Raw genomic sequence first — 57,671 nt, 5'->3', positions numbered from 1 at the left:
CGCCTGCGCCCGTCACGAGAACAAGCCGACCTGGCGCAAGCTCGACAACATGCCGGAGCAGATCGCCAAAATCATGGTTGAAGGTAATCCTGTGGCCTGGTTCCAGGGTCGCATGGAGTTCGGCCCGCGCGCATTGGGTGGTCGTTCGATCATCGGGTGCCCGAGCATTCCCGGTGTGGCTGACCGTATCAACCATCAGATCAAGTTCCGCGAGCGCTGGAGGCCTTTCTGCCCGTCGATGCTCGACACGGTTGCGCCGCAGATGATCAAGATCGACCACCCGGCTCCGTTCATGACCTTCACTTTCGAAGTCGCCGAAGAGTGGAAAACCCGCGTGCCGGAAGTTGTCCATGAGGACGGTACTTCCCGTGCCCAGGTGCTCAAGCGCGAATACAATCCGCGCTACTACGACATGATGAAGGCGCTGGAAAACCTGACCGGCAACGGCGTATCGCTGAACACTTCGCTCAACCGTCGTGGCGAGCCGATGATCTGCTCGCCCACCGACGCCCTGAACATGTTTTTTGGCTCTGACCTGCAATATCTGATCATGGAAGATATTCTTGTCGTCAAAGAAGGCGTGCAAGGAAACAGTCTTGACTGAAACACTGATCAGCGTCGTCATTCCCGCGTACAACTACGCCCATTCGCTGCCTCGGGCCGTGGAATCGGTGTTGGTGCAGTTGCATGATGCGGCGGCGGATCTGCTGGTTATCGATGACGGGTCCACTGACTCGACGCCTGAGGTGATGCAAGCGTTGCTGATCGAGCATGCCGGGCGTTTTCGTGCCATACGCCAACGCAATGGTGGGCTGTCTTCAGTTCGCAATCGCGGGATCGAGGAAACCACCGGGCAATTTCTGATTTTTCTCGATGCAGATGACGAGATGGCTCCCGGTGCTCTGGCGGCGCTATCGCAACACATCGCCATTCATCCTGACACGCGGATGATCATCGGCGCTCATTGGTCGATCTTCTCCGGTGGCAAGCGCAGCCTGCAGGCTGTCAAACCGCTGCCAGCCACGGTGCGACAACGAGTCAGGGGCTATCTGCTGGACAAGACGGTGTCGATCTCAAATGGCGCCTGTGCAATGCATCGTGAGGTATTCGCGCCGGGCAACTATCCGGAGCACCTGCGCAACGTCGAAGATCTCCCGGTTTTTGCCCAGGTGTTGGCGCACTTTCCCTGCACGGTGGTCGAGCAGCCACTGGCGCTCATTTACAAGCACGCCGACAGCATGCGCCACGATTTGCGCCAGAGCCTGGCGGCGGGTTCCGAGCAGGTGGTCGGTGAAGTTTTTTCCAGGCAACGGATGCCAGAAGAGTTCCAGGATTTGCGCCAGGCTTATCTGGCGCAGCGTTGTCTGTCGTTGTTCCGCGATTGCTACTCCCATGGCGAGTATGCCTTGGCGAAAACATTCTATATGCAAGCGTTGCGTGCCGATTGGCGCATCCTCGGACGCTGGTCATATATGCGCAAAGCCTTGCGTCTGCTGTTCAAATAAAGCGATCGTGTTTTTTTGCGTACCTGTGGCGCGTGATGTTGAGGGGGCTGGGTGAAAGGTACGGACAGTAAATTGGCGGTCAAGGCTGTTCGGTTGTTCAGTGAACGGCCGGTAAGTGTGGCGTTCTGGGCAAGTATTTTACTGTCGCTGATTGCTGTGGCGGGTACCGCAACGGTCGGGCGCGACGCAGCGTTGTACATCGATATCGCACACCAGGTTGTCTTGCATGGGGCAGATGTGGCCTGGGCGCATTTCGACTGGCCGTGGTTCTCCATTCTTCTGGCCCTGACTCATCGCTTCCTGCTGTTGCCGCTGGAGTTGAGCGCCTATCTCTGGTGCGGTCTGTTTTTCGCCGGCACCAGTGCTCTGATGGTCGATTGTATTCGCCGACGCTCTCCCGAGATTGCCGGCTGGGCGTGCCTCATTGTGCTGGCGATGCCCGCGGTCAATGCTTTTCGTAATGACATCATCCGCGAATGCGGTTTCTGGTTTTTCTGCACGCTGGCGTTATGGCAGGCGCTGCGGTGGCAAGCGCTGGGCGGTTGGATCAGGGCTGGACTGATTCACCTGGCGATCGTGGCTGCGGCGCTGTTCCGGCTTGAGGCATTGCTGTTGTTGCCTGCGCTCGGGCTGTGGCAAATGCCGGGTGTGTGGCGCTCTGGCCAGCGCACTCGTTTGCTGCAGTTTGCTCTGTTGCCGGTGGTGGGGCTGTTGGTTGCATCGGCGTTTGGAGTGTTCATGTCGGCGCGCTTCATGCTCTATCTGGACATGATTGCACCGCACAGCGTCTACGCCTCGTTTCAGATGCTGTCCGAACAATTTGGCAACTCGCTGATCAACAAGTATTCCCAGGATGAAGCCGGGCGCATCGTGTTCTTCGGCCTGCTGGCGACGATGACGATTACATTCGTCAAGCTGATGGGGCCATTCGCGGCGCCTTTTGTCCTGCGTCGCAACTGGGGGGTGCTGGGTGTTTACTGGCGTGACTATCGTCCGTTTGCCTGGGCGGCATTGCTGTATCTGGTAGTGCTGATGCTGTTTTTCATCAAGCAGCAATTCATGAATGCCCGTTATCTGAGCTTTCTCAATCTGCTGTTCGTACCGCTACTGGCGATGGGGCTGGCGGCGTTTGCCCGGCAGTTTCCGCGCTGGACCAAAGTGCTGGTCGTGGCGGCGTTGCTGGTGATGCTGTCGAATGTGATTTCGACTGGCGCAGGCAAGACCCATTACGTGGCCGCCGGGCGCTGGATGTCCGCGCACGTTGAGCCTGACGCCAGCGCCTGGTTCGAAGACGGTCGCATCAGCTATTACGCGGGGCGGGGTTACGTGCTGCCGACGCTGACCCGTGAACAGGCGATGTCGCCCGAACACGCCGGTGAGTATCGTTATTTCCTCATCGAAGGGAAGGGCGATGAGCCGTGGTTGGGCGAATGGCTGGCGACACACAAAATGCGCATCATCGAGCGCTTCGCCAATCGCAAGGGTGCGACGATTCTGGTGATCGGCAAGTAAGGCTCAATCCAGCAGCAGGCGCAGGCGTTCGATCAGCGCAGCCTGTCGCTTGCTCGGCAACGCCTGGCGGTAACCCTCAAGAAAAGTTTTCCCGGCATCACCGCCGAGCAGCCATTGCCGGTCTTGTTTGTAGCGGAGCAAGTGGGCGAAGTTGCGCAATCGCTTGCTGTCGCTCAGGGCGCGCTTCTGGCAACGCAGGTCGGCGATGTCGATCAAACCGAGCTGATTCTCCGGTGTCTGCACCACGTTGCCAAAATGCAAGGACCGGAAATAAACGCCTTTTTCATGCAGTTGCGCAATGAACGCGCCCAGCTGACTGCGCAACGTCTCGGTTTCTTCGGGCGTGCCCTGCAATTGCCGTACGGTTTCGCCTGCCAGCGGCGCGTAATAGACGCCGTCGCGCTGAATGCTCGGAATGCGATAAACCGCGAGGACGTTCGGACAGAGGATGCCACGCTGCTGCAACGCCTTGGTGTTGTTGGCGAAGCGCTGGGCATAGGGAAAGAACAGCGCCGAGCTCAGCAGGCGTTTGCGGCGAAACAGCTTGAGCATGCGACCGTCGGCCAACCTGAGCACCTTGTCGCCAGAACCGTCGGCTTCGAGTACCTGAGCACCTTTGCGCAGTGCCTCGTAAGTGCTGTGATCAATCGATTGCATGCCTGACTCCCCATCATGAGCCGGCTATCTTAACCGACTTGCCCAATGGCTGGCGCCCGGTGATGTTGATCGGCGCAAAAGGGCCTGTGATATCATCGCCGCCTCACTGATTTACGCGGATTCCCATGAGCAGTCCTGAACCGAAAGCCCAGTCAACGCTGGCGATCTACTTCCGCCTTTTGGCTTACGTGCGTCCTTACGCCGGCCTGTTCATCCTGAGTATCGTTGGCTTTCTGATCTTCGCATCGACCCAACCGATGCTCGCCTACATCCTCAAATATTTCGTCGACGGCCTGGCCAATCCGGAAGCCAGCCTGTTTCCCGGCAACCCTTATCTGGGCAAGTTGCAGTTGCTCGAAAGCGTGCCTCTATTGATCGTGCTGATTGCCGTGTGGCAAGGCGTCGGTTCCTATCTGGGCAACTACTTTCTGGCACGAGTCTCTCTGGGCCTGGTGCATGACCTGCGCGTGGTTCTGTTCAACAAGCTGCTGGATCTGCCCAACAGCTATTTCGACAAGAACAACTCCGGCCACCTGATTTCCCGCATCACCTTCAACGTGACCATGGTCACCGGCGCCGCCACCGACGCGATCAAAGTAGTGATCCGTGAAGGCATGACGGTGATTTTCCTGTTCTGCACTCTGCTGTGGATGAACTGGAAGCTCACGTTGGTCATGGTCGCTATCCTGCCGGTCATCGGTCTGATGGTGAACAGCACCAGCAAGAAATTTCGCAAGCAGAGCAAAAAGATTCAGGTCTCGATGGGTAACGTTACCCACGTCGCATCCGAGACGATTCACGGCTACCGCGTGGTTCGCAGCTTCGGTGGGGAAACCTATGAAAAGATGCGCTTCCGTGACGCCAGCCAGAGCAATACCGACAAACAGCTGACCATGACCAAGACTGGCGCGGTGTATACGCCGATGCTGCAATTAGTGACGTACAGCGCCATGGCAGTGGTGATGTTTTTGGTCCTGTACCTTCGTGGTGATGCGTCGCCGGGTGATCTGGTGGCCTACATCACCATGGCCGGACTGCTGCCCAAACCGATTCGCCAGCTTTCCGAAGTCAGCTCGACGATCCAGAAGGGCGTGGCTGGCGCCGAGAGTATTTTCGAACAGCTGGACGAGCCGGCGGAAGTCGATCACGGCACGGTCGAGCGCGGCCGTCTGCAAGGTCGCCTCGAGGTGCGCAACCTCAGCTTCCGTTATCCGAACAGCGAGAAAAAAGTCCTCGATGACATCAGTTTCGTCGTCGAGCCCGGGCAAATGGTGGCGCTGGTCGGTCGCTCCGGCAGCGGCAAGTCCACCCTGGCCGGCCTGATTCCACGCTTCTACCAGCATGAGCAGGAGCACGGGCAGATTCTGCTCGATGATGTGCAGGTGCAGGACCTGACCCTGCGCAGCCTGCGTCGGCAGATTGCCCTGGTGACCCAGCAGGTCACGCTGTTCAATGACACGGTGACCAATAACATCGCTTACGGCGATCTGGCGGGCGCACCGTTCGATGAGGTCAAGCGCGCGGCCACCGAAGCCTACGCCGATGAGTTCATCATCAAGATGCCGCAGGGCTACGAGACGCTGGTCGGCGAAAATGGCGTGCTGCTGTCCGGCGGTCAGCGTCAGCGCATCGCCATTGCACGGGCATTGCTCAAGGATGCGCCGCTGCTGATTCTCGATGAGGCCACATCGGCCCTCGATACCGAATCGGAACGGCATATCCAGGCGGCTCTGGATCATGTTGTGCAGAACCGCACGACGCTGGTGATCGCTCACCGTCTGAGCACCATCGAGAAGGCCGACCTGATTCTGGTCATGGACGAAGGCAAGATAGTGGAGCGCGGCACTCATACCCAGCTCCTGGCGCAGAATGGCTATTACGCCCGCTTGCACGCCAAGGAATTCGAAGAAGGCGACGAGCCGCAACCGACCCATGTGACCGACCTATGCTGACGGCTTTTCGCGCCTGGCGAGAGCGCGGCTGGAGTGAGATCGATCACGCAACCTACGCTCAGGCCTGGCAGCGCTTCGGTGGCAGTTTTGCAACTCATCCCGAAGTGGTGGAGCGGTTGTCGACGTTTGTCGGCATCAAGCTGCACTACCTGGGCTGGATCGTCGACGACGAAGTCGTCGCGGCTGTTGCTTGCTGGGGAAGGCACGCCGCGCTGTCCAAAGAAGTGCTCAAGCGCGAAGGCAAGCGTGGGCTGCTCGACATGGGCAACGCCGAACTGATTCTGCCGATTGCCGCGGATGTCGTGGTTCCGGTGCGACAGCGCATGGCTTATGTTTCGCAACTCAACGCCGAGCAGATCAGCACCCTTCGCGCACAGCCGGAAGGGCTGGCACTGGCGCGGTTGCCTGAGGATTACTCGAAGAAGTTTCGCTACAACCAGCGTCGCGAACAGCGTCTGCTGGAAGAGGCGGGCGGTTCGCTGGTGCCGATGTCTGACTTGACACCAAACGAGCAGGCCGTGGCTTATGGCGATCTGTTCCAGCGCCGCTGGGGCTTTGAGGTGCCGGGCAAGGCCGGACTGGTCGAAGTGTTCACACTGCTGCGCGAGTTCATGACCGGGTCGGTGGTGATGCTCGAGTCGGCACCGGTCGCCATCCAGATTCTCTACCGTGTCGAGGCGCCGCAATGGGTATCGCTGGAATACGTCAACGGCGGCGTTGACCCGCAAAGCCGCGAGTTCAGCCCCGGCAGCGTGTTGAGTTTCGTCAACACCCAGCAGGCCTGGGCGGATGCTCAGGCACTGGGCAAGACGCTGCGCTATTCGTTTGGCCGTGCCGACCGCGAATACAAGGATCGCTGGTGCCACACGGTGCCCGTCTACAAGGTCTGAATCCATGACTGCTCGCAAGCAACAGCTTCTCAAGGCGCATCGACGCAGCAAACGCTTGTTCCTTATGGTGTTTGTGATTGCGCTGGTGGCGGCCGGCTTTTTGCTCGGCTGGTGGCTGGTGCCGGTGCTGCTGGTGTTGGCCTGGGTGGCGCACGAGGCGTGGTTTGCCGACCACCTGTTCTATCGCACAAGCGACGACTATCAGTACGACTTTCCCAGCGAAACGCCGCGTCAAGCCGTGGCACTGGATGCCGGAATCGTGCGTTTGAGCGAGCCGCTGGCGCCGGGAGAAACGCTGCTGCTGGAGCTCAAGGTAACGGCCAACTGGTTGGGCCGCTGGCGGGATCCTTATGTCGAACTAGGTGACGATCGCCAGGATTTCGAGCGTGGCGTCGGTGGGCGGCGCTTTCTCAATCTGTCCGGGCAAGCCGCAGCGCTTGGCGAAAACGCGCTGACAGTCCGTGGTCGGCATTGCACGCTGAGTTCCAGCGGCACGCTGTGGGTCATGAGCAATTCCGATTACGCGCAGCAGCGGGTCATGGTCATTGCGCCTCACGCCGATGATGCCGAACTGGCTGCGTTCGGCCTTTACAGTCGCTGCGAAGAAGCAAGCATCGTCACCCTGACCCAGGGCGAAATCGAGGCCGAAGACTTCCAGCGCCTGGGTCTGGACAAGGCTCAGGCAGCTCGGTTGAAGGGCAGGCTACGCAGTTGGGACAGCCTGAGCATCCCGTTATGGGGTGGCGTGCCGGCCAGTCGATGCGTGCAGTTGGGTTACTACTGCCTGCAATTGCCGGCGATGGCCGAAGAGCCGAACACATCATTCGGCTCGCGGGAATCAGGCGAGGACGATGTGCGCAGTGTTCGGCAGCACAATCCGTTCAAACTGCCGGGCGATGTCGATGGCGCGCCGACCTGGGTCAATCTCGTCGGCGATATTCAAGCATTGCTTGAGCACTTTCGCCCGGAAGTCGTCGTCACTCCGCATCCCGAGCTGGACCCGCACAGCGATCACGTCGCTTCCACCCGTGCCGTGCTGGAAGCCATCGCCGCCAGTGCGTGGAAGCCGTCGACCTTGCTGATGTACGCCAACCACCTGCATGACAATGATCGCTGGCCGATGGGCCCGGCCGGTGGCGGTATCGCCCTGCCGCCGGCGATCGAGCCGTTACCGTCGGATCGTTTGTGGAGCCCGGTGCTGTCGGCGGATGTGCAATTGGACAAGGCCATGGCGCTGGCCATGGAGCATGACTTGCAGGGCCCGCTCGGGTTCAAGCGGCAGTTGCGCCGGGTGATCCAGCAGGTGCTGGCCGGGCGTCGCTGGCCGGTCACAGGAAGTAATGAGTTTTTCCGCAAGGCTGTCCGGCGTCACGAACTGTTCTGGGTGCGTGACCTTTCAGATTGAGGCGGACGGCGCTTTCCCCTGTGTTAATATCGCGCCCCTGTTCATTTTGTATGTGGGTTGCTCCATGAAGTTGTCCATGCCGCGTTTCGATCAAGCCCCTGTCTTGGTAGTCGGCGATGTCATGCTCGACCGTTACTGGCATGGCGGAACCTCACGGATTTCCCCTGAGGCGCCGGTGCCGGTGGTCAAGGTCGAGCAAATCGAAGACCGTCCGGGCGGTGCCGCGAACGTTGCCTTGAACATTGCCGCTCTAGGTGCGCCGGCGTCGCTGGTTGGTGTGACCGGTGATGACGAAGCCGCCGACAGCCTGAGCAACAGTCTCAAGGGCGCCGGCGTACGTGCTCTGTTCCAGCGCATTGCGCACCAGCCAACCATCGTCAAGCTGCGGGTCATGAGCCGGCACCAGCAGTTGCTGCGTATCGACTTCGAAGAACCGTTCGCCACCGATGCGCTGGCGCTCGGCTCGCAGGTCGATGACCTGCTCGAAGGCATCAAGGTGCTGGTGCTTTCCGACTACGGCAAAGGCGCGCTGAAAAACCATCAGGCGCTGATTCAGGCCGCGCGGGCGAAAAACATCCCGGTGCTGGCCGATCCGAAGGGCAAGGACTTTTCCATCTACCGTGGCGCGAGCCTGATCACCCCGAACCTGAGCGAATTCGAAGCCATCGTTGGCGGTTGTGTCGACGAGCACGAGCTCGTCAGCAAGGGCGCGACGCTGATGCACGAGCTTGAACTCGGTGCGCTGCTGGTCACTCGTGGCGAACACGGCATGACCCTGCTGCGCCCGGATCAACCCGCGTTGCATTTACCGGCGCGTGCCCGAGAAGTGTTCGACGTGACCGGCGCTGGCGACACGGTGATCTCGACCCTGGCGGCTGCGATTGCTGCCGGTGAGGATCTGCCCCACGCCGTGGCCCTGGCCAACCTGGCGGCGGGTATTGTGGTCGGCAAGCTTGGCACCGCGGCCATCAGTGCCCCGGAACTGCGACGCGCCATTCAGCGCGAGGAAGGCTCCGAGCGCGGTGTGCTGGGTCTTGAACAACTGGTGCTGGCCGTAGCCGATGCCCGCGCGCATAACGAAAGAATCGTCTTCACCAATGGCTGTTTCGACATTCTTCATGCCGGCCATGTGACCTATCTTGAGCAGGCACGGGCCCAAGGCGATCGACTGATTGTCGCAGTCAACGACGATGCTTCGGTCAGTCGCCTGAAAGGCCCCGGTCGCCCGATCAACAGCGTCGATCGGCGCATGGCGGTGCTGGCCGGTCTGGGCGCGGTAGATTGGGTCATAAGCTTCCCTGAAGGCACGCCGGAAAACCTGCTGCGCGAGGTCAGGCCTGATGTGTTGGTCAAGGGCGGCGATTACGGCATCGACCAGGTGGTCGGCGCCGATATCGTGACGGCTTACGGCGGCACCGTAAAAGTCTTGGGGCTGGTGGAAAACAGCTCGACGACGGCGATTGTCGAAAAAATCCGCAGTCGCTGAGATCAGATGAATTTTTCCCGTTGTGTACCGCGTGTGAACGGATTTTGCCTTGGGGATCTCACCGTTTCCGTTGATGTTGGCAGGTTTGAATCCGCTGCGCTTGCCTGCTTACGTTGCGTGGTCATTTAATCTATGAAAGTCATGCTTCTGGTGATGGACGAGCAGCGAGTCATTCTCGACCGGCTCTACGACATCGTTCAGCAGAACTGCGATGAGTGTTTCATCTATCGTCTGAGCAAGCAGCAGCAGATGAACCTCGGAGCCTTCCTGGCTTCGGTCGAGTACCAGACCTTTGATCGCGTGGTGATTTTCTCCCGGGTCAAACGTCTGGCGCCGCAACTGCGGGTGCTCAAGTGCATTCCCGGGCTGGTGTTTCTCGAGCACGATGCTTATCAGAACTACATGCCGGCCAGTAAGTACCGTGGTGTTTACTCGCGCCTGTATAGCCGATTGCCCAGCTGTCGGGCACTGGTTTCCGGCGCAGTCGTCGCGCGCAAGATGCTCGCTGAAGGTATCGATACCGTGTTCGTCTCCAAAGGCTACGACGAGCAGATGCTGCACAATACCGGCGTCGAGCGAGACATCCCGATCGGCTTTTTGGGCAGCCTGAAAAGCACCGAATACGCCGAGCGCAAGGCCATGCTCGAATCGCTTTCGCGCCGTACCGGTATGCTCGTGACGCGTACCAAATCGGGTACGGAATATCTTGAAACCCTCAACCGCATCAAGATCTTTGTCAGCGCCGATATCGGCATGAACGAATTCATGATCAAGAACTTCGAGGCCATGGCCTGCGGCTGTGTGCTGCTGGCCTGGAGCCAAGGCGAAGAAGACCGCTTGCTCGGTTTCGAAGACATGCACAACACGGTGTTCTACCGCAGCGAAGACGAGGCGGTGGCGAAGATCAAGCTGCTGCAGGACGACCCGGAACTGGCGCAGCGAATAGCCAGCAACGGCCAGGCGTTCGCCGAAAGTCGCTATTCGTTTGCGCGGGTCGGCCAGGCACTCGCCGAAGCCATCCAGCGTGAGATGCGCCCATGGCAGCCGCCGTCGGCGTTCACCCGGTTCTGGGTCAAACTGCGCTACGGCATGAAGGTGCCAGCCTGAATGACGGACGAATACATGGCGCTGGATGCGCTGCCCGGTGGCGACCAGTCGGTTTTGCAGGCCTTGCCCGATGCACTGCGTGAATGCCTGAGTCGCGCCGCCCGAGTGGTGCTGATCGCCAATAATCCCGCGATTACCGCAGCCGACTTCGCGGCGCTGAATATCGGCGCGGATGACGTCGTCGTCAGTTTCAATCACTGCATCAAGGCGACGCTGCTCAACGAGCAAAGCGTCAATCTCTTCGTGCATGGCTACAACGCGCCCGATGCCTATTTCTTCGGCTTGCCCGGCAATGCGGACGTACAGCGCCTGTTCGACCGCGCGGGCGATCACTGCTTCACCATGCTGGTGGGGTGCGCGGCGCCGATGTGTCCACTGCCGCGCGTGGCGATGTATTGGGATCGCATCCCGTTGCCACCGCTGTGGAACTACCCGGTCGACCGCCCGGGGGGCAAACGCTATGTCGGTCCTTCCACGGGCTTCAACACGCTGGTGCTGTTCGATTGGCTGCGCGGGCATGTCGGTTATACCTATCAGTTGATGACCTTGGGGTTCTCCAACGAGGCGGGAAAGTTGTGGGGTGGCCATGCCTGGGATTACGAGCGGGACTGGTTGCAAAAGTCCGATGTGATTGTCGTGCCGCTGCAACCCCGGCGCTGGTGGCAGAAACTGTTCAAGCGCAAATAAGCGGCGCCGCAGTCAGTTGTCTGCCGGGCCGAATCATTTCTTCATAGGTGCAATCGAGTGGTGAAAATTGCCGTGGCATTTTTCGGGATTCCGAGGAATTCCCAGATTTGCTTCCCCTCCATCGAGCAGAACGTATTGGCACAGTTGCCTGCGGGCAGCGACATCCAGTGCTTTTATCACTTGTATAAAGTCGATGAAGTGCAGAATTCGCGTTCCGGTGAGAAGGGTGACCTGGCGGCTGACAACTACCTGCCCTTCGAGACCATGAGCGGCGCGCTTACCTCGACCGAAGGTGTGCTGGAGCGCTGGGATTTCGAGCAGGTCAAGGCACAGGGTGATACTTGGGCCGATGACTATGCATCGCTGCGCAACCTGATTTATCAGCTCAACTCATTACACACCGTCACCACCGAGATTGAATCCTTCGATCCGGATTTCGTCGTGTTCGTGCGGCCGGACAATTTCTTCCACACGGCGCTGCCAGGCTACGTGTTCAACCACGCCGAGGCGCGGCGGCACAACGTTTATATTCCCGACTGGCAGTGGTGGGGCGGTCTGAATGACCGTTTTGCCGTATGCGGGCGCGATACCTATGTCGCCTACGGCAAACGCATCGAACGCATCTTCGATTTCTGCAAGGCGACCGGCCGTAAGCTGCACTCCGAGCGCTTGCTCAAATACGCCCTGCTTGAGGCAGGCGCCAAGGTCTGCACTTTGCCGATCCAGGCCTCCCGCGTGCGAATCACCGGCGCATTTGCCGAAGAATCGTTCTCACCCAAGCGTGGCATGGGCAAGCGCGAAAACCGTTACTTTCACTTCTTCGCGACGTTGCGCACCTGGTGGGATCGCCGCCGTTAGCGGCTAACGGCTCGCGCGTTTCCTGCCCAGCCCGACCAGGCGCAGTGCCTTGATGCTCAGTTGCTTGAGGCCAGCGCGTGGTGCCCTGGCCGGTTGCAGGCCCTGTTGCACCAGCCAGTCCTTCCAGCGAATGCGCTCGTCGTGCACGACCCAACCCTGTTGCGTAGCGAAACTCTCGGCCAGATGAATGCCGCGGGTGCTGGCCGGTATCAGTTTGTCGCGTTTGAGGGTGAACAGCTCGGCGGTCGGCGCGCCATCCTTGAGCGGCATCAGATACAGATCAGGACGCTTGCGGTCCAGCCGCGCCACCAGTTGATCACCCTCCAGACGCTCGTCGACATGAAACAGGCTCAGGGATTTGGCTTCCTTGGGCACTTCCAGGCGCAGGTCGTAAATCAATTGCAGCGACGCGGTCGGTAGATGCACATAGGCCCGCGGTCGCTCCAGCAATTGCAGGTTGGCGCAGCGCACTGGACGCGCCGAACCGGACAGAGGCGTCAGGCGAAATGGCAACGCCTCGCGGTAATGCAGCGCGGCGGAGTAGGGCGCGGGCAGCCAGGTGTCATTGAAACGCCCACCGAGCCAGCCTTCCGGGGTTTCCAGCAAGCACTCTTCGGCAATTTCCTGAATCGCCGTGTGCAGCGGAATATTCAATTCGTGCGCCGGTACGTAGCCGGAAATCAGCTTCAGCACTACATCGCCGCGATCCTGCCGGCGCTGGCGCACCAGCACCCAATAATCGCGGTTCTGCCAATGCAAGGTCAGGCGTACGGAAACACCAAGGTTGGCCAGTTCCAGGGCAAAGCGTTCGCTGTCGGCGACGCTGACCGGTTTGCGCCGTTGCAGGGTCTGGGCGAAATTCAGCGGCATGCCGACGCTCTGATAGCTCAGGCCCTCGGGCGTGGCTTCGACGAACAGCGGCAGCGTCTTGAAGTTGCTCGGGTTCTTGCGGATGAGCGTGCGCGGCATATCGGCTCCTGCTTAAGGCCGCGGGGCGGCGTCAGTGACCACGCAGGACCTGGGCAACGGTCGCGGCGTTGTGGGCGAGGTGCAGCGGATTGATCGTGCCGACAATAGCACTGGCGACGCCGGGCTGGGTGAACAGCAACTCGAAGCTGGCGCGCACCGGATCGACTCCCGGGCTCAGACAGACATGACCGCTGGCCAGGGCTTTTTTCACCAGAATGGCTTTGCCGTGGGCAGCAGCATAGTCAATGACTGCTTTTTCGTTTTGTTCGTTCAGATTGTAGGTGACCATCGCGCAGTCGCCTTGCTCCAGTGCTTTCAAGCCGCCTTTGACGGTTTTGCCGGAAAACCCGAAGCCGCGAATCTTGCCCTCGGCCTTCAGCGCCGCGAGGGTGGCGTACACCTCTTCGTCCTCAAGGATGGCCATGTCGTTGCCGTCGGAGTGCACCAGAACCAGATCGATAAAATCCGTTTCCAGACGTTGCAGGCTGCGCTCGACCGACATCCGCGTGTGCGCTGCGCTGAAATCGTGGCGCGACACGCCGTCGGTGAACTCTTCGCCGACCTTGCTGACGATCACCCAGTCCTGACGCTGACCACGCAGCAGCGGGCCAAGGCGTTCTTCGCTGCGGCCGTAAGCGGGCGCGGTGTCGATCAGATTGATGCCCAGGTCGCGCGCTTGCCGCAGCAGCATGCGTGCTTCGTCATCGCCGGGAATCTGAAAGCCGTTTGGATATTTCACCCCTTGATCGCGGCCGAGTTTGACCGTGCCCAGGCCCAGCGGCGAAACCGACAGGCCGGTGCTGCCCAGCGGGCGATGCAGTTCGTGCAGAGTGGCGATGGTCATGGCAGCAGCTGCTCCCACGCGGGCACGCCGAGCGGCGGTTTCGGCAACGGCGGTAGCGGTTCAGTCGCTTGCGGCTGGATGCCGTCGCGTTGCAATGAAGCGATAACGCGGTCGGCGAAGTCCGGCGCCAGTGCCAGTTTGGTCGGCCAACCGACGAGCAAGCGACCTTCCTCGGCGAGGAAAGCGTTGTCCGGACGGGTCAGGCCGGTTTGCAGCGGTTCGGCGCGGTCGACACGCAGGGTCGCCCATTGCGTGGTGCTGAGGTCGATCCACGGCAGCAACTGAGCGATTTCCTTTTGCGCGGTGGCGATCTGTTCGGCCGGTTCGCGGGCCACGCCTTCGCTTTCGGCAATGTCGCCGCCCATGTACCAGACCCACTGGCCGTCAGCCGCCGGGTGCGTGGTCACAGTGATGCGCGGCTTGGTGCCGCCGCCCAGGCAGTGCGCGTACAGCGGTTTCAGGCCGGGACCTTTGGCAAGGATCATGTGCAGCGGCCGACGCTGCATGGCCGGACGGCTCAGGCCCAAGGCTTCGAGCAGTTCAGCAGTGCCGGCGCCGGCGCTGAGGACGATACGCTGGGCGCGGATCTCGCGGCCATCGACTTTCAGGCCGACCAGCACGCCGGCTTCCAGCAGCGGTTCGATCACCTGACCGGCGAGCAGACCGTCACCGGCCAGCTCGGCCAAGCGCTGAATCAGGCTCGGGACATCCACCACCAGTTCGGCGAGGCGATAGACCTTGCCCTTGAAGCGCTTGTCTTGCAGGGCCGGCGGCAGTTCGTCGCCCTTGACCTGATCGACCCGGCCTCGCACAGCCTTGCTGGCGAAGAAACTGGTGAGGTTGCCGGCCAGCGTGCCCGGCGACCACAGGTAATGCGCTTCGGACAACAGACGCACGCCGGACAGATCCAGCTCACCAGTCCCGGCCAGCGCCTCGCGCCAGCGTCGCGGCATGTCGGCTATCGCTTCCGAAGCGCCAGTCAGCGCGCCGTGCAGCGCGTACTTGGCGCCGCCATGGATGATGCCCTGGGACTTCACACTCTGCCCGCCGCCGAGGCTGGCGCTTTCCACCAGCACGGTCGAAAAACCCTGACGGCGCAGGCGCGCATTCAGCCAGAGGCCGGCGACACCAGCGCCGACAATCAGAACGTCGGTGGAAATAACGGATGGCATGCAGCGACCTCGGAGCTTGAAGAAGCCGCAAGTTTCAAGCTTCAAGCTGCAAGCTGCAACCCGGACCAGCAAATCAGCAATCCTTGCGGCTTGCCGCTTGAAGCTTGCTGCTGCTTTTTAATGCCCGGCGGTTTTCGAAAACAGCTGGATCACGACGACGCCGAGCACAATCAGCGCCATCCCCAGCATCGCTGGTACGTCGAGCTTCTGCCCGTAGATGAACAACGCCGCGACACTGACCATGACAATGCCCATGCCCGCCCAGACCGCGTAGGCAACGCCCACCGGTACGGTGCGCACCACCAGCGTCAGCATCCAGAATGCGATCCCGTAGCCGACGATGATCAGAATCAGCGGCAGCGGCGTGCTGAAGCCTTTGACCGCTTTCATCGAAACGGTGGCGATCACTTCGGCGCAGATGGCGATGGCCAGATAGACGTAGGCGTTCATGGTTTCGATCCTCAAAAAAATCATTGCTTGCTGTAGCGACATTTTAGGCATTGCTCAGATGGGGTAAAGTCATTACCTATCTGTTTTGAAGATGGGCTGGAAACAGGCATGCAATGGAATCTTGAACAATTGCGCGTATTCGTCGACGTCGCCGAACAGCGTTCGTTTTCCGCCGTGGCGCGGCGGCAGCGCAAAGCGCAGTCAGCGATCAGCAGCGCTATCGCAATGCTCGAAGAGGATTTGGGCGTGAGTCTGTTCGAGCGCAGCAGCGGTCGGCAGCCGAGTCTCACCGAGGCGGGTGAGGCGTTGCTGGAAGAGGCGCGGGAAGTGCTGCGCCAGTGCGAGCGCCTCAATGGCCGCGCCATGGCCATGCTGCGCGGCCAGGAGGCGCAGCTACGTGTGGCCCAGGACGAGGCGATGCCGTATCAGGCACTGGTGGAAAGTTTCGGCGAACTGGCCGAGCAGTTTCCCAGCCTGGAAGTGCAACTGACCAGCGCCGCCCAAGGTGAAGTTGCACGCAAACTGGTGGAGCGCCGTGCCGATCTCGGCCTGCTGTTCTATCACGATGAAATCCCCGAGGCCCTTGAGCGCCGCGTACTGGGTCGGGTCGAGATGGTCACGGTCTGCGGCGTCAAGCATCCACTGGCGAAGCAGGCTTACGTGACCTGCCAGCAACTGGCGCAACACCGGCAACTGCTGATGTCGACGCAGACCAGCATCTATCCCGGCAACGAGCCGGCCAGCCCACAAGTCTGGCGCGCCGACAGCTTCTACGTGATGTCCGAATGGCTGGTGCGCAATCTCGGCTGGGCCTGGCTGCCGCGTCACGTTGTGCAGTACTCGGCGTATCAGGGCCAGATGATTGAGCTTGACAGCGAATGGACCCCGCCGGCGCTGGTGGTGGAACTGGTCTGGCGTCGCGACGAACCGCTCGGCCCCGCCGCACGTTGGCTGGCGGAACGTTTTGCCGTGCACTTGCGGGCGATCGGCGACAAAAGCCGATAAACTCCGCCGCCATGAATAGAACTCTCTACACCGCGTTGTTTTACCTGGGGCTGCCATTGGTGGCGATTCGGCTGTGGCTGCGCGCGCGCAAGGCACCGGCGTATGCCAAGCGCATTGGCGAGCGCTTCACTCTTGGCATGCCGACGCTGCAGCCCGGCGGCATCTGGGTGCACGCAGTGTCGGTGGGCGAAAGCATTGCTGCCGCGCCGATGATTCGCGCTCTGCTGGAACGCTATCCGACGCTGCCGATCACCGTGACCTGCATGACCCCGACCGGTTCGGAGCGGATTCAGGCGCTGTTCGCCAACGAGCCGCGCATTCAACACTGCTATCTGCCGTATGACTTGCCTTGTGCGGCGGCACGCTTTCTTGATCGCGTGCAGCCCAGGCTTGCGGTGATCATGGAAACCGAGCTGTGGCCCAACCATATTCATCAATGTGCCAAGCGCGGAATTCCGGTGGCGTTGGCCAATGGACGCTTGTCCGAGCGTTCCGCCAAAGGCTATGGCCGCTTCAGCAAACTCACGGCGCCAATGCTCGCCGAGATGAGTTTGTTGGCCGTGCAGACCGAAGCCGAAGCCCAGCGCTTCCGCGATCTCGGCGCCCGTCCGGAGACGGTGGAAGTCACCGGCTCGATCAAGTTCGACCTGACCATCGACCCGCAACTGCTGCAACGCGCAGCCGAATTGCGTAGCCAATGGCAGGCGCTGGAGCGTCCAGTGTGGATCGCCGCCAGCACCCACGAAGGCGAAGACGAAGTGGTGTTGAATGCCCATCGGCGCCTGTTGGCCAGTCACCCGGATGCATTGTTGATTCTGGTACCACGCCATCCGGAGCGCTTCAATTCGGTGTTCGAGCTGTGCCAGCGCGAAGGCTTCGCCACGGTACGGCGTTCGACCAGGGCCAATGTCGATGCGCAGACGAGCGTGCTGCTCGGCGACACCATGGGCGAATTGCTGTTTCTCTATGCCTTGGCCGACAGCGCATTTGTCGGCGGCAGTCTGGTGCCGAACGGCGGGCACAACCTGCTCGAACCCGCCGCGCTGGCGAAACCGGTGCTCAGCGGCCCACACCTGTTCAACTTCCTCGATATCGCCGCGCAACTGCGTGAAGCCGGGGCATTGGCGGAAGTGGATGATGCCGAAGGGCTGGCGGTTGAAGTGCAGCGCTTGTTCGAATTGCCGCGTGATGCGCAACGCATGGCCGAGGCCGGGCTGGCAGTGATGCGCCGTAATCAGGGGGCGTTGCAGCGGCTGCTGGATGGCTTGGGCAGATTGATTCGCTGAAATGCACTCGATCCCTGTGGCGAGGGAGCTTGCTCCCGCTGGGCAGCGGAGCGGCCCCAAGTCTGACATGTCGAGTCGTCAGGTTTACGACTGCTGCGCAGCCGAGCGGGAGCAAGCTCCCTCGCCACAGGTTTTGGTTTGCAATTCGACTGTTAAGGCCGTGCCTTCAGCTGCGCTTCGGCAGCCTTGGCCAGATCCGGCGGCAGGAAGTCCTTGTCCGGGTTGTAGTCGGCTTTCAGATAGCGCCGCAGGTCTTCCAGATCACCCGGGTTCAGCGTGCCCGCCGCCTGCTTCAGGCGCAGGTTGTCGATGATGTAGTCGTAGCGGGTGTTGTTGTAGTTGCGCACCGAGGTGTACAGCTGGCGCTGCGCGTCGAGCACATCGACGATATTGCGCGTGCCGACCTGATAACCGATTTCCGTGGCTTCCACCGCACTCTGGTTAGAGATGATCGACTGGCGGCGCGCCTGCACCTGCTCGACGTCGGTGTTCACCGCACGATGTAGATTGCGGGTGTTTTCTACCACCTGCCGGCGCAGCGATTCGCGCTGCTGTTCGCTCTGATCCAGTTGCGCATAGGACTGCCGCACTTGCGAACTGGTCAGCCCGCCGCTGTAGATCGGGATGTTCAGTTGCAGGCCCAGGGTGCTCTGCTCGACGTTGCCGCCGTAGGGCGCGCCGAACGAGTTCGGGTTGCCGAAGCCGAGGGCGTCGTTGTCGCCTTTCTCGTATTTCGCCACGGCGTCGAGGGTCGGCAAGTGGCCGGCCTTGCGCTGCTTGAGCGTCTGCTCGGCGGAGCTGACCGCGTAGTTGCTGGCGAGCAGATTGAGGTTTTGCCGCGCCGCCGTGTCGACCCAGGATTTCGCATCGTTGGGCGCCGGCGGCAGGATCGGCAGCGTGTGGACGATGCCCTGAATCGAGTTGTACTGACGGTTGGTCAGGGTGATCAGCGCCTCGAAGGCATCATCGACCTGACGCTGGGCGACGATGCGGTTGGCCCGTGCGGTGTCGTAGCTGGCCTGCGATTGCAGCACGTCGGTCTTGTCCGAGAGGCCGACATCGAAGCGCTCGTTGGACTGGTCGAGCTGGCGTTTGAACGCGGCTTCTTCAGCCTTGGTCGAGGCCAGATTGTCCTGGCTGCGCAACACGTTGAAGTATCGTTCGGCGGTCTGCAGGATCAGGTCCTGCTCGGTCGCCGATAGTTGCAGCGCAGCCTGTTCGTTGACGTCCTTGGCCGCCTGATACTGGAACCAGCGATCGGCGCGGAACAGTGGTTGCGCCAGCGTCGCCTGATAGGAGTGCGCGCTGCGGTTGGCGATGGCCGAAGGCTGGTCGATCGAGGTGCGCACGTCGGCGACTTCGGCGCCACCGGACAGGTTCGGCAGCAGGCCAGCGCGGGCCTGGGGTACCACTTCTTTCTGCGCGCCATACTGGGCACGGGCCGCCGCCAGATCGGCGTTGTTGTCGACCGCTTCCTGATAGACGCTGACCAGATCGGTTTTGGTCGACAAGGGCGCTTCCGCTGCCCAGGCCATTGTGTTGGACGCACAGGACACGGCAACAGCCAGTGAAAGTTTGCGCAGCATGAGGCGATCCCTAGCATGAATATTATGGAAGTAATCCGGGCGCCAAAGGTAAGGCGCAGCCCGCGCAGCGTCAAGGCTGAGCAGGGCAAAGCGAGTGTAGTTGCGCATTGCTCCGGCAACAATCGGGCAAGCCTGTGTATTTACGCCATTCATCATGGCGTTCGTTGCGGTGTTGGCGTTCCTCGGTGGTTGTGTCTAGACTGGCCGGGTTCTTGTCGGGGTGCCTTGCTATGAGGCTGAGATCGAATAATTTCGGATCCCGTTGAACCTGATCAGGTTAGCGCCTGCGTAGGGAACAAGATTTCTCGTCACCCGGCGAGTCCTCTTGTGCTTCGTCCGGGATATTGTTCGACAATCGAACGCCATGGCGAATGCACAGCACCGGTCCTGGTGCGTCCGTGCCTTTCAGGTTCTGCTCCGACAATCCACTGCTGGATGCTGTCTGGAGAGCCCGTGATGACAACAAAAGAAAATAACGCGATCAACCTGAGTGACTCGGCCAAGGTCGACGAGCAATCGGTCAAGCCGTTCACCCGTTCGCAAAAGATCTACGTTCAGGGCTCGCGCCCGGACATCCGCGTGCCGATGCGCGAAATCAGCCTCGATGTGACCCCGACCGATTTCGGCGGCGAGATCAACGCACCGGTCACGGTCTACGACACCTCCGGCCCGTACACCGATCCGAACGTGGTGATCGACGTGCGCAAAGGCCTCGGCGATGTGCGTTCAGCGTGGATCGATGACCGTGGCGACACCGAACGCCTGCCGGGCCTGAGCTCGAACTTCGGCCAGCAACGCCTGGCCGATGCCGAGCTGACCAAACTGCGCTTCGCCCACGTCAACAACCCGCGCCGCGCCAAGGCCGGGGCCAACGTCAGCCAGATGCATTACGCGCGCAAAGGCATCATCACCGCCGAGATGGAATACGTCGCCATCCGCGAAAACATGAAGCTGCAAGAGGCCCGCACGGCCGGCCTGCTCAAGCAGCAACACACCGGCCACAGCTTCGGCGCAAGCATCCCGAAAGAAATCACCCCTGAATTCGTCCGCGAAGAAATCGCCCGCGGCCGCGCGATCATTCCGGCCAACATCAACCACGTCGAACTGGAACCGATGATCATCGGCCGTAACTTCCTGGTGAAGATCAACGGCAACATCGGCAACAGCGCGCTGGGCTCTTCGATCGAAGAAGAAGTGGCCAAACTGACCTGGGGCATTCGCTGGGGTTCGGACACCGTGATGGACTTGTCCACCGGTAAGCACATTCACGAAACCCGCGAATGGATCATCCGCAACTCGCCGGTGCCGATCGGCACCGTGCCGATCTATCAGGCGCTGGAGAAGGTCAACGGCGTAGCTGAAGACCTGACCTGGGAGCTGTTTCGCGACACGCTGATCGAGCAGGCCGAGCAGGGCGTCGACTACTTCACCATCCACGCCGGCGTACTCCTGCGTTACGTGCCGCTGACCGCCAAACGCGTCACCGGTATCGTTTCCCGTGGCGGTTCGATCATGGCCAAGTGGTGCCTGGCGCACCACAAAGAAAACTTCCTCTACACCCACTTCGACGAAATCTGCGAAATCATGAAGGCCTACGACGTCAGCTTCTCGCTGGGCGATGGCCTGCGTCCGGGCTCGATTGCCGATGCCAACGACGAAGCGCAATTCGGCGAACTGGAAACCCTCGGCGAGCTGACCAAGATTGCCTGGAAGCACGATGTGCAATGCATGATCGAAGGCCCGGGCCATGTGCCGATGCAGTTGATTAAAGAGAACATGGACAAGCAGCTCGAGTGCTGCGACGAGGCGCCGTTCTACACCCTGGGCCCGCTGACAACCGACATTGCCCCGGGCTACGACCACATCACCTCGGGTATCGGCGCGGCGATGATCGGCTGGTTCGGTTGCGCGATGCTCTGCTACGTGACGCCGAAGGAGCACCTGGGTCTGCCGAACAAGGATGACGTGAAAACCGGGATCATCACATACAAGATCGCCGCGCACGCAGCGGACTTGGCCAAGGGGCATCCCGGCGCGCAGATTCGCGACAATGCGCTGAGCAAGGCGCGCTTCGAATTCCGTTGGGAAGACCAGTTCAACCTCGGCCTGGACCCGGACACCGCGCGTTCCTATCACGATGAGACCCTGCCGAAGGACTCGGCCAAGGTCGCGCATTTCTGCTCGATGTGCGGGCCGAAATTCTGCTCGATGAAGATCACTCAGGAAGTCCGTGAATACGCGGCCAACCAGCGGATTGAAGCAGTCGACGTGGACGTTGCCAAAGGCCTCGCGGAACAGGCCGAGCGGTTCAAGCAGGAAGGCAGTCAGCTGTACAAGAAAGTCTAGTCACAAGCTGCAAGCTGCAAGCTGCAAGCTGCAAGCTGCAAGCTGCAAGATTAGGAGCAGTCCGCGTACCGCTTTTAACTTGCGGCTTGCAGCTTTTTCCTGCTCCTCTTTGAGATCACACCCTTGAGCATTCAACCCGGCGCTTATTCTCCCGACCTCGCCGTACCCGCTGAAAAGCGTGTCTTCGGCGGGCGCGATCTGTTTTCCCTGTGGTTCTCCCTCGGCATCGGCCTGATGGTTTTGCAGACCGGCGCATTGCTCGCGCCGGGCCTGGGTCTGTCCGGTTCGTTGCTGGCGATTTTCCTTGGCACGCTGGTGGGTGTGCTGCTGCTCGCCGCTGTCGGCGTGATCGGCAGCGATACCGGCCTGTCTTCGATGGCGGCGCTGAAGCTCAGCCTCGGCAGCAAGGGCGCGAGCCTGCCGGCGCTGCTCAATCTGCTGCAACTGATCGGCTGGGGCTCGTTCGAAATCATCGTCATGCGCGATGCCGCCAGCCTGCTTGGCACCCGTGCGTTCAGCGAAGGCTCGCTCTGGGCCAACCCGATTCTGTGGACGCTGTTTTTCGGTGCGCTGGCGACCTTGCTCGCGGTGAGCGGGCCGTTGACGTTCGTGCGGCAGATTCTGCGCAAATGGGGCATTTGGCTGCTGCTCGCGGCGTGTCTGTGGCTGACCTGGAACCTGTTCGCCAAAGCCGATCTCGCGGCACTGTGGGCGCGCGCCGGTGACGGTTCGATGCCGTTTGCCGTGGGCTTCGACATTGCTATCGCCATGCCGCTGTCGTGGTTGCCGCTGATTGCCGATTACTCGCGTTTCGGCAAGCGCGCGAAGAACGTTTTCGGTGGCACGGCGGTGGGTTTCTTCATCGGCAATTTCTGGCTGATGAGCCTTGGCGTGGCCTATACCTTGGCGTTTGCGCCGAGTGGGGAAGTCAACGCGTTGTTGTTGGCATTGGCCGGTGCTGGTCTAGGGATTCCGTTGCTGTTGATTCTGCTGGATGAGTCGGAAAACGCTTTCGCCGATATTCATTCGGCAGCGGTATCGAGCGGGATTCTGTTGCGCCTGAAAGTCGAGCACCTGGCCTTGGCTATCGGCGTGATCTGTACGCTGATCGCACTGCTGGCGCCATTGGCGCAGTACCAGAATTTCCTGCTGTTGATCGGCTCGGTGTTTGCGCCGCTGTTCGGCGTGGTTCTGGTGGATCACTTCATCCTGCGCAAGCGCAGTGCTCAGGTCGCTTCAGCCGCATTGCGCTGGCCGGCGTTGCTGGCGTGGCTGGGTGGGGTGAGCACTTACCACTTGCTGGCGAATCTGTATCCGGATGTCGGCGCCACCCTGCCGGCGCTGGTGCTGGCAGGGCTGCTGCAATTAATCCTGGGCCGGGCCTTCAGTTACGGCCGGGAAACAGCTCAGGCTTGAGAATGCCGTTCAGGCGCGGATAAGGAATCTTCAGTTCGACGTGGCCCAGCGCGTAAGGCGCGATGGTGGTCACGTCGTACTTGAGGATCACGCCGCCGTAGGTCAGTGCTACGTGCGGGGTTTTCACGAACGGCCAGTTCGCCACGAATTCGGCCTCCTGATCGAGCTTGGTGCTGATCAGCCAACTGTTGTGCGCCACTTGTGCGGCTTTCCAGAACGCGTCCTCCTGACCCGGCAGCAACATGTCGGACAGGTTCAGCACCTTGTGCTGCTGGCGCGAATAATTGATGAAACCGCGACCGGGGTTGCCATGGGCGCCGCCGGTGTCGAGGTAGCTCGACAGCTCGATGATCACCAGTCCGTCATGCTGCTCGCGTACTTTCGCTTGCAGGTAGCTGCTGTTGCGCGGGCCGGCGCTGGCCAGGAACTGCTCGCGGTAGGCGGCCAGGGTTGGCGCCACTGGTGCGTTCTTCTCGGTGCGGGTCATTTGCAGCAGACGCTTTTCAATGATGCCGTCCAGTGCCGGCTCGTCCGGGAAGCGCAGGGTGTCGATGTTCACCAGCGGGCAATCGGGGTTGGAACAGCCGGGTTTGAGTTGTTCCGAGGCGTCGCGGGTGGTTTCCAGCGGCGTGCGATAGTTGGGCTGGAACAGGCTGGCACAGGCGCCCAGAGTCAGGGCAATAGCGGCCACAGAGGCAATTTTGAAAAGCGACATGGGCGTCCTTTCGAAAGCAGGGGAAGGCGAAAAGTTACCGCTTCGACTCTCAACGAAGCAGTCAGTTCGCCACTAAGCTAATTAGAGTGGGTTTCACTGTCACCGTCCATCCCGCTGACGGTAAAGGGGCTGCATCAAACGGTGCGGGCGCGTTAGGATGGCGCGAAGTCGAGGTTGCCGATAACCGCACGCAGCCTCGTGATGGATGTGCAGTAAAGAGGATGCTTATGACTGACTTTGCCAACGCCATTCCGACCGCCGTCGATATCGTGCGGCGCGAAAAATGCTACGAGGGCTTCTACAAGCTCGATCGTGTGCACCTGCGCCATGAGTTGTTCGCCGGTGGCATGAGCCGCGAGATCAACCGGGAAATCTTCGTGCGTCACGATGCCGTGTGCGTCCTGCCGTACGATCCGCCGCGCGATGAAGTGGTGCTGATCGAGCAGTTTCGCGTCGGCGCCATGGGCAAGGCCGACAACCCTTGGCTGGTCGAACTGGTCGCCGGTCTGATCGACAAGGATGAGCAACCGGAAGAAGTTGCTCACCGCGAGGCGCAGGAGGAAGCTGGACTGGACATCAAGGCGTTGTGGCCGATGACCAAGTATTTCCCTTCGCCGGGTGGCAGCAACGAATTCGTGCATTTGTATCTGGGGCGTTGCAGCACCGACGGTGTCGGCGGTCTGCACGGGCTGGAAGAAGAGGCCGAAGACATTCGCGTAACGGTCTGGGCATTCGAAGATGCCTTGCAGGCCGTGCGCGACGGACGGATTGCCAACGCGGCGAGCATCATCGCCTTGCAGTGGCTGGCGCTGAACCGCGCCGAAGTGAGGGGGCTATGGTCGTAAACAAGCTGCGCGATCGTTATCGGGTTGACCTCGTAGGGCTGCAAGCCGCCTGCGAGGCCAACTACGCGCGCCTGATGCGACTGCTGCCGGACATGCGCAACGAACCCGAGGCGCGGCGCATCGCTGTGACCCAGGGCGAGCAGATGCTCGGCGTGCTCGCCCTCGAAGTGCTGCAGACCTGCCCGTACACCACGACTTTGCAGGTGCGCCAGGAGCACAGCCTGCCATGGCTGCCGGTGCCGCAGCTGGAAGTGCAGGTCTATCACGACGCGCGCATGGCCGAAGTGATCAGCGCCGAACATGCACGACGCTTTCGCGGCATCTATCCTTATCCGAACGCCGCCATGCACCAGCCCGATGAAAAGGCTCAGCTCAATGTGTTTCTCGGCGAATGGCTGAGTCATTGCCTGGCGCTGGGGCACGAGTACGAAGTCGTTCGCTAGTTGTGAACTGCGTCCGCTTCGGCGGTTTCCCCTTTGTGTCATCCCCCAGCATAATTGCCGCACCCATCCATTGCGCGCCATAGCCCCGGGAGAACGCCTTGCCCAGCGTATCGACATTGACCAGCGCCGACCCGGCGCTGCTGGTGCAGTTGTCCGACAGCCACCTGTTCGCCGAAGCGGACGGCAAGCTGCTGGGCATGAACACCCGTGAAAGTCTGCAGAAGGTCATCGAGCTGGTGTTGGGGCAACAGCCGCAGATCGACCTGCTGCTGGCCACCGGCGATATTTCCCAGGACGGCACGCTGGAGTCCTATCAGGCATTTCGCCAGATGACCGTGCAGATCGATGCGCCGGCGCGCTGGATTCCCGGTAATCACGACGAGCCGCTGGTGATGGCCGAGGCGGCGGTGCAGAGCACGTTCTTGGAACCGGTGGTCGATATTGGCAATTGGCGGGTGACCATGCTGGATTCGGCGGTGCCGGGTTCGGTACCGGGCTATCTGCAGGACGACCAGTTGCAGTTGCTGGCCCGCGCGCTGAGCGAAGCGCCGGAGCGTCATCATCTGGTGTGCCTGCATCATCATCCGGTGTCAATCGGCTGCGCGTGGATGGAGCCGATCGGCTTGCGCAATCCTGAAGCTTTTTTTGAAGTGCTGGATCGCTTTCCACAGGTTCGCGCGGTGCTGTGGGGGCATGTGCATCAGGAAATCGACCGCGAGCGCAATGGTGTGCGCTTGATGGCGTCGCCGTCGACGTGCATTCAGTTCGAGCCGGGCAGTGCGGATTTCAAGGTCGGCGAGCAAGCGCCGGGGTATCGGTGGTTGCGGCTGTTGCCGGATGGGCAACTGGAAACTGGCGTCGAAAGAGTCACTGACTTCGAATTCACCGTCGATTACGGTTCCAATGGCTACTGAACTGACAATCAAAAGCCCCTCACCCCAGCCCTCTCCCTGAGGGAGAGGGGGCCGACCGAGGTGTCTTGCGCTATGCATCGACCTGAAACAGCGGTGGCGATTATGGATTCACAGCAAAGCGTTCATGTCGGCGTAGCTCTTCTATATCCCCCATCGGTTCCCTCTCTCTCCGGCAGAGGGGGCCGACCGCGGTGTCTTTCTTTATGCGTCGGGCTGAAACAGCGGTGTCGATTATGGATTCACGGCAAAACGTTCAGGTCGGTGTTGCTCTCCAAGATCCCCCATTCGGTCCCCTCTCCCTCCGGGAGAGGGCTAGGGTGAGGGCTGCTCTTGCTGTCACACCAATTTATCGAGCCCACCCCCAATCCCGGCTCTTCTCCCTGTAAACTCCGCTATCTTTCGCCGACAGCCAGGGAGCTCAAATGTCCGGTTCGATCCTCTATATCCACGGTTTCAACAGCGCGCCGGCCTCGAAGAAGGCCTGTCAGCTGGTCGCGGTCATGGAGCGGCTGGGCTTGAGCGAGCAATTGCGCGTGCCGGCGCTGCATCACCATCCGCGCGAAGCCATCGGTCAGCTCGAGCAGGCAATCGCCGAGCTGGGCCGGCCGTTGCTGGTGGGAAGTTCGCTCGGCGGCTACTATGCGACTCACCTGGCCGAGCGCCATGGCCTGAAAGCCCTGCTGGTCAATCCGGCGGTCAGCCCGCACCGGATGTTCGATGGTTATCTGGGCACACAGAAAAACCTCTACACCGATGAAACCTGGGACCTGACCCACGACCACGTCACGGCGCTGGCCGAACTGGAAGTGCCACCACCGCAGGATCCGCAGCGTTATCAGGTCTGGTTGCAAACCGGTGACGAAACGCTGGATTATCGCCTCGCCCAACAGTATTACCGCGCCTGTGCCCTGCGCATCCAGGCTGGCGGCGACCACAGTTTTCAGGGCTTTGCCGGGCAATTGCCGGCGTTGCTGAGTTTTGCCGGCATGGCTGCCGATATGTATCAGGCAATCGATTTCACCACGCTGTGAAGTCTTGCCCCTCTTTCATGAATGACTGACGACGAGACCTTATGGCCACTCCCAGCGCTAGTTCTTATAACGCCGACGCCATCGAAGTCCTCTCGGGCCTCGACCCGGTGCGCAAACGCCCCGGCATGTACACCGACACCAGTCGGCCGAACCACCTCGCCCAGGAAGTCATCGACAACAGCGTCGACGAAGCCCTGGCCGGCCACGCCAAATCGGTGCAGGTCATCCTGCACGCCGACCATTCGCTGGAAGTCAGCGACGACGGCCGTGGCATGCCGGTCGACATTCACCCGGAAGAGGGTGTGTCCGGCGTTGAGCTGATCCTCACCAAACTGCATGCGGGCGGCAAGTTTTCCAACAAGAACTACCAGTTCTCCGGCGGCTTGCACGGGGTGGGTATTTCCGTGGTCAACGCGCTGTCCACCGAAGTGCGCGTGCGCGTCAAGCGTGACGGCAACGAATACCAGATGACCTTCAAGGACGGCTTCAAGGCCTCCGAGCTGGAAATCGTCGGCACCGTTGGCAAGCGCAATACCGGCACCAGCGTGTACTTCGCGCCGGACCCGAAATACTTCGACTCGCCGAAATTCTCCATCAGCCGCCTCAAGCACGTGCTCAAGGCCAAGGCTGTGTTGTGCCCGGGCTTGCTGGTCAGCTTCGAAGACAAAGGCACTGGCGAGAAGGTCGAGTGGCATTACGAAGACGGCCTGCGCTCCTATCTGGTGGATGCGGTCAGCGAGTTCGAACGTCTGCCGAACGAGCCGTTCTGCGGCGCCTTTGCCGGCAATAAGGAAGCGGTCGACTGGGCGCTGCTGTGGCTGCCGGAAGGTGGCGACGCGGTGCAGGAAAGCTACGTCAACCTGATCCCGACGGCCCAGGGCGGTACTCATGTCAACGGTCTGCGTCAGGGTCTGCTCGACGCGATGCGCGAGTTCTGCGAATTCCGCAGCCTGCTGCCGCGCGGCGTGAAACTGGCGCCGGAAGACGTCTGGGAGCGCATTGCTTTCGTCCTGTCGATGAAAATGCAGGAACCGCAATTCTCCGGCCAGACCAAAGAGCGTCTGTCATCCCGTGAAGCGGCGGCGTTCGTTTCCGGTGTGGTCAAGGATGCGTTCAGCCTGTGGCTCAACGCCAACCCGGAAACCGGTCTGGCCCTGGCTGAACTGGCGATCAACAATGCCGGTCGCCGCCTCAAGGCGAGCAAGAAAGTCGAGCGCAAACGCGTCACCCAAGGCCCGGCACTTCCCGGCAAATTGGCTGACTGCGCCGGGCAGGATCCGATGCGTTCCGAGCTGTTCCTGGTCGAGGGTGACTCCGCCGGCGGTTCGGCCAAGCAGGCGCGGGACAAGGAATTCCAGGCGATCCTGCCGTTGCGCGGCAAGATCCTCAACACCTGGGAAGTCGACGGCAGCGAAGTGCTTGCCAGTCAGGAAGTGCACAACATCGCCGTGGCCATCGGCGTCGATCCGGGCGCGGCGGACATGAGCCAGCTGCGCTACGGCAAGATCTGCATCCTCGCCGACGCCGACTCTGACGGTCTGCACATCGCCACGTTGCTGTGCGCGCTGTTCGTCCAGCACTTCCGGCCGTTGGTGGATGCCGGTCACGTCTATGTCGCCATGCCGCCGCTGTACCGCATCGACCTCGGCAAAGAGATCTACTACGCCCTCGACGAAGCCGAGCGCGACGGTATTCTTGATCGCCTGGTAGCCGAGAAGAAACGCGGCAAGCCGCAGGTCACCCGCTTCAAGGGTCTGGGTGAAATGAACCCGCCGCAACTGCGTGAAACCACCATGGACCCGAACACCCGGCGTCTGGTGCAACTGACGCTGGGTGAAGACTTCGCCGAAACCTCGGAAATGATGGACATGTTGCTGGCGAAGAAACGCGCCGGCGACCGCAAATCCTGGCTGGAATCCAAAGGCAACCTCGCCGAGGTGCTGGCCTGATGCAGTTTGGCTGGGCCTTGGCGGGTGCGTTGCTGCTGAGTTCCCTGAGCGTGTCGGCCGAGCCGTTGCAGGAACTGCGCGTGCTCTCCGAGCACCCGGTCGTGGGCATGCGTGGCGGCAACCTGTCGGGTCTGGCCATGTGCGGCAATGAACTGTGGACGGTGTCCGATCGCGATGACGAGCAGATCTACCGGCTCGATACCCGCGATCCGGTCTGGCAAGCGCAAACCGTGCACATCGACGTGCCGCCTGTGCCCGAAAGCGGCTTGCCCTGGGGCTTGAGCTCGCGCACCTGGGCGGCATCGTTCATTCGCGGTGGCGATCTGGATTTCGAGGGCATCAGTTGCGACAGTTCCGGTAATCGCTACATCGTCAGTGAAGCCCATGCGGCGGTATTGCAGGTGCCCGTCAGCGGCCCGGCGAACTGGCTGAAGATCTCGCCGCTACTGGTTCGCGAGGCGCGGGCGAGCGGCATGCTGCTGAAGTTCAATTCGATCTTCGAGGGCTTGGCGATCAACCCGGCCGGTGATCAGATCTGGCTGGCCGCCGAACGGCAAAAGCGCGGCCTGCTGCTGATCAAGCGCCAGCAGACGGTGTGGGATTGCGACGGGCGCTGCGTGCTGCTCAGTGAGGGTGGCAAGGAGATGCAGCCGCCACAGTTTCCCAAGGCGAAAGCGGTTCATCGCGACTTTTCCGACATTTCATTGTTCAACGGCAAGCTGTTTACTCTTGAACGCAACGCTTATGAGGTCTGTCGTCGCGATGCACAGACGGCCAAGGTCGAGAAATGCTGGTCGTATGCCGATGAACTGTTGCAGGAAAATCGCCGCTACTCGCAGAACTACGGACTGGAAGAAGCACTGATCATTGATGCCGAGGGTGCATGGATCGGCGTCGACAACAATTTTGGCCCGCGTGCCGACGGTGAGGTCCGCCCTGTGGTCTGGCGCTTTGCCGCGCCGGACGGTGGCTGGAGCGCCAGGCCATGAGCCAGCAACCGCCGGGCAGGCGTGCCGGTCGGGTGCTGATGACTCTCGCCTGGTGCGCGGCGCTGTTTCTCGCGACGAAGTTTTTCGGCCAGTGGGAGCAGCGCCAGCAGAATCCGAACATTGTCGTCACCTCGGAGCAGGGCGAAGGTTTCATCGAGGTGAAACTGGCGAGCAATGCCCAAGGGCATTTTGTCGCCAGCGGCCAGATCAACGGTGAGCCGGTGGAGTTCATGCTCGACACCGGCGCCACCGATGTGGCGATCCCGGCGGATCTGGCCAAGCGTTTGAAGCTGCAAGAAGGTTTCGGCGTGACCCTGAGCACGGCCAATGGCCTGAGCCAGGGTTATCGAACGAAGATTGCCCGCCTGCAATTGGGCGACATCGTGCTGCGGGATGTCCGCGCACTGGTGGTGCCGGGGCTGCATGGCGATCAGGTGCTGCTCGGCATGAGCGCCCTGAACAAACTTGAATTTACCCAGCGCGGTGGCACCATGCTGCTGCGCCAGACAACGAACCGATGAGGCCCGCATGAGCGACTCCCTTGATCTCAGCCTGGACGGTGTAGAACGCCGCTCGCTGGCTGACTTCACCGAAAATGCCTACCTCAACTACTCCATGTACGTGATCATGGACCGCGCCTTGCCGCATATCGGCGACGGCCTGAAACCGGTACAGCGGCGTATCGTCTACGCCATGAGCGAGCTGGGGCTGGACGCCGATTCCAAGCACAAGAAATCGGCGCGTACCGTCGGTGACGTGCTCGGCAAATTCCACCCCCACGGCGACTCGGCGTGCTACGAAGCGATGGTGCTGATGGCGCAGCCGTTCAGCTATCGCTACACGCTGGTTGACGGCCAGGGCAACTGGGGTGCACCGGACGATCCGAAGTCCTTCGCCGCCATGCGTTACACCGAAGCGCGGCTGTCGCGCTATTCCGAAGTGCTGCTCAGCGAACTGGGCCAGGGCACCGCTGACTGGGGCCCGAACTTCGACGGCACGCTGCAGGAACCGCTGGTGTTGCCGGCGCGTTTGCCGAACATTCTGCTCAATGGCACCACCGGTATCGCCGTGGGCATGGCCACCGACGTGCCGCCGCACAATTTGCGCGAAGTTGCCACTGCCTGCGTGCGCCTGCTCGATGAGCCGAAAGCCACGGTCGAGCAGCTCTGCGAGCACATTCAGGGCCCGGATTATCCGACCGAAGCGGAAATCATCACGCCGCGCGCCGACCTGCTGAAGATGTACGAAACCGGCAAGGGCTCGGTGCGCATGCGCGCCGTGTACCACGTCGAGGACGGTGACATCATCGTTACCGCGCTGCCGCATCAGGTCTCCGGCGCCAAGGTGCTGGAGCAGATCGCTGCGCTGATGCAGGCCAAACCATCGAAAGCGCCGCAGATCGCTGACCTGCGCGACGAGTCCGACCACGAAAACCCGTGCCGCATCGTGATCATTCCGGTCAACAGCCGCGTCGATCACGAAGCGCTGATGCAGCATCTGTTCGCCAGCACCGAGCTGGAGTCGACCTACCGGGTCAACGTCAACATCATCGGTCTGGACGGCAAGCCGCAGCTGAAAAATCTGCGTGCGCTGCTGGTCGAATGGCTGGAATTCCGCGTGCTGACCGTGCGCCGCCGCCTGCAATTCCGCCTCGACAAGGTCGAGCGTCGTCTGCACCTGTTGGACGGCTTGCTGATCGCCTACCTCAATCTGGATGAAGTGATCCACATCATCCGTACCGAGGAGCACCCGAAAGCCAAGCTGATCGAGCGTTTCGCCCTCAGTGAGATTCAGGCCGACTACATCCTCGACACCCGCTTGCGTCAGTTGGCGCGACTGGAAGAGATGAAACTGCGCGACGAGCAGGACGAACTGCTCAAGGAACAAGCCAAGCTGCAAGCCCTGCTGGGCAGCGAAGCCAAGCTGAAGAAACTGGTGCGCACCGAGCTGCTCAAGGATGCCGAAACCTACGGCGACGACCGCCGTTCGCCAATCGTCGAGCGCGCCGAAGCCAAGGCGCTGACCGAACACGATCTGCTGCCGAACGAGAAAGTCACCGTCGTGCTGTCGGAAAAAGGCTGGGTGCGTTCGGCCAAGGGCCATGACATCGACGCCACCGGGCTGTCCTACAAGGCCGGCGATGGCTTCAAGACCTCGGCGGCGGGGCGCTCCAATCAGTTTGCCGTGTTCATCGACTCCACCGGCCGCAGCTATTCGGTCGCCGCGCACACCTTGCCTTCGGCCCGTGGCCAGGGCGAACCGTTGACCGGCCGGCTGACGCCGCCACCGGGCGCTTCGTTCGAATGCGTGCTGATGCCGGAAGACGATGCGCTGTACGTGATTGCGTCCGATGCCGGTTACGGCTTCGTGGTCAAAGGCGAAGACCTGCAAGCGAAGAACAAGGCTGGCAAGGCGCTGTTGAGTCTGCCCAACAACGCCAAGGTCATCGCGCCGCGCCCTGTGGCCGATCGTGAGCAGAACTGGCTGGCCTCGGTCACGACCGAAGGTCGCCTGCTGATCTTCAAGATCAGCGATCTGCCACAATTGGGTAAGGGCAAAGGCAACAAGATCATCGGTATTTCCGGTGAGCGCGTGGCCAGTCGCGAAGAATATGTCACGGACATCGCCGTCCTGCCGGAAGGCGCCACACTGGTGTTGCAAGCTGGCAAACGGACCCTGTCGCTGAAGGCCGACGACCTCGAGCACTACAAAGGTGAACGCGGACGCCGTGGTAACAAGTTGCCACGGGGCTTCCAGCGAGTGGATGCGCTGCTCGTCGAAAACCTCAATTAGACGAGAACGCCTTCCTAGAGCGTTCGATCTGCGATTAAACGCGTAGATCGACGCTTTGGCGCTGGAGTCGGAACGCATATTCACGGATGATATGGCCTTTCAAGCGCCGGCGTGGTCGAGCGTTCTTCATATTTATTGAGTATTTTCACTGTGGTCAGCCTTGTGGCGGCCACCTGGACGGGATGATGACTGCTCTACGCCCCCTTATTTTGTTGCTCGCCGGCGTTCTTGGCCTGGCGGGTTGCAGCGTTCACCAGCCGGTGTCGCTGTACCAACTGGACAGCGGAAGTCCGGTTCAGCCTGCGCAAAGCGCGGGCATGGCGGTTTTGCTGGGGCCGGTAGTTGTTGCCGATTACCTTCAGCGCGAGACTCTTCTGCAACGTCAACCCGACGGCAGCCTGCAAGCGGCGACGGACGGTCGTTGGGCTGGCAGCCTTTCGTCGGATATCGATCAGTTGCTGATGCGTCAGGTTGCCGGTCATTTGGACAGCCAGCGTGTAGTGCTGGCACCTGCCACCGCCGGGTTCACCCCGGATGTGCAGGTGCTGCTGACCATCACTCGCCTGGACTCGGGTGCGAAACAACCGGCCATTCTCGATGCGCAATGGCGTTTGATCGATCGCCGGGGCAAGGTGCGCGATAACCGCATCATTCATCTGCAGGAATTGCACGCAGGCAGCACCGCTTCGCAGGTGCAGGCACAGGGGATTCTGTTGCAGCGTCTGGCCGAGCAGTTGTCGGTGGCGCTCAAGCCGCTGGCCAACCAGCCGCCAGTGGCCGAGGCACCGCGTAAAGCCGCGCCGAAACCCGCAGCTCCGGCGACGGATGCCGAGAAGCAACCGAAGATTCCGATGGCTTCGCCGATTCGTACGGATATGGAAGTGTTTCGCTTCTGAGCCTGGAACGAGTCAGAACAGAGCCCGCCTTGTGCGGGCTTTGTTGTGTCTGGAGGTGGGGTGGAAGATCAAAAGCCCCTCACCCTAGCCCTCTCCCGGAGGGAGAGGGGACCGACCGAGGTGTCTGGCGTCTTACATCGACCTGAGAGATCTTGGCGATTATGGATTCACAGCCAAACGTTCATGTCGATATAACTCTCGAATATCCCCCAATCGGTCCCCTCTCCCTCCGGGAGAGGGCTAGGGTGAGGGGCCTTTCAGGGATGAACACGATTCCAATAACGCCGCGCACAAAAAAGCCCGCAGACATTCACTCATCTGCGGGCTTTTGCGTATGTGGCCTAAACCTTACGCCCGGCGCTCATGCATCCGCGCCAGTTGCCGCTCCAGCATCGACGGATACGGCTCCATCAACCGCTCGACACAGCAAGCGCCTTCAGGGCTGGCGATCGGCCGGATCCGCGCACGCTGGCGGATCAGCGCGTCATCACTGATCTTGCGCTCGACCAGCAGCAGATTGCGGCTGTGCTGCGACAAGGCCAGTGCATCCTGCGCAGAATCAGTCAGCAGCAGATCAATCTGGCTCAGGCCGAACAATTCATCGCCCAAGGTCAGGCCCAGCTGCAATTGCAGGGTGATGCCGCTGTCCGCGACCTCGATTTGCAACTGATGACCCAGAGCACGCAACAGTTCGCCGCAGCAGATGGCATTGGTCAGGTAGTCGTCGCCGCAGTCTTCGGTGTGGAACAGCAACAGTGTGCTGCCATCGTTGAGGGTTTCGATTTCTCCCTGATACAGCGAAGCGGCCTGCTCCAGGCAGTCGCGATAGCGTTCCTGCAATTCTTCCAGACGTGCGCGCGGCAAGCGGCGCAGTTGTTCCTGCGAACCGAGTTGTACGGCCAGCACGGCGGTGTGCTGCGGCACGTCAGGGCTCGGTTTGCGTGTGAGCGGTTGGGCGGCGCCGGTGATCGATTCGTCGCGCAGGTCGGCGAAGGCGTCATCGTCATCATCGTCTTCGACCGTGCTCACCAGGTGACGCGGTGCCGGTTTCTTCGCCGCCAGCGGGCGGCTTTCGTCGAAGCTCGGATCGCGCAGGTTACGCACCTCGAATTCCGGCTCGTCTTCATCCTCGGCGAATTCCGGCTCGGGTTCAGGCTCAGGCTCCGGTTCCGGGGCGTAGCTGGCGTGCAGCTGGCGCGCCAGATCGCCGATTTCATCCTGCCGATCGATGCCCGGTGTATGCGCGTCGATGCGGCGCAGCCACACACGCAGTTGCAGCAGCGGCGTCGACAGATAACGACCCATGCGCAGGCTCAGCGCCAATGACAGCGCCAGCAGAATCGCACTCAAAATGCCCATGCTCTGCAAGCTGATGGTCATCGGCTGCTGGAACTGATCCATGTCCAGACTGATGCGCAGTTGCCCGGCGGTCACGTCCTGGAAAGTGATCTTGCTCTCGTACATGCCCTCGGCTTCGCCCAGCAGGCTGTGCTTGGGACGCTGACCGGACTCGGCGAGGATGCGGTTGTCCACACTGTAGATCGCCGCGTGGGCGACCAGTTTGTTCTTGGTCAGGTTGTTGAGCAGCACGTTGAGGCTGAGGATGTCGTTGGACACCAGCAGCTCGGTGGCGGAAGTGGCGGTCTGCGTGGTCAGGCTTTCGCCCAGCGCATCGGCCTGCTCGTGCATGGCCTGCTTGAATTGCAGACCCATCACCCCGGCATAGATCACCAGGGCCAGAGCGACCAGGATCACGTTGTGGCTGGCAATGCGCAATGCAATCGGTACACGGCGGTGGCGCAGTGCACGGAAGATCAGCAGGAAGAAGTTATCGGTTTTGACTGGCGTGGGCCGGTTCACTTGAGCTCGGCTCTTTGTCCGTGAAGTTGACGCGCAGTATAGCGACAGGCCCCAGACCGGCAAAGCGCTCGCGGTGCCCGATGGTCACTGAAAGTGGGTAGAATGCGGTTTTTTTCCAGTTGCGGGGGTGCGCGTTGCGCGAAATCGTCCTGATTAACATCACGGGAGTCGACCGTCCGGGTCTGACGGCGGCCATCACCGGTGTTCTGGCACAAGGTGGTGTGAACATTCTCGACATCGGTCAGGCGGTGATCCACGACACCCTGTCGTTCGGCATCCTGGTTGAGATTCCCGATTCCGAGCAGGGCAAGTCGGTGCTCAAGGACATCCTGTTCAAGGGCTACGAACTCGACCAGCAAGTGCGCTTCACCCCGGTGTCCGAAGAGGACTACCAGCAGTGGGTGGGCAATCAGGGCAAGAAACGCCATATCGTTACTCTGCTGACGCGCAAAGTCACCGCCGGCCAATTGCAGGCTGTCAGCGCGATCACCGCCAAATATGGCCTGAACATCGACCATATCGATCGTCTGTCAGGGCGCATGCCGCTGGACACGCCGGCCGACAAGGGCAAGGGTTGCATCGAATTTTCCGTGCGCGGCGAAGCGGCCGATCCGCAGGCCCTGCGCGCCGAATTCCTCAGCGTCGCGCAGGAATTGAACGTCGACATCGCGTTTCAGGAAGATTCGCTGTTCCGCCGCAACCGCCGTCTGGCCGTATTCGACATGGACTCGACGCTGATCGAAGCGGAAGTCATCGATGAGTTGGCCAAGGCGGCCGGCGTCGGTGATCGGGTTTCGGAAATCACCGAGCGCGCGATGGCCGGTGAACTGGATTTCCGCGCCAGCTTCAAGGAACGTCTGGCGCTGCTCAAGGGCCTCGACGTCAGTGTGCTCGATTCGATCGGTGCTTCGCTGCGCCTGACCGAAGGCGCCGAAACCCTGTTCGCCGAACTCAAGCGTCTCGGCTACAAAACCGCGATTCTGTCCGGCGGCTTCACTTATTTCGCCAAACAGCTGCAAGCCAGACTTGGCATCGACTACGTGTTCGCCAACGAGCTGGAAGTGGTCGACGGCAAGTGCACCGGCGTGGCGATCGAGCCGATTGTCGATGCGCAGCGCAAGGCTGACTTGCTCAAGGAATTGGCGCACAAGGAAGGTCTGCGTCTGGAGCAGACCATTGCTGTCGGCGACGGCGCCAATGATCTGCCGATGCTGGCGATTGCCGGGCTGGGCGTGGCGTTCCGCGCCAAACCGCTGGTCAAGCAGTCAGCGAAGCAGGCGATTTCAACATTGGGTCTGGATGGTGTGTTGTATCTGCTGGGCTTCCGCGATCGTGACGGGCAGCTTTGAGTTCTTGAGCGCCTGAACCGGCCCCTTCGCGAGCAGGCTCGCTCCCACAGGGAACCTCATTCCAATGTGGGAGCGAGCCTGCTCGCGAAGACCGCACCTCGGTCTAAAGCGAATTCCACAACGAATCAAAATCCTCCTCACCCCCGCCATTCTGCGCAGGATCCAGCGAGCGATAGGCGAACTGGTTGAAACTGTGGGTACTCGCCACCCGCCGATCCAGGCCGGCGCGGTGTTCCTCGCCTTGAGTGTTGATCAGCACTTTGTTGCCTTCCTGAAACGGCAGGCGCGGCGCCAGTACGGTGGCCGGCAAGTCGATCGCGCTGATCTCCGGCAGCAGCAAAGCGCGCAAATAATGGCCGTGATCGTCCCTTGAGCGCACCAGTTGCAGGCCGCACGGCTGAGCGTGTGGTGCGACCAGTTCAATGCCCATCTGCGTGCCGCTGCCGCGTACCTGGCGGATCCAGCGAATCACCGCAATGCTCCAGCCTTTGCTTTCGCTGTCCTGAATGCCGAGCATTTCCCCGGCCTGTAATTCGGCGGGAACCTCGCTCGGCCAGGCCAGGCAATAGCCGCCGGGGCTGTGGTTGATCACCGGCAAGGCGTAAGTCGGATAGTTCGGCGCGTTGCCGGGACCCTCGTCTTCAGCCAACTGGTCGTACTGGATTTCCTCGTACGGCAACCGCTCATCGTTGCTTTGCGGGGCAGCGTCGAACGCCTGACTCCAGCTGTCCTTCTCGCCGTTGGCCACCACACTGCTGAAATTCGCCGCGCGGGCAACCGGATGTTTGAGCAACTCGCTGAAGGTGCGCTCGCCGCCGAGGTAGAAGTGCAGGGCACTCATGCCGACGCACACGGTTAACGTGCCCTGGCCGGCGCTGCGCTGAAAGCTGCGCTCCGCCGCCTGGCCCCAGGTGGCGTGCAGATGTTGCAGGGTATCAATGCTGAGTCCGGCAGAGACGGGCAGGGGAGTCGAAGCCGGCTGCTGCAACAAGTGCGTTTCGAGTTGCTTGACCAGCGGTTGCGGATCGAAGCCCAGCAGCCCGCTCTGTTGCTCGCTGCGAAACATCTTGCGGTAGCGCGGGCCGACATCGAGTTCCGGGCTGATCGCGAACAACCCATCGTCGGCGTTGCCCGGATGCAGCTTGAGCAGGGCGCTCCATGGCTCGATCACCTCGGCCAGCCGGGCGATCTGGCTCTGGCGCAATTGATTGCAACGGGCGCTGCCCAATAGCAGAGCGGCGATGTAGGTTTGCTCGACGCTCAGTTCGCTGGTCAGGAAAGCCAGATCATCGCGCAGCCGCCGTTGCTGCAACTGTAGTTCAGAAGCGCAGCGATACAGCTGATGCAGTTCGAACCACACATGCTCGGGTGGAGAACTGTACAACTGCGTCGCACGCACCAGTTGCGCCTTCAGCGCATGCGCGGCGCGTTGCATTGCGGTGCCGACCAGCGTCGCGCGGTCCTTGCTGTATTTCGGCAGGATGCGCAGGACGATCTGTTTATAGCCGATGGCCAACTGGCCTTGCAGGGCCTGGCACAGGTTGCTGACCTTGCGCGAACGCTCGTCGAGCATGATCGCCTGATGCAGGAAGTGCCGTTCCAGATGCTGACAGACGAAATACACTTCAGGCCGCAGCAGCTCCAGCAGTTGCAGGCGATTGTCGCTTGGGGTGAGCAACAGGTTGAGTTCGCCCAGGCCTTGATAAAGCAGGCGGGCTGTTTCGCCGATATTGGCCTTGGGCAGGCCGGCGATCCAGCGCTTGAGGTCGCGCGGGCTGGCGTCGCAGAACGACAGGCGCGTTTGCGTAGGAGTCGGAGCGCGTAGCTTGGGAGGGAAGAGGTTCTGGCTCATGAGCCAAACCATAGCAGCAAATGTCGCAGTTTGCGGAAGCAGCCTCGGCTGCTTCCGCGAACAGGATCACGCTTTCGGCAGTGCCAGCCCCTGGCCCATCTGCACTGGCGAGCCGGCCACCAGCTCTTCAGCCCACTTCACTTGATCCGGGCCAAACAGCACGATCGCTGTCGAACCGAGCTTGAAGCGCCCCAGTTCCGCACCTTTTTCCAGATGAATCGGCGCGCGCGCGGCTTCGTCGTAGCGGAAGGTTTTCAGCTCACGCTTGGGTGGCGTGACCAGACCGGCCCACACGGTTTCGATCGACGCGACAATCATCGCGCCGACCAGCACCACCGCCATCGGCCCGCGCTCGGTGTCGAAAATGCACGCCACACGCTCGTTGCGAGCGAACAGCTCCGGGACGTTTTCGGCGGTAGTCTGATTCACCGAGAAGATCCGCCCCGGGATGTAGACCATTTCGCGCAGGGTACCGGCCAGCGGCATGTGCACGCGGTGGTAGTCCTTCGGCGACAGGTAAATGGTGGCGAAGTCGCCGCCCATGAACGGCGCTGCGTTGGCCGCATCACCGCCGAGCAATTCCAGCACGCTGAAACTGTGGCCCTTGGCCTGGAACACGCGACCGTGCTCGATCGGGCCGAGCTGGCTGACCGCGCCGTCGGCAGGGCTGAGGATCGCGCCCGGTGTTTCGTCCAGCGGACGCGCGCCGTCTTTCAGGGCACGAGTGAAGAACGCGTTGAAGTGCTCGTAAGCGGTCAGGTCTTCGACCAGCGCTTGCGACATGTCCACTTGATAACGCTTGGCGAACCATTGGGTGAAGGCATTCTTGAACCAGCGCACGCGACATTCGGCGATGCAGCCGGCCAGGCGCGACAGCAGGTGATGCGGCAGCAGGTATTGGCTGAGGATAAACAGACGCTCTTTCATTAGTTGTCCTTGGAAGCTTGAATCTCGACAGGCGTGTCGGGGTGGTTGCCCCATTCGCCCCAGGAACCGGCGTAGCCCTTGACCCGCGGATAACCGATGGATTTGGCCACCAGATAAGTGAAGCCCGACCGGTGATGGGTCTGGCAGTGGGTAATGATTTCCTTGTCCTTGGTGATCCCCAGTTTTTCGAGGATCTGTGGCATGTCGGTGCGGATGCGCAACTGACGCGCCGGGTCCATGCCCGCGGTCCATTCGAAATTGACCGCGCCGGGGATGTGCCCGCCCTTGGCTGCGAGGACTTTCTCGCCGGAATATTCCAGCGGCCCGCGTGCGTCCCAGATCGCCAGATCGGCCGCGCCGAGGCGGCTTTGCAGGTATTCGCGGGTGGCAGTCGGTTCGTCATGCAAGGTCAGCGACACCGGACCACCGACCGCGGCGGGCACCTGAATCGACATGGGCATGCCGGCCGCCAGCCAGGCCGGCAGGCCACCGTCTATATAGTGGTACTTGTCGTGGCCAATGACGTCGAGCAGCCAGATGAAGCGCCCGGCCCAACCACCGCCCTCATCGTCATACACCACGTATACCGCGTCCTTGCGATGGCCAAGCTCACCGAACAATGCTTGCAGATCGGCTTTCGCCGGCATCAGGCCCGGCGCGGGCGGCTGGCCGAGCTGGGTGCGTTTCGGGTCGACAAAACGTGCGCCGGGCAAGTGACCTTCGGCATACCGGGCAGGGCTGGTCAGGTCCACCAGAATCAGTTCCGGGGACTCCAGGCGCGGCAGCAGGTCGCTCGGCTCGATGACGAGCGGCAAGCCAGAGAAGTCAGACATGTGAGGTCTCCAGAGCACAAAGGGGAGGATTGTAGCGCAGGCTCATTGGCCGCGGCTGCTAAAGCTGTGCAGGGCTTTTTCGATGCACTGCGCGGTTTTACCGAAGGCCTGCACGGTGATGTCGGCGAACGGCCCGCCGCCCTGATCGGCGACGACAATCATGATCACCCGGCCATTGTTGACCAATGAACGCAGGAACAGATGCTCGCCGCGAAACAGCGTGCGCAGCCCCGCGGGTAACAAGGCGGAGAACTGCGCGTTGTTCTCCGGGGTGATTCGCACCTGTGCCTGCTGCGCGAGCAGACGCTGCAGGACTTTGCTTTGGCTGACGAGAAAACTCAGCGCCGCCGCGTCCTTCGGCAGGCCAGCGGTTTGCTGCACGCGCAGAGTCGAGTGCGTGCGGTCAGCCATCAGAATCATCACCCGGCGCATGCCGCTGGCCACCAGTGCCTCGCGGGCAGCGACGGTCAGGCTCATCGCATTGGTGAAGCGACTGGGCTCGGCGAGCAGTTCGGCGCATTGCCGACGCCACTGGCTCAAATCTTCGACATTCGGTGTTGCTGCCGGAAGCATTCCCGCCGGCAAACGACGGCTGCCCCACGGCCAGATCAGCGAAACTGCCGGGTGCCACAGATCGGGCATTGCATGCTGACGCGCGCTGTTCGCCGCTTGCTGGTGCAACTGTTGCTGCACTTCATCCATGGAAATCTGCAGATACAGGCTGGTCAGATACTGCCAGCGCTTGCTGTGCGGACTGTCCCAAGCCTGTTGCGCCGACAGCGCCAGGCCGTTGGCGAGCAGCACGGTATTGGCCGGTTGGTTGAGCCAGCGCCGCAGCGTCGGGTCATCGTCGAGGCGATTCTGCTGGCGCAGCGGGTGTTCGCTGTCACGGGCGATGCGCAGGACTTTGACCAGTTCGCGTTGTTCGCTGAGCAGCAATTTGTAGCCTTGCTCGACCCAGATCGGTAGATGCCAGGCCTGGACCAGTGCCTCGGCAATCTTCAACAGGCGCACGCCGAACAATTGCTTTTCGACCACCCGCGCTGACTCGCCCTTGTGGATCACCCGCAGTTCCCATTCTTCGAGTAACTGCGGATAGGTCAGTGCCAGTGGCCATAGCGGCGAGAGGAACAACAGGCTGCCCCAATGAATATCCTGCCACAGCCGCGCCAGGCGACTGGCGAAAAAACCGTTGGCCTGTTGCGTCGCGTGTTGGCTGATCAGTTGCAATTGGCGCAAGGCCTTGGGGATCTGCCTGTGCGCTTCGGCGGGCAGGCGCGCGAGCAATTCTTCAGTGCGCGCAAGGCCCAGGCGATTGATTGCCACCTCAAGATTTTCCGCTGGCGCGGCCATGGTGCCGTGGGTGTGACGATTCGCCTCACGGATGATGCTCAAGGCCAGCGCCGGGCTGTCCTGCATCAGGTCGGCGATGTCGCGCAGCGAGCTGCGGTTGTCGCGGATCGCCCGGCAGACTTTGTCGTGCGCCTCTTGCGGCACGGGCAGGCGGACGCTGTCGAGCAGCTTGACCCAGGCCTGGAGAGTGCTCGGTTGTGCGTGTGGGACGTTCGTTTCATTAGCCATGTCTGGACAAGATCTTCACTGACAGTAGACGCGCCCGGCATGGGCTAAATTGGCTTTTCGCCTGAACTGGCTATAGTCTGGCGCAGTTTTGCCGATAAGTAGAAGAAGAGATTTTTTAACTTCCGAATATGACCTTGAACCCGACTTAAACAAGTACCTTCTACCTATGGCTAAAATTATCGGCATCATCGTCGTATTCGCGAGCGTGCTCGGCGGATACGTGCTCTCCCACGGCAAGATTGCCGCCCTGATCCAGCCCTTCGAGGTGATGATCATCGGCGGTGCGGCCCTCGGTGCATTCCTCCAGGCCAACCCCGGCTACATGACGATGCACGTGCTCAAGAAATCCCTGAGCATGTTTGGTTCGCGCTTCACCCACACCTTCTATCTGGAAGTGCTCGGGCTGATCTACGAGATCCTCAACAAGAGTCGCCGCGAAGGCATGATGGCCATCGAAGGCGACATCGAAGATGCCGCCGCGAGCCCGATCTTCGCCAAGTACCCGGCGGTGCTCAAGGATGAACGCATGACCGCGTTCGTCTGCGATTACCTGCGCATCATGTCCTCCGGCAACATGGCCCCGCACGAACTGGAAGGCCTGTTCGACATGGAGCTGTACAGCCTCAAGGAAGACCTCGAACACCCATCGCACGCGGTCAACGGCATCGCCGACGGCATGCCCGGTTTCGGTATCGTCGCGGCGGTACTCGGTATTGTGGTGACCATGGCTTCGTTGGGCGAGGGCGACCAGGCGTCGATCGGTCTGCACGTCGGTGCGGCACTGGTCGGTACCTTCTTCGGTATTCTCGCGGCGTACGGTTTCTTCGGCCCGTTGGCGCATTCCCTGGCCCACGATGCGAAGGAAGAGCTGAATGTCTACGAAGCCATCAAGGCCTCGCTGGTGGCTTCGGCATCCGGCATGCCGCCGTCGCTGGCGGTCGAGTTCGGCCGCAAGGTTCTGTACCCGGCGCACCGTCCAAGCTTTGCCGAGCTGGAACAAGCGGTTCGCGGTCGTTAAGTCATGGAAAATAATCAGCCGATCATCGTCAAGCGCGTCAAGCGCATTGCCGCCGGGCACCACGGCGGGGCGTGGAAAATCGCCTTCGCCGACTTTGCCACGGCGATGATGGCGTTCTTCCTGGTGCTGTGGTTGCTGTCCACCGCCACGCCGGAACAGAAGATCGCCATCGCCGGTTATTTCAAGGACCCGGTCGGCTTCTCCGAAAGCGGCACGCCGTACATCATCGACCTCGGTGGTACACCGACCCTGGCGCCGGAAAACACCCTCAACCCGGAAGTGAAATCGCAACCGCAACCGGACAAGGTCACGGTCGACACCGACCAGGTGGAAGGCATGGCCGAGCAGGTCGAGAAGGAGCGTCTCGAACTGCTGCTGCAAGAACTGCAGAACAAGGTCGACGAAAACCCGCAGCTGCAGAAATTCAAGGATCAGATCCTCTTCGAAATCACCCCGAACGGCTTGCGCATCCAGATCATGGACGCCGAGAACCGGCCGATGTTCGACTCTGGTTCTGCGCGTTTGAAGCCATACTTTGAAGACATCCTGCTGGCCATGGCCGACACCATCAAAGCGGTGCCGAACAAGATCAGCATCAGCGGCCACACCGACGCCAAGCCATACATCGGCACTGGCGATTACGGCAACTGGGAACTCTCCGCCAACCGCGCCAACGCGGCTCGTCGCGCCTTGGTCGCCGGCAGTTATCCGGATGCGCAGGTGGCACGGGTGGTCGGTTATGCCTCGTCGGCACTGTTTGATCGGGAAAACCCGTTCAACCCGGTCAACCGCCGCATCGACATTGTCGTGCTGACCAAAAAAGCCCAGGCGGCGATTGAAGGTGCGCAGGGGCCTGAGGCGGCGAAACCGACGGATCAGGGTCAGAACGGTGCTGCTCCGGCAGCCCCGGTTGATCCGAATGCGCTGCCGGCGGACAAGCAGCCCGTGCCGGCTCATGAGTTGCGTGAACGGTTGAATCTGTTTGATGACGCTGCGCCGAAGCCGGTCGAGCCGGGTGGGGCGGCGCCAGCGCCGAAGCAGTGATTTAAAAAGGAACCGACAGTGATGTCGGTTTTTTTTGGGCTGATTTTCGGCTTTGTATTTGGTGCGTTGCCAAGAACACCCCCCTCAACCCCAGCCCTCCCGAAACGTCGGACCGCCCCCAAGGGGGCGAGGGGGAAGGGCGCCGATTTGTGTGCTTTTCGAATTCGAGTTCGACTCGGTATTTCAGGTCGGCGTACTTGGAGCATTCACCTCGGTCAGTCCCTCCCTCTGGGAGAGGGCTAGGGTGAGGGGCTTTTCGAAAGTAACGAAACTCTAGAACCCGCGACGAATCCGGTTCTTCAACTGTTCATGAAACATCTCTGCATCGCGCTTGTAAGCACCCTTGACCGAGTCGCTGAACGAATCCAGTGTTATCGAGCGCTGGTTCGACACCTCATCGCGATACGCATCGATAAAGAAGTCCAGATCGCTGGCCATGCTCAGCTTCGGCCACTTGTCCAGATAGATCGGCAATTGCGCCGGCCCGGTCTTGAACGTACAGATGCGCCGGTTGCTGATCGTCGCCTCGCCGATCTCGAACGGCACCCACCACGACATAGCAGTCTTCTCCGATACCACCGCCAGCAGATGCGTGCACTCGGTGATGTTGCGGGTGATGACCCCGGTGATGTCGTCGGTGGTCTGCGATTCCGGATCCAGCACGTCGAGGTAAGTCCTGATCTTCGCTTGGGTCAGGCGGGTGTTGATGGCGATCGCGTGGGTGCGATCCACATGGCGGTAGCTGATAAAGACTGGCATCAGAAATGTCCTTTGAGGGCGAGTTCGCGGTAGTAGGCGCCGAGTGCCGTCAGGCGGCAGCCGGTGGAGTTGATTGCGGCGTAATACATGTGCTCCGCGTCGACCGGTTCGATCAGGCTGTGGCGATTGCACTTCTGCAACTGGGCGAAAACCGCGCCATGCTCTGGCACGAAGGCCTTTTCGGTGGGTTCATGGCTGGGGTCGAGCGGGAACACCGATTCGGCTTCGGCGAACCAGTCCGGCAATTTGCGCAGGATTTCCTTGGGGATCAGCGGCGAGACTTCACGCAGGGAAATGAACTGCGACACATTGGTCTTGAACACCGGGCGCTGCTCCCAGGCGCCGAGCGCGTTGTCGACGAAGGAATACAGGCTGCCAGGGGTGATCCTGCCGAGGATGTTCGCTGCGCCGCCATGCAGCGCTTGCAGGAGCAGGCCGGTGAACACGCCGTGCTGCGCGCCCTCCAGCGCCGGCTGGGCTTTTTTGCAGGCGGTCAGAATGGTCATGCCTTCGCTGACCATGCTGCTTTCGCTGCGCAGGGCGCGCACTTCGCCGGCCGAACCGCTTTCGCAGCAGTCGAGGATAATCACTTTGTTTCTGATCCGCGTGGCTTTGTCCGCCCAGTTAAGGATGTCGCTGATGCGGATGCCGTCCTTGGTATTGCGGTAATCCTGCGGGATCAGCATGCCTTCGTCAGTGTCGGCATCGAAACCGCCATGGCCGGCGAAGTACAGCAGAGCGACGTTGCAGTCGCCGGAAAACAGTTCGCGGATCTGGTCCTCGATTTTCTCCCGGCTCAGATAATCCTCGGCGGACGTCAACACGACATTCTTGAAGTTGGGGTCGCCATTGGCGTTGGTTTTCAGTACCGAGGCCATGGCCATGGCGTCGTTGCAACAGCCGCTCAGCCCGCTGATATGCGTGTAATCGTTGATGCCGATGAAGAGTGCCTTGCGCATGGCTACACCACCGTGAGCAGGCTGAACGCGCTGACGATTCTGTGCGGATTACGCAAGTGGGCGTAGCGAGACGAATGGCTGATGAATGAATGACAGCTTTGCATTGGATTCCTCTTGGATCGCGGTAAGCGAAGGAGGAAACGAATGTAGGCCGCTGGCGCAGGCCCACAAGGTCTGCGCGGCAAAACAGAAAGGTCCTGCGAGCAGGTGCGCAAAAGCCTACAGAAGAGACTGATGTTTAACAGGGAGAGGTGTGAGTCAGATGCAGTCCGACAGCCGGCGGCCCATGCTGCAGGGCTGCCGGCGTGACTGTTTAATAGCCGTTTTCAGGCAGGCTGGCGATGATCGAGCGGTAGCTGTTCATCCGCTGCTGCTGGATGCGGCCGTCTTCAAGGGCCTTGAGCAGCGCGCAACCCGGTTCGCGGTCGTGCTTGCAGTCGCGGAAACGGCAGGTTCCGAGCAGGTCGTCGAACTCAATGAAACCGGCTTCGACGTCGGCGCGGCTGACGTGGCCTAGACCGAATTCGCGGATGCCCGGTGAGTCGATCAGTTCACCGCCACCGGGGAAGTGGAACAGGCGCGCGGTGGTGGTGGTGTGCGTGCCTTGACCGGACAGCTCGGACAACGGCCCGACGCGGGTTTCGACTTCCGGCAGCAGGCTGTTGACCAGCGACGACTTGCCGACACCGGACTGGCCGACGAATACGCTGATGCGCCCGTCGAGCTGCTTTTGCAGTTGTTCCATGCCATCGCCGTGATGCGCCGACACTTCCAGCACCGGATAACCCAGCGTGCGGTACACCGCCAGCAGCGCGTTCAGCGCCGGGGCGTTCTGTTCGTCGATCAGGTCGAATTTGTTCAGCAGCAGAAGCGGGCGGATGCCGGCATGTTCAGCGGCGACCAGATAGCGGTCGATCAGGTTGGCGTGGGGCTCGGGCAGCGGCGCGAAAACGATGACGATCATGTCGACGTTGGCGGCAACCGGTTTGAGCTGTCCACGGCTGTCGGGGCGGCACAGTTCGGTGCTGCGCGGCAGTTGCGCGACGATCACGCCGATGCCCTGGTTGCCGGCGCGCCAGACGACTTTGTCGCCAGTGACCAGCGCCGGCAGGTTGGCGCGCAAGTGGCAGCGGAACACTTGGCCGGCGAGTTCGCCGTCCACGGCCTCGACTTCGACCTGCACACCGAAGTGGGCGATCACCAGGCCGTGTTGTTCAGGGCCAAGGTCGCCGCCCTCGAGGGCTTCGACCGCCGAGGACTCGCGTTTGGCGGCGCGTGCGGCGCGCTCGCCCTGAATCTTTTCGATGCGCCAGTTTTGACGACGATTGAGTTGGCGTTTGGCCATGGGTGTTCCGTCTGAAGAATGCAGCGATTAGGTAAAACGGCCGCGAGTTTAGCACGCCCGGCCACCGGCCTAGGCTAAACTGCGCAGCATTGCCTAGGAGCCCGAATATGCAAAACCCGCAGAACCTGATCTGGATCGACCTGGAAATGACCGGTCTGGACCCGGACAACGATGTCATCATCGAAATGGCCACCATCGTCACCGACAGTGAGCTGAACACACTGGCCGAAGGCCCGGTGATCGCTATCCATCACAGCGACGAAGTGCTCGCGCGCATGGATGAGTGGAACACCCGCACCCACGGCAACTCCGGTCTGACCCAGCGTGTACGCGACAGCCGCATCAGCATGGCCGAGGCCGAAGCCGAAACCATCGCCTTCCTGGAACAATGGGTGCCGAAGGGCAAGTCGCCGATCTGCGGCAACAGCATCTGCCAGGATCGTCGTTTCCTTTTTACCCACATGAAGGCGCTGGAAAGCTACTTCCACTATCGCAACCTCGACGTCTCGACGCTCAAGGAACTGGCCGCGCGCTGGGCGCCGGATGTGCGCGACAGCTTCAAGAAGGGCAGCACCCACCTGGCGCTGGACGACATCCGCGAATCGATCGCCGAGCTGCAGCACTACCGCAAGCACTTCATCAAGTTCTGACGCGATCCTGTGCAGGAGCTGCCGCAGGCTGCGATCTTTTGATCTTTGGTTTGAGCCTGAAAAAGCACAATCAAAAGATCGCAGCCTTCGGCAGCTCAGGGTTTTGTGTTTGCTGTGGTGCCCTCTTCTGGTGCGGCGCCGAAATGGCTAGACTGCGCGCCTTCCTGCCTGGACTGCCATCATGTTGCTGATGCTCTATCTGATCGCCATCACCGCCGAAGCCATGACCGGCGCGCTGTCTGCCGGACGACGCGGCATGGACTGGTTCGGGGTGGTGCTGATCGCCTGCATCACCGCGCTTGGCGGCGGTTCAGTGCGCGACGTGTTGCTCGGACATTACCCGCTGACCTGGGTCAAACACCCGGAATACTTGGTGCTGACTTCGGTGGCGGCGATGTTCACTGTGTTTGCCGCGCGCTGGATGCGTCACTTGCGCTCGCTGTTTCTGGTGCTCGACGCGGTGGGGCTGGTGGCATTCACTTTGATCGGTTGCATGACCGCGCTGGAAATGGGTCATGGCATGTTGGTGGCTTCCGTCAGTGGAGTCATCACCGGCGTCTTTGGCGGTATTCTTCGCGATATCTTCTGCAACGACATTCCGTTGATCTTTCGCCGCGAACTTTACGCCAGCGTCTCTTTTGCTGCGGCGTGGTGCTACATGTTGTGTCTTTATCTGAATGTGCCGGGTGAACAAGCCATTCTGATCACTTTGTTTGGCGGATTTTTGTTGCGTCTGCTGGCCATTCGTTTTCATTGGGAAATGCCGAAGTTCGTTTATAACGACGAACACTGATTGATCCTGCGTCATTGTCATTGAGCTGATTAAATGGCAAAAAGACTTGTTTGGGACTGGCGCGCGCATATTTCTTACACTTTTCACTTTGATCTTTCTTTGATGGGTATGTAGTTTTTTCGCTGACATATTTTCGATGTCAGTATCAAATTACATTCTCAAAAAGGAGCTGCATTATGAGTGAAAACATGGATGTTACAGATAATCAAAGTGCCAATCCGCCCACTCTGGCGGGGCTGTCCAGTTTAAAAGTCAAGTTTGATGCTGGTAATAACGCTCAAAGCAGGGCACTTGTCGCTAATGGCCGAATGCAGGTCAAAGTTCAAGTACTCGTTGCCGGAGTGGACGCCGACGGCAACGCAATGCATGTACCCGCAGATGTAATGGAAAGCATCCAGCTTATCCATTACGCGACCGGCAAGACCTTGCGCGATGGTTGGGTCGCAAGCGCAATCCAAGGGCGGTTTACGCGTGAGGCACGTCCTGCACCCGACGCCGAAGACAGGCACGACGATGATCTTGAGAATGACAGCGTTCATCCACAGGTTCGTACGTTCTGGGTTTCCTCATCGAGCGCCGGAACGACTGAGATCGGTGCGCGCCTGTCCGTGAACGGGGAGACGATCCTCAGTAACGGAACCACGCCTGCCAGTGTCCATTACAGCAGCGTGACTTTAGACGCGGAAACGCCTGCGACATATGGTGTAGATGGAGTGTTTCGGTTGTACCAGACCAGGATTGGTAATGAGTCGCCCGGTAACCGTATCTGGAAGTACCATTTGGGACTGTACCCGGGTGGAAAGCAGATCCGGCTGGTCGATTGGATTGCAGAGGGGGCAGAAGAGGGTGAGGATTACGATTTTGCGGGTGGTAACAGGCTTAATGAAATAAAAACAAATTATATGAAATGCATTTTTGCACGTCCCGAAAAATCCAGTGTTGTCGTCACTTTGCCTGATAGGGGCGATCCGTTTGTATACACGGTTACCAGTGATGCGCAAACATGGAATTCGAAGCATTATCACGTAAAGACTCAAAGCGATGGAGAGCTGACCATCGTCCAGGCTCTATCTGAGTATTCGAAAAGCACCGGGCCACGAAAATATGGCGGCGTCCTCCACTTCATCGCCATCGATGAATATGGTACTGAGCATAAACTGGCGATTCGCGTGAATTTTCACGAGCGTAATTTATATCTTCAACGAGGCTGAGTCCGTTCACTGATGCAATGTCGGTGAATGTAGTAGATGTATATGCGTTTGGCATTTCGACTGCAGATAAACTGCCATGTCGATGATCAGGCATATGCACGGAAGTGCTTTTCTGATGACTCGCGTTGGCCGTGCAACTCTGTGTGGCCAGCGCACCCCCCTCTCAAGGATGAGCGATCATGACTGGCAAACCGCCGAAGATCAAACCTGTATCTGTCCCCACCAAACCCTCTGATTCCAGCGTTGATGTCTCCCCCCGACCGTTGTCCTCGTCTTCGACAGCGCCGCATTTGACTGTTGCACATCATCAGGTACCGATGCCTTCGCCATCTTCGTCAGATCCGCTGGCGATAGCGCCTGGCATCAGTGTGAGCACGACCACGATGTATTCCACATTCGACGAATTCGCAAGGGTTTCCGCAAACGATTCGCTGGAAAGCTACTGGATACCCTCGCAAGAGGGTATCGATGAGTCCGTTGCACTGGGTATCAAAACCTTGAAGCATCGTCAGTATGTTGCCGTTGCTGATAACCACATCGTACAAGTGGTCCGAGACGCTGAGAGCGGTCTGCTTCGCGCCACACATGCCAGAGAACTGCATCCTTCCGGTCCGCTGTTGAGGCCTGACAGCGAGGGCCGGTTGTGGCACCCGTTGGACGACCCTGAGTCGGCCAACCCGGTTGCAACTGTCTATTCCGAACAAAAACGCGCGGCAAAGCTGCTTACCGGCGCGGAGTATTCAATAGAAGATTTTTCTCCATTGATGATCAAACGCATGCTTGCTGTGAGCGGAGTGGACACGATGATGGTGCACAGGTCCGGGATTCATCCCACCTCGCTGGCATTGCTGCAGGACACAGCGAGGCGTTTTGCTCTCGATCAAAAGATCCAGCTGTTCATCACCCAGGTGCAACATTCCGATCCCGCCGTGCGCGCGCAGGCCGATTCACAACTGCAGGCTTTGTTGCCGCCACGGGCAGGTGATCCGAGCGAGCGCGTTATCGAACAATCCAGCGCCTTGCTCTTCGAGCAGAGTGAGCGAGCGTTCGAACTGGATTGCGATGACAACACATTGAAGATGCGGCAGATTTTTCCTGACCTGCCCAGGGCATTCGCTCAGGCATTGTGGCGAGAGGCCAGTGCCGCCGACCAGATGCATTTGCGCCTGCGGCCGGGAATGCCGAGGCACATGGCAGAAAAGACGCTGGTGGCGCTACGCGAGGTGCATCTCGCCAGGGCGTGCGAAGGAATCTATCTGGATTCGGTAGCCAGCCTGGACAGTGATCTGCTGGCGTTGCAGATGATCGGCCAGCTTGAACTGTGGCCGCGACAGATTCGTATCGAGATTCGTCGGCAAGCGTCAGACGGTGAGTTAATGAGTGCTATTGGCGATGCTCGATCGCCAGTGCGTCACACATTGATTCGTCAGCATGAAGGCTACGTTATCCAACGCAGCGGCGTCCCGTCACCCCAGGGTCGGATGGATCTGTATGCCGCTGTCTGGCGCCTTTTACTGCCCGGGCAGCGCCAGTTGCTCGGTGTAGCGCAGGGCGCTGGTGCGGCTCTGCGGCAGCTGGTACGTGCACAACCATTGCCGTCGCGCCAACGCGTGAGCGAATTGCTGGGACTGGCACCGGTGCAGGTAACGGCTGTTCCGGCCAGCGCCCAATACGTGCAAGCGGGGCTGCGAGGCGGCGGCGATGTCAACCCGATGTTGACAAAATCCGTTGCGGAGCGTGTCCGTGATCTTTATCCGCAGCTTGCCGAAAGGGAATTGGCCATGTTCATTTCCGAGCGTCTGAAGTCGGACCCAGCCAGGGTCCTGGCTCGTCTGGAGACAGAGTTGGCAACACTGCGCAATGAGTTGGCGATCTGGAGTGCGCAAGGATTGTCGACCCGTACGGATTCATCGCAGGCTGCACCGCAAATCGCAGAACAACGGCTGGCTCGCGAGCGGTTCAGCGCAAAGCTGCAGGATATCTGGCAGCGCAAGTCGGTTTCGAGGGGGCAGGAGGAAGATGATCACTTTTCTTACTATGTCGATTTTTCTGGTGAGTTACCGAGATTGTCCACCAGATTCGAGTACGTCACAGAGTTGATCCTGACCGCAAATGAACCGGGCGCACGGATAGGTGCGTTTCTTGACAGTTTTCCCAATATTCAATCTTTGGGAGTCTTTGGCATTGAAATGGAGGCATTTCCCTTAGGAATATTTCAAATGCGCCAGTTAAGCGAGCTTACGCTGGACGGCTGCTCGCTAAGACTGTCGGAGGTCGAAGTTGAAGGGTTGTCCAGAATCGAAACACTTACCCGGTTGAATCTGGCAAACAACCCTCTGACGGTTACTCCACATGTAGGCTACATGACAGGTTTAACCGGATTGATGCTGAACAACGCAAATCTTGCCAGCGTTCCTTCAGGTATAGATACCCTCAGGAAACTGGGTGTCGTCGCATTGCATGATAATAATATTGCCGACGTGGGGTATGAGTTGTTCGAGATTCCGGATACACAGAATCTGTTTGTCGGGTTGTTAAATAACCCGTTGAATGACGCGTCGAGACATCGAATTAAACAGTTTTTTGAAAATTCCAGTATGGACCGCAAAATGGAAATTCAGCTGGAGGAGGAAGCTCCTGAGTTTGATTTCGATAGTGAGTCCTCTGAGAGCGGGTTTTCGACAGAGTCAGACAGTGGTTGAGTGTTGGCGAAAGTAACAGCTGCTTTATCGGTCTAACATATACTGACAAGAATAAATCGCTCGGTGGTACCCCTCCTGATTCTTTGCGGTTTTGAGTTCGGGAGGGGAGGAGTTGCAGGGTGCTGAAATCATGGGGCGGGAACGATGTTATAAACTTCACATCATGAGGGAGTGGTTTTTTTTGAATTTATGAGGGTTTGTGTGAGTTGGCGATAGAGGTGTTAGGTTGTTGCCGGCTCACAATTGGTCGAATGTTTCGGCTGTTTTAATTTAATTCGAAGCTCAATACTTTGCTGAGTCCTTAAAGGGCGAAATCCAATAATCGGCAAGGTATTTTGAAATGGTTGATGAACAAGTTGGTATATCCCGTATCGAGGTAAAACTCGACACCACAAATCATGGTCAGCACAAAGTGCTTTATGCCAACGGTCGCATGCAGGTGCGTGTGTTGGTGCTTCTACACGGGATCGATAACAATGGCGACGGCGTATCGCTGCACGGACATCCTGCATTGCAGTCACTGCGGCTGATTGCCTACAACGGTGCTCGCCCACTGGAGGGAGACTGGAGTGTATCGATTCAGGAAAATCGTTACGCTCACGAAATGTCGGGTGGGGCAACGCGGCTGACAGAAGTCCCGCGGGTCACTGACAACCGGATCAGCAACGCCGCAGATCCGGTACAGATTTTACAGTTTTGGGTTTCGGCTTCCCGACCTGGAATCATGGAAGTGGCTGCCGAGATTTCCTTGAACGGCGCGTTACTGCGAAGTAATGGGGTTGGTTTCGACAGCAGTGTCACGCTGGAGGCGATTCCGCCGAAAGAGTACTCGCCGAGCAGCTTTTCGTTGAGCAAGTATGACAAGAAACAGAATAGGGGCCTGTATGAGTGGGTTCAGCACTACCATATTGGCCTGCGAGCGGATGGCAGGCAGGTTCACCTCCTTGACTGGTACAGCAGTGAAGTGAAACTTGATCCTTATGATTCCGAAGATGCGGTGCAGGTTTATGTGTCCGGGAATATTCCCGGTGAACAAGGTAGTCGCAAAACGTTTTATGGATATATGGCCCCCATCTATGGGCTACAGGCAACATTTCGCAGTCCCCATGGCTACGTCACCGTACCTATCAACAAAGTGCCTGGACAGTTGACGCTCGTTCAGTATGTTTCCGCTGACCCGCAAGCGGCGCGGGAAAGTGATAGCGCTTTCGAATTTGCCGTGATTGATGAATTCGGTTCGGAGCACCGGCTTAGTATCGATGGTGATAAAGAGCAGCTCACTTTTATTCTGGATCAATCCAAGCGGTCAATGAAGCGACTTGTCTGACTTCTTGTCTGGTCAGCGTTCTTCGCTGGCCAGTTTTGACTGCCAAAATTTGAGTCTGGAAATAAAAGGACGATTTAATAATGGAAAGTAATTTCTCTCCCTCTGTTCATTCGAACGCTTTCAACTTCGGTGAGTTTGTTTCCGGAGGCGTTGATCCGCGCACGGGCATGTATACGTGTGCATTTTCGCTTGGCAAGTTGCACTCGGCAGATCTCAATGGTCCGGAGCTTGCACTTTCAGTGAGCTTCAATCCGCTCAATCAGGCGGATAGCGGTTTCGGCGTTGGCTGGTCTTTGACCCTGACCAATTATGACTTGCGCAGCAAAGTCATGACCTTGTCCAACGGTGAACGCTACAAGGCTGTCGAGACGTCTACCGGCCTGAAGTTCAAGGAAATGAAACTGCAAACGGCAAAGGTGTCAGTCACTGGAGCAGGGCGCTATGAAGTTCGATACAAGGATGGTCGGCGGGAACTGCTCAAAGTCCTGGCCGGTACTCAGGTCGCCGTCGCGGAAAAAATAATCGCGGCGAACGGCGTGAGCATTACGCTGAAGCATGAGTTGTTCAACCAGTTTCCCCGTTTGGCCGAAGTCCGTGATGCCACGCGCTGCCTGTTGAAAATTTCCCGCACGGCAGGTCAGGTAACGTTGTCGCGATATCCCGACACTCCTTCGAGCTCCAACTCCAGGCTGATCTTGAAAAACAGTCGGGTAACGGCAATCGAGCTTCCGGTTGGTAAAGGTTGGGAGCTCGAGTATGAAGTCATCGCTGGGGCCAGCTATGTTCATCGCATCGTCAATCCGCTGCGCGGGGTCGAAATCATTCGCTACAAGCGGCACGGCCACCGCTTCATCAGCGGTGTGGAACAGACACTGCCGTTTGTTATCGCTCACGATGTCTACCCAGGGCGCGGCCAGCCCAGAGTGTGCAAGACATATACGTACTCCGACCATAACTTCCTTGGGCAGGGCCTCCTTCCAGCCAAGGATAGTGACCTGGATCCGCTCTATCTGGCGCCCAGCCACTACGTCTACACCTCTGACGAGCACTTGCTGGTCAGCGGCAAAGTACATACGCGCATTAAACGCACCTACAACAAATTCCATCTGTTGGTGGCTGAGGTTACAACCTGTGGCGACGCGCAGATCGCCACTGCCACGGAGTATCACTGTTCCGTTATCAAGCCGTTCAGTGAGCAGGTGGCCCAGTTCCGCATGCCTAAAGTCCATACGGTGACGTACCTCGATCGGCGCACCCAGCAGCAGCGTGTGGAAACCACGATCACTGAGTTCGATGGCGAAGGTAACTTGCTCAAGCAGGTTGAGCCCACTGGGGTGACGACCACGACGCAATTCTATCCGGCCAGTGGCGGGGATAACTGCCCGGAGGATCCGCTGGGCTTTTCCAGGTTCCCGAAAAAGAGGACGGTGAGCGCTGCCGCATCGCATGGTGCGTCGACAGTCACGTACTACGACTACGCTTTGCATCCTGCGCTGGAGGGTGCGGAATTGGCAACCGTGTTACCGGTCGAGGAGCGGTTTTTCGAAGTTTTGGAAGGCGTTGAAGTATTGCGTTCGAAAACCGAACGCAGCTATCTGAATACGCCCGAGGATCCACTCAAGCATGGAGCCACAAAAGAGCAAAGTGTCACCCTGAATGATAAAAAAACCGCTATCGAATTTTCCTATGAGCTCGAGGGTGACAGGTTGCGAGTCAGTTCCAGCACGCGCGGATTCGACGGCGCGCTGCAGACCAGTGAGAAGGTGCTTTCGACGCTGACCGGATTACAGGTCTCTGAAGTCGGTGTCGATGGCGAGCACATCGAATATGAATACGACGCAATCGGCCGGGCAGTGTGCAAAACGGTTGCTGCCGGCACCCCATATGCGGCCGCTACCCGGTGGGCCTATCTGGCCGCCAGCAAACAGCAGCCGGCGACAATAGTGACCACGGATCCTGCTGGCGGCGAGCAAAAAGTCGCCTATGACGGATTGGGACGGGTGATCGCCGTTCAGGAAAAGGACTGCGACCATCCCGACAAGGACGGTCTCATTCAGACACGCACGCTTTATTCTGCCCTGCATGATTCGGTCGGTCACAAGGTGAAAGTGACGCTGACTGATTGGCGTGATGGCAAGCCTTATCCGGTCAGCACCCGCTACGAATTCGATTCCTGGGGCCAGGTCAGCAAGACGCTGCACGATGATGGGCGTATCGAACACAGCGAGGCGGATCCGGTTCTTCGCCGGCAAACCAATTGGCTTCAGGGGATGGGAAAGACGATCACCCTCGTCAATGATTTTGCTAAACCGCTGAGTGTCGAGAGCTTCAATCTGAAGAACAAGAGTCTGGGCAAAACCGTTTACACCTATGACGGTTATGGGCGCACAGCCAGCCAGACAGACCCTGTCGGCAATACCAGCCGATATGAGTACGACGTTTTTGACCGGATAACCCGCAGTGTCCTGCCTGACGGCAGTGAGGTCGTGACCGAGTACGCCGAGCATAGTGATGAAGGGCTTGCGATCGACATCAAGGTCGGTGACAAGGTGCTGGGCCAGCAAACGTATGACGGCTTGGGGCGGTTGATCCAGAGTACTGTGGGCGGGCGAAAGTCCGAGGCTGGTTATGAAGCGGGCTTCACTCAGCCACAGTGGTACAAGAGTGCTGATGGCAAAAAGACCGAATTCACTTATTTGCGGGAACTGGGCGGTTTGCTGACTGAGCGCAAGGCAGAGGACTTGGTCACAACCATGACCTATGACCCCGTCAGTGGCAAACCCTTGACCTGTACCGAAAGCGGCAGGAGCCGCAGCTTTGCCTATCACCCTTCCGGGCGCCTGAAATCCGAAACGACGACCTTCGGCGCTGTCACGAAAGCAACGTCCAGTACCTGGTCCCTGCAGGGGCGACCGATCACCCACGTTGATGTGCTCGGTACCGACAACCGATCTGAATACGATGAGTTCGGCCGCCTTCTGTCCGCCTCGCAAGGCTTGCTGAAAACCGAGTTCCACTACAACGCCCAGACGGGGCTGCTGGAGTGGACGAAAACCGAAGACACCTCGATCAAGCGTCAGATGATCACCCGGTTCGCCTATGACGATATCGGTCGTGAAACCCGGCGTACATTCGAGATTCAGGGTCAGCCTGACCAGACCCTCGAATCGACTTACACGCTGGCTGGCAAACTGGCGCAGAAAGTGTCCAGACGTGGCACTCAACTGTTACGTGATGAACAGTTCACCTACGATGTGCGCGGGCGCTTGATCCAGTACGACTGTGCCGGCATCCAAAAGCCCCGTGACCCGTATGGCAAGGAAATTATCCAGCAGACGTTCACCTTCGATGCGCTGGACAACATTCTTACCGTGCAGACGAAGTTCCCGCTGGGCGTGAATCTGACCACCTTCAGTTATGACAATCCCGATCCGGTACAGCTCAGCGCAGTCAAACATTCCCATGTCGACTATCCACCGGCAGTGACGCTGGAATACGACGCCAACGGCAGGATGATCAAGGACGACCAGGCGCGAACGCTGGCCTATGACGCGTTCGGACGTCTTGAGCAATTGTCCGACGCAGGGCAATCAGTGATCCGTGGTTACCATTACGACGGTTTCGACGATCTGGTTGAACTGTCGCAACCCGATAAGGCGACAGTGCAGCGTTACTACCACGCAGGCCGGGTCGCCAATGAGGTCAGTGGTGAAAATTCATCCAGTGTCGTGCGTCACGGTGGCGCGCTTGTGG

General features: G+C 59.9%; 47 protein-coding genes and 1 riboswitch (2 of these 48 running past the window's edge). Of the genes, 32 read left to right on the top strand and 15 right to left on the bottom strand.

Features of this window, described 5'->3' with window-relative positions:
- The 3 genes in view from GXB78_RS00930 to GXB78_RS00920 are tightly spaced (at most 51 nt apart) and all read left to right on the top strand, a layout consistent with a single transcriptional unit that may run on beyond the window.
- Positions 1-604 carry the 3' portion of a carbamoyltransferase family protein gene (locus tag GXB78_RS00930; RefSeq protein WP_329513778.1) on the top strand. 1,151 nt of this gene lie to the left of the window's left edge, so 604 of the gene's 1,755 nt are visible here — the last part of the coding sequence; its start codon lies beyond the left edge, outside the window; its stop codon occupies positions 602-604.
- Positions 597-1,505 (top strand): glycosyltransferase family 2 protein, encoded by a 909-nt coding sequence (locus GXB78_RS00925; RefSeq protein ID WP_329513777.1) that lies wholly within the window; start codon positions 597-599, stop codon positions 1,503-1,505. Before GXB78_RS00930 ends, GXB78_RS00925 begins: the two co-directional genes overlap by 8 nt.
- 51 nt (positions 1,506-1,556) lie before the next feature.
- Positions 1,557-3,017: a hypothetical protein gene (locus tag GXB78_RS00920; protein WP_329513776.1), complete on the top strand. Its 1,461-nt coding sequence runs from the start codon at positions 1,557-1,559 to the stop codon at positions 3,015-3,017.
- A 3-nt stretch (positions 3,018-3,020) separates the two neighbouring features.
- Here the strand turns inward: GXB78_RS00920 and GXB78_RS00915 are convergent, their stop codons facing one another.
- On the bottom strand, positions 3,021-3,674 hold the full coding sequence (locus GXB78_RS00915; RefSeq protein WP_329513775.1) for a lipopolysaccharide kinase InaA family protein: 654 nt from the start codon (positions 3,672-3,674) through the stop codon (positions 3,021-3,023).
- 125 nt (positions 3,675-3,799) lie between these two features.
- Between GXB78_RS00915 and msbA the strand changes: the two genes are divergently transcribed.
- The 7 genes from msbA (at position 3,800) to GXB78_RS00880 (ending at position 12,059) form a co-directional block, all read left to right on the top strand.
- Positions 3,800-5,626 carry a lipid A export permease/ATP-binding protein MsbA gene (gene msbA, locus GXB78_RS00910; protein ID WP_329513774.1) on the top strand — a complete coding sequence of 609 codons (1,827 nt, stop codon included), beginning with the start codon at positions 3,800-3,802 and terminating at the stop codon, positions 5,624-5,626.
- Complete coding sequence (locus GXB78_RS00905; protein WP_329513773.1) at positions 5,620-6,516, top strand: GNAT family N-acetyltransferase; 897 nt, start codon at positions 5,620-5,622, stop codon at positions 6,514-6,516. The genes msbA and GXB78_RS00905 overlap by 7 nt, the downstream gene beginning before the upstream one ends.
- Before the next feature lie 4 nt (positions 6,517-6,520).
- Positions 6,521-7,921: a PIG-L deacetylase family protein gene (locus tag GXB78_RS00900; protein ID WP_329513772.1), complete on the top strand. Its 1,401-nt coding sequence runs from the start codon at positions 6,521-6,523 to the stop codon at positions 7,919-7,921.
- A gap of 64 nt (positions 7,922-7,985) precedes the next feature.
- Positions 7,986-9,407, top strand: a complete 1,422-nt coding sequence (gene hldE / locus GXB78_RS00895) for a bifunctional D-glycero-beta-D-manno-heptose-7-phosphate kinase/D-glycero-beta-D-manno-heptose 1-phosphate adenylyltransferase HldE (protein ID WP_329513771.1) — start codon at positions 7,986-7,988, stop codon at positions 9,405-9,407.
- Positions 9,408-9,539: 132 nt separating this feature from the next.
- Complete coding sequence (locus tag GXB78_RS00890; RefSeq protein WP_329513770.1) at positions 9,540-10,514, top strand: glycosyltransferase; 975 nt, start codon at positions 9,540-9,542, stop codon at positions 10,512-10,514.
- Positions 10,515-11,201: a hypothetical protein gene (locus GXB78_RS00885; protein WP_329513769.1), complete on the top strand. Its 687-nt coding sequence runs from the start codon at positions 10,515-10,517 to the stop codon at positions 11,199-11,201.
- A gap of 57 nt (positions 11,202-11,258) precedes the next feature.
- Positions 11,259-12,059, top strand: a complete 801-nt coding sequence (locus GXB78_RS00880; protein ID WP_329513768.1) for a hypothetical protein — start codon at positions 11,259-11,261, stop codon at positions 12,057-12,059.
- 3 nt (positions 12,060-12,062) lie between these two features.
- Here GXB78_RS00880 and GXB78_RS00875 read toward each other — a convergent pair whose 3' ends face one another.
- From GXB78_RS00875 to GXB78_RS00860, 4 genes are all read right to left on the bottom strand, one after another.
- A complete protein-coding gene (locus GXB78_RS00875; RefSeq protein ID WP_329513767.1) occupies positions 12,063-13,028 on the bottom strand; it encodes a metal ABC transporter ATPase in 966 nt (321 codons plus the stop codon).
- A gap of 31 nt (positions 13,029-13,059) precedes the next feature.
- A complete protein-coding gene (locus tag GXB78_RS00870; protein ID WP_329513766.1) occupies positions 13,060-13,872 on the bottom strand; it encodes an aldo/keto reductase in 813 nt (270 codons plus the stop codon).
- Complete coding sequence (locus GXB78_RS00865) at positions 13,869-15,044, bottom strand: NAD(P)/FAD-dependent oxidoreductase (protein ID WP_329513765.1); 1,176 nt, start codon at positions 15,042-15,044, stop codon at positions 13,869-13,871. Before GXB78_RS00865 ends, GXB78_RS00870 begins: the two co-directional genes overlap by 4 nt.
- A gap of 117 nt (positions 15,045-15,161) precedes the next feature.
- Positions 15,162-15,494 (bottom strand): DMT family transporter, encoded by a 333-nt coding sequence (locus tag GXB78_RS00860; protein ID WP_042607775.1) that lies wholly within the window; start codon positions 15,492-15,494, stop codon positions 15,162-15,164.
- A gap of 108 nt (positions 15,495-15,602) precedes the next feature.
- Here GXB78_RS00860 and GXB78_RS00855 point away from each other — a divergent pair, with 108 nt between their 5' ends.
- Both GXB78_RS00855 and waaA read left to right on the top strand, forming a co-directional pair.
- The gene (locus GXB78_RS00855; RefSeq protein ID WP_329513764.1) at positions 15,603-16,499 is read left to right on the top strand and encodes a LysR family transcriptional regulator; all 897 of its coding nucleotides are present in this window, start codon (positions 15,603-15,605) and stop codon (positions 16,497-16,499) included.
- Positions 16,500-16,510: 11 nt separating this feature from the next.
- Positions 16,511-17,785 carry a lipid IV(A) 3-deoxy-D-manno-octulosonic acid transferase gene (gene waaA, locus GXB78_RS00850; RefSeq protein WP_329513763.1) on the top strand — a complete coding sequence of 425 codons (1,275 nt, stop codon included), beginning with the start codon at positions 16,511-16,513 and terminating at the stop codon, positions 17,783-17,785.
- A 152-nt stretch (positions 17,786-17,937) separates the two neighbouring features.
- On the opposite strand, the gene GXB78_RS00845 is transcribed toward waaA, so the two are convergent.
- Positions 17,938-19,371, bottom strand: a complete 1,434-nt coding sequence (locus GXB78_RS00845; protein ID WP_329513762.1) for a TolC family outer membrane protein — start codon at positions 19,369-19,371, stop codon at positions 17,938-17,940.
- Positions 19,372-19,577: 206 nt separating this feature from the next.
- Positions 19,578-19,683, top strand: a riboswitch (TPP riboswitch).
- A gap of 144 nt (positions 19,684-19,827) precedes the next feature.
- Here GXB78_RS00845 and thiC point away from each other — a divergent pair.
- Entirely contained in the window at positions 19,828-21,717 is a 1,890-nt protein-coding gene (gene thiC / locus GXB78_RS00840; protein WP_329513761.1) for a phosphomethylpyrimidine synthase ThiC, read from the top strand.
- Between the two features lie 123 nt (positions 21,718-21,840).
- Positions 21,841-23,133 (top strand): putative hydroxymethylpyrimidine transporter CytX, encoded by a 1,293-nt coding sequence (gene cytX / locus GXB78_RS00835; RefSeq protein WP_329513760.1) that lies wholly within the window; start codon positions 21,841-21,843, stop codon positions 23,131-23,133.
- On the opposite strand, the gene GXB78_RS00830 is transcribed toward cytX, so the two are convergent.
- Positions 23,102-23,848 (bottom strand): RsiV family protein, encoded by a 747-nt coding sequence (locus tag GXB78_RS00830; RefSeq protein WP_329513759.1) that lies wholly within the window; start codon positions 23,846-23,848, stop codon positions 23,102-23,104. The two genes, cytX and GXB78_RS00830, sit on opposite strands and share 32 nt — an antisense overlap.
- 227 nt (positions 23,849-24,075) lie before the next feature.
- Between GXB78_RS00830 and GXB78_RS00825 the strand changes: the two genes are divergently transcribed.
- The 9 genes from GXB78_RS00825 to GXB78_RS00785 all read left to right on the top strand — a co-directional run bounded on the left by GXB78_RS00825 (position 24,076) and on the right by GXB78_RS00785 (position 33,708).
- Complete coding sequence (locus tag GXB78_RS00825; RefSeq protein WP_329513758.1) at positions 24,076-24,693, top strand: NUDIX domain-containing protein; 618 nt, start codon at positions 24,076-24,078, stop codon at positions 24,691-24,693.
- Positions 24,684-25,136, top strand: coding sequence for a DUF1249 domain-containing protein (locus GXB78_RS00820; protein ID WP_039756811.1), 453 nt, complete (start codon positions 24,684-24,686; stop codon positions 25,134-25,136). Before GXB78_RS00825 ends, GXB78_RS00820 begins: the two co-directional genes overlap by 10 nt.
- A 98-nt stretch (positions 25,137-25,234) precedes the next feature.
- Positions 25,235-26,050, top strand: a complete 816-nt coding sequence (gene cpdA / locus GXB78_RS00815; protein ID WP_329513757.1) for a 3',5'-cyclic-AMP phosphodiesterase — start codon at positions 25,235-25,237, stop codon at positions 26,048-26,050.
- A 422-nt stretch (positions 26,051-26,472) separates the two neighbouring features.
- A complete protein-coding gene (locus GXB78_RS00810; protein WP_329513756.1) occupies positions 26,473-27,081 on the top strand; it encodes a YqiA/YcfP family alpha/beta fold hydrolase in 609 nt (202 codons plus the stop codon).
- Between the two features lie 41 nt (positions 27,082-27,122).
- Entirely contained in the window at positions 27,123-29,030 is a 1,908-nt protein-coding gene (parE, locus tag GXB78_RS00805; RefSeq protein ID WP_024011346.1) for a DNA topoisomerase IV subunit B, read from the top strand.
- Positions 29,030-30,019 (top strand): esterase-like activity of phytase family protein, encoded by a 990-nt coding sequence (locus GXB78_RS00800; RefSeq protein WP_329513755.1) that lies wholly within the window; start codon positions 29,030-29,032, stop codon positions 30,017-30,019. Before parE ends, GXB78_RS00800 begins: the two co-directional genes overlap by 1 nt.
- Entirely contained in the window at positions 30,016-30,540 is a 525-nt protein-coding gene (locus GXB78_RS00795; RefSeq protein ID WP_329513754.1) for a retropepsin-like aspartic protease family protein, read from the top strand. Before GXB78_RS00800 ends, GXB78_RS00795 begins: the two co-directional genes overlap by 4 nt.
- A gap of 7 nt (positions 30,541-30,547) precedes the next feature.
- Complete coding sequence (parC, locus tag GXB78_RS00790; protein ID WP_130909839.1) at positions 30,548-32,812, top strand: DNA topoisomerase IV subunit A; 2,265 nt, start codon at positions 30,548-30,550, stop codon at positions 32,810-32,812.
- A 185-nt stretch (positions 32,813-32,997) separates the two neighbouring features.
- Complete coding sequence (locus GXB78_RS00785; protein ID WP_329513753.1) at positions 32,998-33,708, top strand: PqiC family protein; 711 nt, start codon at positions 32,998-33,000, stop codon at positions 33,706-33,708.
- Positions 33,709-34,056: 348 nt separating this feature from the next.
- Here GXB78_RS00785 and GXB78_RS00780 read toward each other — a convergent pair whose 3' ends face one another.
- A complete protein-coding gene (locus GXB78_RS00780; protein WP_329513752.1) occupies positions 34,057-35,568 on the bottom strand; it encodes an AhpA/YtjB family protein in 1,512 nt (503 codons plus the stop codon).
- A gap of 134 nt (positions 35,569-35,702) precedes the next feature.
- Here GXB78_RS00780 and serB point away from each other — a divergent pair, with 134 nt between their 5' ends.
- Positions 35,703-36,917: a phosphoserine phosphatase SerB gene (gene serB / locus GXB78_RS00775; protein WP_041477650.1), complete on the top strand. Its 1,215-nt coding sequence runs from the start codon at positions 35,703-35,705 to the stop codon at positions 36,915-36,917.
- 103 nt (positions 36,918-37,020) lie between these two features.
- Here serB and GXB78_RS00770 read toward each other — a convergent pair whose 3' ends face one another.
- The 4 genes from GXB78_RS00770 to GXB78_RS00755 all read right to left on the bottom strand — a co-directional run bounded on the left by GXB78_RS00770 (position 37,021) and on the right by GXB78_RS00755 (position 42,110).
- Positions 37,021-38,769, bottom strand: a complete 1,749-nt coding sequence (locus tag GXB78_RS00770; RefSeq protein WP_329513751.1) for a molecular chaperone — start codon at positions 38,767-38,769, stop codon at positions 37,021-37,023.
- Positions 38,770-38,835: 66 nt separating this feature from the next.
- Positions 38,836-39,696 (bottom strand): archaetidylserine decarboxylase, encoded by an 861-nt coding sequence (asd, locus tag GXB78_RS00765; protein ID WP_024011354.1) that lies wholly within the window; start codon positions 39,694-39,696, stop codon positions 38,836-38,838.
- Complete coding sequence (gene rhdA, locus GXB78_RS00760; protein ID WP_329513750.1) at positions 39,696-40,529, bottom strand: thiosulfate sulfurtransferase; 834 nt, start codon at positions 40,527-40,529, stop codon at positions 39,696-39,698. The genes asd and rhdA overlap by 1 nt, the downstream gene beginning before the upstream one ends.
- 42 nt (positions 40,530-40,571) lie before the next feature.
- Positions 40,572-42,110 (bottom strand): HDOD domain-containing protein, encoded by a 1,539-nt coding sequence (locus GXB78_RS00755; RefSeq protein ID WP_329513749.1) that lies wholly within the window; start codon positions 42,108-42,110, stop codon positions 40,572-40,574.
- Positions 42,111-42,276: 166 nt separating this feature from the next.
- Here GXB78_RS00755 and motA point away from each other — a divergent pair, with 166 nt between their 5' ends.
- Complete coding sequence (gene motA / locus GXB78_RS00750) at positions 42,277-43,128, top strand: flagellar motor stator protein MotA (protein ID WP_024011357.1); 852 nt, start codon at positions 42,277-42,279, stop codon at positions 43,126-43,128.
- A gap of 3 nt (positions 43,129-43,131) precedes the next feature.
- Complete coding sequence (gene motB, locus GXB78_RS00745; RefSeq protein WP_329513748.1) at positions 43,132-44,172, top strand: flagellar motor protein MotB; 1,041 nt, start codon at positions 43,132-43,134, stop codon at positions 44,170-44,172.
- A gap of 273 nt (positions 44,173-44,445) precedes the next feature.
- On the opposite strand, the gene GXB78_RS00740 is transcribed toward motB, so the two are convergent.
- The 3 genes from GXB78_RS00740 to rsgA all read right to left on the bottom strand — a co-directional run bounded on the left by GXB78_RS00740 (position 44,446) and on the right by rsgA (position 47,235).
- Positions 44,446-44,931, bottom strand: a complete 486-nt coding sequence (locus GXB78_RS00740; protein ID WP_329513747.1) for a toll/interleukin-1 receptor domain-containing protein — start codon at positions 44,929-44,931, stop codon at positions 44,446-44,448.
- Positions 44,931-45,890 carry a caspase family protein gene (locus GXB78_RS00735; protein ID WP_329513746.1) on the bottom strand — a complete coding sequence of 320 codons (960 nt, stop codon included), beginning with the start codon at positions 45,888-45,890 and terminating at the stop codon, positions 44,931-44,933. Before GXB78_RS00735 ends, GXB78_RS00740 begins: the two co-directional genes overlap by 1 nt.
- A 313-nt stretch (positions 45,891-46,203) precedes the next feature.
- Positions 46,204-47,235, bottom strand: a complete 1,032-nt coding sequence (gene rsgA / locus GXB78_RS00730) for a small ribosomal subunit biogenesis GTPase RsgA (RefSeq protein ID WP_024011360.1) — start codon at positions 47,233-47,235, stop codon at positions 46,204-46,206.
- 107 nt (positions 47,236-47,342) lie between these two features.
- Between rsgA and orn the strand changes: the two genes are divergently transcribed.
- From orn to GXB78_RS00700, 6 genes are all read left to right on the top strand, one after another.
- Positions 47,343-47,885, top strand: coding sequence for an oligoribonuclease (orn, locus tag GXB78_RS00725; protein WP_329513745.1), 543 nt, complete (start codon positions 47,343-47,345; stop codon positions 47,883-47,885).
- Positions 47,886-48,063: 178 nt separating this feature from the next.
- Positions 48,064-48,678, top strand: coding sequence for a trimeric intracellular cation channel family protein (locus GXB78_RS00720; RefSeq protein ID WP_174823854.1), 615 nt, complete (start codon positions 48,064-48,066; stop codon positions 48,676-48,678).
- Between the two features lie 176 nt (positions 48,679-48,854).
- Complete coding sequence (locus GXB78_RS00715; protein ID WP_329513744.1) at positions 48,855-49,889, top strand: hypothetical protein; 1,035 nt, start codon at positions 48,855-48,857, stop codon at positions 49,887-49,889.
- Between the two features lie 179 nt (positions 49,890-50,068).
- Positions 50,069-52,591, top strand: a complete 2,523-nt coding sequence (locus tag GXB78_RS00710; protein WP_329513743.1) for a hypothetical protein — start codon at positions 50,069-50,071, stop codon at positions 52,589-52,591.
- Positions 52,592-52,931: 340 nt separating this feature from the next.
- Positions 52,932-53,918, top strand: a complete 987-nt coding sequence (locus GXB78_RS00705; protein WP_329513742.1) for a hypothetical protein — start codon at positions 52,932-52,934, stop codon at positions 53,916-53,918.
- A gap of 80 nt (positions 53,919-53,998) precedes the next feature.
- A protein-coding gene (locus GXB78_RS00700) for an RHS repeat domain-containing protein (protein WP_329513741.1) crosses the window boundary here: on the top strand, positions 53,999-57,671 show its 5' portion. Its footprint extends 1,100 nt past the window's final position; 3,673 of the gene's 4,773 nt are visible here — the first part of the coding sequence; the start codon lies at positions 53,999-54,001; its stop codon lies beyond the right edge, outside the window.

The organism is Pseudomonas moraviensis subsp. stanleyae (genome assembly GCF_036283065.1).
GTDB classification, from domain to species: domain Bacteria; phylum Pseudomonadota; class Gammaproteobacteria; order Pseudomonadales; family Pseudomonadaceae; genus Aquipseudomonas; species Aquipseudomonas stanleyae.
This window is presented reverse-complemented; position numbering and strand designations above follow the sequence as displayed.

Excerpts from the sequence above, each read along its gene's own strand:
- thiC (WP_329513761.1), top strand. The coding sequence starts at position 19,828 with ATGACAACAAAAGAAAATAACGCGATCAACCTGAGTGACTCGGCCAAG.
- GXB78_RS00875 (WP_329513767.1), bottom strand. The coding sequence starts at position 13,028 with ATGCCGCGCACGCTCATCCGCAAGAACCCGAGCAACTTCAAGACGCTG.
- GXB78_RS00865 (WP_329513765.1), bottom strand. The coding sequence starts at position 15,044 with ATGCCATCCGTTATTTCCACCGACGTTCTGATTGTCGGCGCTGGTGTC.
- GXB78_RS00785 (WP_329513753.1), top strand. The coding sequence starts at position 32,998 with ATGACTGCTCTACGCCCCCTTATTTTGTTGCTCGCCGGCGTTCTTGGC.
- parC (WP_130909839.1), top strand. The coding sequence starts at position 30,548 with ATGAGCGACTCCCTTGATCTCAGCCTGGACGGTGTAGAACGCCGCTCG.
- GXB78_RS00715 (WP_329513744.1), top strand. The coding sequence starts at position 48,855 with ATGAGTGAAAACATGGATGTTACAGATAATCAAAGTGCCAATCCGCCC.
- rhdA (WP_329513750.1), bottom strand. The coding sequence starts at position 40,529 with ATGTCTGACTTCTCTGGCTTGCCGCTCGTCATCGAGCCGAGCGACCTG.
- GXB78_RS00810 (WP_329513756.1), top strand. The coding sequence starts at position 26,473 with ATGTCCGGTTCGATCCTCTATATCCACGGTTTCAACAGCGCGCCGGCC.
- GXB78_RS00890 (WP_329513770.1), top strand. The coding sequence starts at position 9,540 with ATGAAAGTCATGCTTCTGGTGATGGACGAGCAGCGAGTCATTCTCGAC.
- parE (WP_024011346.1), top strand. The coding sequence starts at position 27,123 with ATGGCCACTCCCAGCGCTAGTTCTTATAACGCCGACGCCATCGAAGTC.
- GXB78_RS00915 (WP_329513775.1), bottom strand. The coding sequence starts at position 3,674 with ATGCAATCGATTGATCACAGCACTTACGAGGCACTGCGCAAAGGTGCT.
- GXB78_RS00755 (WP_329513749.1), bottom strand. The coding sequence starts at position 42,110 with ATGGCTAATGAAACGAACGTCCCACACGCACAACCGAGCACTCTCCAG.
- GXB78_RS00825 (WP_329513758.1), top strand. The coding sequence starts at position 24,076 with ATGACTGACTTTGCCAACGCCATTCCGACCGCCGTCGATATCGTGCGG.
- GXB78_RS00820 (WP_039756811.1), top strand. The coding sequence starts at position 24,684 with ATGGTCGTAAACAAGCTGCGCGATCGTTATCGGGTTGACCTCGTAGGG.
- GXB78_RS00710 (WP_329513743.1), top strand. The coding sequence starts at position 50,069 with ATGACTGGCAAACCGCCGAAGATCAAACCTGTATCTGTCCCCACCAAA.
- waaA (WP_329513763.1), top strand. The coding sequence starts at position 16,511 with ATGAATAGAACTCTCTACACCGCGTTGTTTTACCTGGGGCTGCCATTG.
- GXB78_RS00770 (WP_329513751.1), bottom strand. The coding sequence starts at position 38,769 with ATGAGCCAGAACCTCTTCCCTCCCAAGCTACGCGCTCCGACTCCTACG.
- GXB78_RS00855 (WP_329513764.1), top strand. The coding sequence starts at position 15,603 with ATGCAATGGAATCTTGAACAATTGCGCGTATTCGTCGACGTCGCCGAA.
- GXB78_RS00735 (WP_329513746.1), bottom strand. The coding sequence starts at position 45,890 with ATGCGCAAGGCACTCTTCATCGGCATCAACGATTACACGCATATCAGC.
- asd (WP_024011354.1), bottom strand. The coding sequence starts at position 39,696 with ATGAAAGAGCGTCTGTTTATCCTCAGCCAATACCTGCTGCCGCATCAC.
- msbA (WP_329513774.1), top strand. The coding sequence starts at position 3,800 with ATGAGCAGTCCTGAACCGAAAGCCCAGTCAACGCTGGCGATCTACTTC.
- GXB78_RS00800 (WP_329513755.1), top strand. The coding sequence starts at position 29,030 with ATGCAGTTTGGCTGGGCCTTGGCGGGTGCGTTGCTGCTGAGTTCCCTG.
- hldE (WP_329513771.1), top strand. The coding sequence starts at position 7,986 with ATGAAGTTGTCCATGCCGCGTTTCGATCAAGCCCCTGTCTTGGTAGTC.
- orn (WP_329513745.1), top strand. The coding sequence starts at position 47,343 with ATGCAAAACCCGCAGAACCTGATCTGGATCGACCTGGAAATGACCGGT.
- GXB78_RS00845 (WP_329513762.1), bottom strand. The coding sequence starts at position 19,371 with ATGCTGCGCAAACTTTCACTGGCTGTTGCCGTGTCCTGTGCGTCCAAC.
- GXB78_RS00885 (WP_329513769.1), top strand. The coding sequence starts at position 10,515 with ATGACGGACGAATACATGGCGCTGGATGCGCTGCCCGGTGGCGACCAG.
- motB (WP_329513748.1), top strand. The coding sequence starts at position 43,132 with ATGGAAAATAATCAGCCGATCATCGTCAAGCGCGTCAAGCGCATTGCC.
- rsgA (WP_024011360.1), bottom strand. The coding sequence starts at position 47,235 with ATGGCCAAACGCCAACTCAATCGTCGTCAAAACTGGCGCATCGAAAAG.
- motA (WP_024011357.1), top strand. The coding sequence starts at position 42,277 with ATGGCTAAAATTATCGGCATCATCGTCGTATTCGCGAGCGTGCTCGGC.
- GXB78_RS00900 (WP_329513772.1), top strand. The coding sequence starts at position 6,521 with ATGACTGCTCGCAAGCAACAGCTTCTCAAGGCGCATCGACGCAGCAAA.
- GXB78_RS00860 (WP_042607775.1), bottom strand. The coding sequence starts at position 15,494 with ATGAACGCCTACGTCTATCTGGCCATCGCCATCTGCGCCGAAGTGATC.
- GXB78_RS00740 (WP_329513747.1), bottom strand. The coding sequence starts at position 44,931 with ATGCCAGTCTTTATCAGCTACCGCCATGTGGATCGCACCCACGCGATC.
- GXB78_RS00705 (WP_329513742.1), top strand. The coding sequence starts at position 52,932 with ATGGTTGATGAACAAGTTGGTATATCCCGTATCGAGGTAAAACTCGAC.
- GXB78_RS00830 (WP_329513759.1), bottom strand. The coding sequence starts at position 23,848 with ATGTCGCTTTTCAAAATTGCCTCTGTGGCCGCTATTGCCCTGACTCTG.
- GXB78_RS00905 (WP_329513773.1), top strand. The coding sequence starts at position 5,620 with ATGCTGACGGCTTTTCGCGCCTGGCGAGAGCGCGGCTGGAGTGAGATC.
- GXB78_RS00870 (WP_329513766.1), bottom strand. The coding sequence starts at position 13,872 with ATGACCATCGCCACTCTGCACGAACTGCATCGCCCGCTGGGCAGCACC.
- GXB78_RS00795 (WP_329513754.1), top strand. The coding sequence starts at position 30,016 with ATGAGCCAGCAACCGCCGGGCAGGCGTGCCGGTCGGGTGCTGATGACT.